The 57,671-nt window shown below is 37.9% G+C and carries 52 protein-coding genes (2 of these 52 running past the window's edge); 46 read left to right on the top strand and 6 right to left on the bottom strand.

Going from position 1 to position 57,671, the window contains the following annotated elements:
- From MOQ65_RS03780 to MOQ65_RS03725, 12 genes are all read left to right on the top strand, one after another.
- A protein-coding gene (locus tag MOQ65_RS03780; protein ID WP_257846696.1) for an aminotransferase class I/II-fold pyridoxal phosphate-dependent enzyme crosses the window boundary here: on the top strand, window positions 1-765 show its 3' portion. The gene continues 717 nt to the left of window position 1, outside the view; the window shows 765 of its 1,482 coding nt (coding positions 718-1,482); the start codon falls outside the window, past its left edge; its stop codon occupies window positions 763-765.
- Window positions 766-767: 2 nt separating this feature from the next.
- Window positions 768-1,454 (top strand): dTMP kinase, encoded by a 687-nt coding sequence (locus tag MOQ65_RS03775; RefSeq protein ID WP_105085371.1) that lies wholly within the window; start codon window positions 768-770, stop codon window positions 1,452-1,454.
- 75 nt (window positions 1,455-1,529) lie between these two features.
- Window positions 1,530-2,570: a DNA polymerase III subunit gene (locus MOQ65_RS03770; RefSeq protein ID WP_257846695.1), complete on the top strand. Its 1,041-nt coding sequence runs from the start codon at window positions 1,530-1,532 to the stop codon at window positions 2,568-2,570.
- Complete coding sequence (locus tag MOQ65_RS03765; RefSeq protein WP_024064291.1) at window positions 2,571-3,416, top strand: PSP1 domain-containing protein; 846 nt, start codon at window positions 2,571-2,573, stop codon at window positions 3,414-3,416.
- The gene (locus MOQ65_RS03760) at window positions 3,409-4,134 is read left to right on the top strand and encodes a tRNA1(Val) (adenine(37)-N6)-methyltransferase (protein WP_257846694.1); all 726 of its coding nucleotides are present in this window, start codon (window positions 3,409-3,411) and stop codon (window positions 4,132-4,134) included. Before MOQ65_RS03765 ends, MOQ65_RS03760 begins: the two co-directional genes overlap by 8 nt.
- Window positions 4,124-4,972: a 16S rRNA (cytidine(1402)-2'-O)-methyltransferase gene (gene rsmI / locus MOQ65_RS03755; RefSeq protein ID WP_105085374.1), complete on the top strand. Its 849-nt coding sequence runs from the start codon at window positions 4,124-4,126 to the stop codon at window positions 4,970-4,972. Before MOQ65_RS03760 ends, rsmI begins: the two co-directional genes overlap by 11 nt.
- A 34-nt stretch (window positions 4,973-5,006) precedes the next feature.
- Window positions 5,007-6,953, top strand: a complete 1,947-nt coding sequence (gene metG / locus MOQ65_RS03750; protein WP_257846693.1) for a methionine--tRNA ligase — start codon at window positions 5,007-5,009, stop codon at window positions 6,951-6,953.
- Window positions 6,953-7,723 (top strand): TatD family hydrolase, encoded by a 771-nt coding sequence (locus tag MOQ65_RS03745; protein WP_257846692.1) that lies wholly within the window; start codon window positions 6,953-6,955, stop codon window positions 7,721-7,723. Before metG ends, MOQ65_RS03745 begins: the two co-directional genes overlap by 1 nt.
- Before the next feature lie 203 nt (window positions 7,724-7,926).
- Complete coding sequence (locus MOQ65_RS03740; RefSeq protein ID WP_257846691.1) at window positions 7,927-9,474, top strand: Ppx/GppA phosphatase family protein; 1,548 nt, start codon at window positions 7,927-7,929, stop codon at window positions 9,472-9,474.
- Window positions 9,474-11,039, top strand: a complete 1,566-nt coding sequence (locus MOQ65_RS03735) for a Ppx/GppA phosphatase family protein (RefSeq protein WP_257846690.1) — start codon at window positions 9,474-9,476, stop codon at window positions 11,037-11,039. Before MOQ65_RS03740 ends, MOQ65_RS03735 begins: the two co-directional genes overlap by 1 nt.
- A complete protein-coding gene (gene ppk1 / locus MOQ65_RS03730) occupies window positions 11,029-13,146 on the top strand; it encodes a polyphosphate kinase 1 (protein ID WP_257846689.1) in 2,118 nt (705 codons plus the stop codon). The genes MOQ65_RS03735 and ppk1 overlap by 11 nt, the downstream gene beginning before the upstream one ends.
- Before the next feature lie 426 nt (window positions 13,147-13,572).
- Window positions 13,573-14,550, top strand: coding sequence for a resuscitation-promoting factor (locus tag MOQ65_RS03725; RefSeq protein ID WP_257846688.1), 978 nt, complete (start codon window positions 13,573-13,575; stop codon window positions 14,548-14,550).
- A gap of 157 nt (window positions 14,551-14,707) precedes the next feature.
- Here MOQ65_RS03725 and msrB read toward each other — a convergent pair whose 3' ends face one another.
- The 3 genes from msrB to MOQ65_RS03710 all read right to left on the bottom strand — a co-directional run bounded on the left by msrB (window position 14,708) and on the right by MOQ65_RS03710 (window position 18,098).
- Window positions 14,708-15,646: a peptide-methionine (R)-S-oxide reductase MsrB gene (gene msrB, locus MOQ65_RS03720; protein ID WP_257846687.1), complete on the bottom strand. Its 939-nt coding sequence runs from the start codon at window positions 15,644-15,646 to the stop codon at window positions 14,708-14,710.
- The gene (locus tag MOQ65_RS03715) at window positions 15,647-16,768 is read right to left on the bottom strand and encodes a 5-methyltetrahydropteroyltriglutamate--homocysteine S-methyltransferase (RefSeq protein WP_257846686.1); all 1,122 of its coding nucleotides are present in this window, start codon (window positions 16,766-16,768) and stop codon (window positions 15,647-15,649) included.
- A gap of 391 nt (window positions 16,769-17,159) precedes the next feature.
- Complete coding sequence (locus tag MOQ65_RS03710) at window positions 17,160-18,098, bottom strand: LysR family transcriptional regulator (protein WP_257846685.1); 939 nt, start codon at window positions 18,096-18,098, stop codon at window positions 17,160-17,162.
- A 104-nt stretch (window positions 18,099-18,202) separates the two neighbouring features.
- Between MOQ65_RS03710 and rnmV the strand changes: the two genes are divergently transcribed.
- A complete protein-coding gene (gene rnmV, locus MOQ65_RS03705; RefSeq protein ID WP_257846684.1) occupies window positions 18,203-18,730 on the top strand; it encodes a ribonuclease M5 in 528 nt (175 codons plus the stop codon).
- A gap of 13 nt (window positions 18,731-18,743) precedes the next feature.
- Window positions 18,744-19,598: a 16S rRNA (adenine(1518)-N(6)/adenine(1519)-N(6))-dimethyltransferase RsmA gene (gene rsmA, locus MOQ65_RS03700; RefSeq protein WP_005387099.1), complete on the top strand. Its 855-nt coding sequence runs from the start codon at window positions 18,744-18,746 to the stop codon at window positions 19,596-19,598.
- Between the two features lie 89 nt (window positions 19,599-19,687).
- Here rsmA and MOQ65_RS03695 read toward each other — a convergent pair whose 3' ends face one another.
- Window positions 19,688-20,935, bottom strand: a complete 1,248-nt coding sequence (locus tag MOQ65_RS03695) for a sodium/glutamate symporter (RefSeq protein ID WP_213467021.1) — start codon at window positions 20,933-20,935, stop codon at window positions 19,688-19,690.
- A gap of 475 nt (window positions 20,936-21,410) precedes the next feature.
- Complete coding sequence (locus MOQ65_RS03690; protein WP_257846683.1) at window positions 21,411-23,006, bottom strand: peptide chain release factor 3; 1,596 nt, start codon at window positions 23,004-23,006, stop codon at window positions 21,411-21,413.
- A gap of 176 nt (window positions 23,007-23,182) precedes the next feature.
- On the opposite strand from MOQ65_RS03690, the gene MOQ65_RS03685 reads away from it, so the two are divergent.
- Window positions 23,183-25,492 carry a DNA topoisomerase 3 gene (locus MOQ65_RS03685; RefSeq protein ID WP_257846682.1) on the top strand — a complete coding sequence of 770 codons (2,310 nt, stop codon included), beginning with the start codon at window positions 23,183-23,185 and terminating at the stop codon, window positions 25,490-25,492.
- A 38-nt stretch (window positions 25,493-25,530) separates the two neighbouring features.
- Here the strand turns inward: MOQ65_RS03685 and MOQ65_RS03680 are convergent, their stop codons facing one another.
- A complete protein-coding gene (locus MOQ65_RS03680; protein WP_257846681.1) occupies window positions 25,531-26,829 on the bottom strand; it encodes a DEAD/DEAH box helicase in 1,299 nt (432 codons plus the stop codon).
- A gap of 544 nt (window positions 26,830-27,373) precedes the next feature.
- Between MOQ65_RS03680 and MOQ65_RS03675 the strand changes: the two genes are divergently transcribed.
- From MOQ65_RS03675 to MOQ65_RS03525, 31 genes are all read left to right on the top strand, one after another.
- Window positions 27,374-27,607, top strand: a complete 234-nt coding sequence (locus tag MOQ65_RS03675; RefSeq protein ID WP_129822846.1) for a FeoA family protein — start codon at window positions 27,374-27,376, stop codon at window positions 27,605-27,607.
- Between the two features lie 9 nt (window positions 27,608-27,616).
- On the top strand, window positions 27,617-29,989 hold the full coding sequence (gene feoB / locus MOQ65_RS03670; RefSeq protein ID WP_257846680.1) for a ferrous iron transport protein B: 2,373 nt from the start codon (window positions 27,617-27,619) through the stop codon (window positions 29,987-29,989).
- A 231-nt stretch (window positions 29,990-30,220) separates the two neighbouring features.
- The gene (locus tag MOQ65_RS03665) at window positions 30,221-30,427 is read left to right on the top strand and encodes a FeoB-associated Cys-rich membrane protein (protein ID WP_257846679.1); all 207 of its coding nucleotides are present in this window, start codon (window positions 30,221-30,223) and stop codon (window positions 30,425-30,427) included.
- 107 nt (window positions 30,428-30,534) lie between these two features.
- Complete coding sequence (locus MOQ65_RS03660; RefSeq protein WP_005376730.1) at window positions 30,535-30,795, top strand: DUF6110 family protein; 261 nt, start codon at window positions 30,535-30,537, stop codon at window positions 30,793-30,795.
- Window positions 30,796-30,811: 16 nt separating this feature from the next.
- Window positions 30,812-32,950, top strand: a complete 2,139-nt coding sequence (locus tag MOQ65_RS03655; RefSeq protein WP_257846678.1) for a heavy metal translocating P-type ATPase — start codon at window positions 30,812-30,814, stop codon at window positions 32,948-32,950.
- Window positions 32,951-33,065: 115 nt separating this feature from the next.
- Window positions 33,066-33,470: a hypothetical protein gene (locus MOQ65_RS03650; protein WP_257846677.1), complete on the top strand. Its 405-nt coding sequence runs from the start codon at window positions 33,066-33,068 to the stop codon at window positions 33,468-33,470.
- Window positions 33,463-34,305, top strand: coding sequence for a hypothetical protein (locus MOQ65_RS03645; protein ID WP_257846676.1), 843 nt, complete (start codon window positions 33,463-33,465; stop codon window positions 34,303-34,305). Before MOQ65_RS03650 ends, MOQ65_RS03645 begins: the two co-directional genes overlap by 8 nt.
- A gap of 49 nt (window positions 34,306-34,354) precedes the next feature.
- Window positions 34,355-35,146 (top strand): ECF transporter S component, encoded by a 792-nt coding sequence (locus tag MOQ65_RS03640; RefSeq protein WP_257846675.1) that lies wholly within the window; start codon window positions 34,355-34,357, stop codon window positions 35,144-35,146.
- Between the two features lie 67 nt (window positions 35,147-35,213).
- Window positions 35,214-35,357, top strand: a complete 144-nt coding sequence (gene scfA / locus MOQ65_RS03635) for a six-cysteine ranthipeptide SCIFF (RefSeq protein ID WP_004693318.1) — start codon at window positions 35,214-35,216, stop codon at window positions 35,355-35,357.
- A 166-nt stretch (window positions 35,358-35,523) separates the two neighbouring features.
- A complete protein-coding gene (gene scfB / locus MOQ65_RS03630) occupies window positions 35,524-36,933 on the top strand; it encodes a thioether cross-link-forming SCIFF peptide maturase (RefSeq protein WP_257846674.1) in 1,410 nt (469 codons plus the stop codon).
- A 35-nt stretch (window positions 36,934-36,968) separates the two neighbouring features.
- A complete protein-coding gene (hypF, locus tag MOQ65_RS03625) occupies window positions 36,969-39,248 on the top strand; it encodes a carbamoyltransferase HypF (RefSeq protein WP_257846673.1) in 2,280 nt (759 codons plus the stop codon).
- 143 nt (window positions 39,249-39,391) lie between these two features.
- Window positions 39,392-39,634, top strand: coding sequence for a HypC/HybG/HupF family hydrogenase formation chaperone (locus MOQ65_RS03620; protein ID WP_156719259.1), 243 nt, complete (start codon window positions 39,392-39,394; stop codon window positions 39,632-39,634).
- Window positions 39,603-40,721, top strand: a complete 1,119-nt coding sequence (gene hypD, locus MOQ65_RS03615; protein WP_178885248.1) for a hydrogenase formation protein HypD — start codon at window positions 39,603-39,605, stop codon at window positions 40,719-40,721. The genes MOQ65_RS03620 and hypD overlap by 32 nt, the downstream gene beginning before the upstream one ends.
- A 1-nt stretch (window position 40,722) precedes the next feature.
- Window positions 40,723-41,730 carry a hydrogenase expression/formation protein HypE gene (gene hypE, locus MOQ65_RS03610; RefSeq protein ID WP_257846671.1) on the top strand — a complete coding sequence of 336 codons (1,008 nt, stop codon included), beginning with the start codon at window positions 40,723-40,725 and terminating at the stop codon, window positions 41,728-41,730.
- 258 nt (window positions 41,731-41,988) lie between these two features.
- Window positions 41,989-42,435, top strand: coding sequence for a hypothetical protein (locus MOQ65_RS03605; protein WP_005387067.1), 447 nt, complete (start codon window positions 41,989-41,991; stop codon window positions 42,433-42,435).
- Window positions 42,436-42,543: 108 nt separating this feature from the next.
- Window positions 42,544-43,662 (top strand): hypothetical protein, encoded by a 1,119-nt coding sequence (locus MOQ65_RS03600; protein WP_257846670.1) that lies wholly within the window; start codon window positions 42,544-42,546, stop codon window positions 43,660-43,662.
- Between the two features lie 37 nt (window positions 43,663-43,699).
- Window positions 43,700-45,253 (top strand): LptA/OstA family protein, encoded by a 1,554-nt coding sequence (locus MOQ65_RS03595; protein ID WP_257846669.1) that lies wholly within the window; start codon window positions 43,700-43,702, stop codon window positions 45,251-45,253.
- Window positions 45,254-45,266: 13 nt separating this feature from the next.
- Entirely contained in the window at window positions 45,267-46,130 is an 864-nt protein-coding gene (galU, locus tag MOQ65_RS03590; protein ID WP_257846668.1) for a UTP--glucose-1-phosphate uridylyltransferase GalU, read from the top strand.
- A 168-nt stretch (window positions 46,131-46,298) separates the two neighbouring features.
- Window positions 46,299-46,865: a hypothetical protein gene (locus MOQ65_RS03585; protein WP_005387060.1), complete on the top strand. Its 567-nt coding sequence runs from the start codon at window positions 46,299-46,301 to the stop codon at window positions 46,863-46,865.
- 8 nt (window positions 46,866-46,873) lie between these two features.
- Window positions 46,874-47,386: a biotin transporter BioY gene (locus MOQ65_RS03580; RefSeq protein ID WP_005387058.1), complete on the top strand. Its 513-nt coding sequence runs from the start codon at window positions 46,874-46,876 to the stop codon at window positions 47,384-47,386.
- Window positions 47,387-47,452: 66 nt separating this feature from the next.
- Complete coding sequence (locus tag MOQ65_RS03575; protein ID WP_119206289.1) at window positions 47,453-48,559, top strand: thiolase family protein; 1,107 nt, start codon at window positions 47,453-47,455, stop codon at window positions 48,557-48,559.
- 10 nt (window positions 48,560-48,569) lie between these two features.
- Complete coding sequence (locus tag MOQ65_RS03570) at window positions 48,570-49,856, top strand: AMP-binding protein (protein ID WP_257846667.1); 1,287 nt, start codon at window positions 48,570-48,572, stop codon at window positions 49,854-49,856.
- 27 nt (window positions 49,857-49,883) lie between these two features.
- On the top strand, window positions 49,884-50,882 hold the full coding sequence (locus MOQ65_RS03565; RefSeq protein WP_257846666.1) for a nucleoid-associated protein: 999 nt from the start codon (window positions 49,884-49,886) through the stop codon (window positions 50,880-50,882).
- A gap of 80 nt (window positions 50,883-50,962) precedes the next feature.
- Window positions 50,963-51,454, top strand: a complete 492-nt coding sequence (gene ybaK, locus MOQ65_RS03560; protein ID WP_105088994.1) for a Cys-tRNA(Pro) deacylase — start codon at window positions 50,963-50,965, stop codon at window positions 51,452-51,454.
- 9 nt (window positions 51,455-51,463) lie between these two features.
- A complete protein-coding gene (locus tag MOQ65_RS03555) occupies window positions 51,464-52,189 on the top strand; it encodes a ribonuclease H1 domain-containing protein (RefSeq protein WP_257846665.1) in 726 nt (241 codons plus the stop codon).
- 22 nt (window positions 52,190-52,211) lie between these two features.
- A complete protein-coding gene (locus tag MOQ65_RS03550; protein WP_105088996.1) occupies window positions 52,212-53,135 on the top strand; it encodes an NAD-dependent epimerase/dehydratase family protein in 924 nt (307 codons plus the stop codon).
- 20 nt (window positions 53,136-53,155) lie between these two features.
- Window positions 53,156-53,434, top strand: a complete 279-nt coding sequence (locus tag MOQ65_RS03545) for a DUF1294 domain-containing protein (protein ID WP_024065484.1) — start codon at window positions 53,156-53,158, stop codon at window positions 53,432-53,434.
- Between the two features lie 84 nt (window positions 53,435-53,518).
- A complete protein-coding gene (locus tag MOQ65_RS03540) occupies window positions 53,519-54,955 on the top strand; it encodes a phosphoglucose isomerase-related protein (protein ID WP_024065483.1) in 1,437 nt (478 codons plus the stop codon).
- A 9-nt stretch (window positions 54,956-54,964) separates the two neighbouring features.
- On the top strand, window positions 54,965-55,954 hold the full coding sequence (galE, locus tag MOQ65_RS03535; protein ID WP_257846664.1) for a UDP-glucose 4-epimerase GalE: 990 nt from the start codon (window positions 54,965-54,967) through the stop codon (window positions 55,952-55,954).
- Window positions 55,955-56,083: 129 nt separating this feature from the next.
- Entirely contained in the window at window positions 56,084-56,914 is an 831-nt protein-coding gene (locus MOQ65_RS03530) for a hypothetical protein (RefSeq protein WP_257846663.1), read from the top strand.
- 89 nt (window positions 56,915-57,003) lie between these two features.
- A protein-coding gene (locus MOQ65_RS03525) for a type II secretion system protein GspD (RefSeq protein ID WP_257846662.1) crosses the window boundary here: on the top strand, window positions 57,004-57,671 show its 5' portion. Its footprint extends 613 nt past the window's final position; 668 of the gene's 1,281 nt are visible here — the first part of the coding sequence; its start codon is at window positions 57,004-57,006; its stop codon lies off the right edge, out of view.

Genomic DNA, 57,671 nt, shown 5'->3' with positions numbered 1-57,671 from the left:
CAAGGGGATAAAATCAATCAGCGTCGCATTACGCAAATGCATCAAATGCTACAAAGCACTAGTCCCAATTATATTTTCCTTGCCTCTTTAGATATGGCGCGTCATCAATTAGCCACCGAAGGTAAGGCGCTAATAAGTCGAACCGTAGAATTGAGCCTATATTTGCGTCATGAGCTCAATAAGATTTCAGGTATTACTACTATGGAATATATAGACATTCAAGAACGAGTAGTAAACTATGATTGTACAAAAGTACTAATTGATGCTAAAGCGCTTGGACTGACAGGTATTGAGTTTGAACGGATGTTGCGAGAATATCGTATTGAGGTAGAGTTAGTGCAAGCGCACCATGTGTTAGTACTCATTACTATTGGCGATACAAAAGAGTCTGTAACGTCTCTCATTCAAGCAGTACAAGCTATCAGTGATACGATATTACATACATCTAAAGTAGATAATAGTAACGTGGTGGAGAATGCAGAAAATCTTAGTAAAGATTCTTCATTGCTACCTAAGCCTATTGTGCGTGTAACTCCTCGCAATGCTATGTATGCTAATCGTGAGCAAGTGCCCTTACGAGATGCACTGCATCGTATTGCAGGAGAGACTATTGCTTATTATCCTCCAGGGATTCCTTGTGTAGCGGTAGGTGAAGAGATTAGCTCCTCTGTGTTACAATATATAGAGAATCGGAAGGCTCTAGGGTATGTGCCGAATGGAGCCGATGATATGTCATTGGAAACAATCTGGGTATTACAGGAGTAATTATGGGGACTTTAATCATATTAGAAGGCGGAGATGGTAGCGGTAAAGCTACACAAACTAAACTTTTAGTAGAACGCTTAACTAAAGAGGGGCATGCCGTTAAATCTGTGAGCTTTCCAAACTATGATAGTGGCGCTGCTATGCCTATCAAAATGTATTTAGCTGGTGAGTTTGGCAAAGATGTACATGATGTAAATCCTTATGTGGCAAGCTCCATGTATGCCATAGATCGCTTTGCATCCTTTAGAACTGATTGGGAAGAGTTCTATAAAAATGGAGGCATCATTATTGCAGATCGCTATACGACGTCTAATATGGTACACCAAATGGTTAAATACAATGATCCAAAGGAACGTACTGCATTTTTAGATTGGCTTGAAGACTTTGAATTTAACAAATTTGCTTTGCCCACACCTGATGCGGTATGTCTGTTAGATATGCCTCTCGAAGTGAGTGAAGCCCTTATGGCGGAGCGCACTGGTAAAACGGGCGGTAATACAGGGGATATTCATGAAGGAAATCATCAATATTTAGTAGCTGTTCACGATGCCTATGAAGAGCTAGTAGAACGCTATCAATGGCACCGAATTCCTTGTGCTACAAAAGATGATTCCAGTCAATATGCATTGCGCACCATTGAAGAAATTCATAACGATGTATATCAAGCAGTAGTAAATCTACTACCTTAGGATAGGGCGACTCTTTTAAAAGTCGCCTTTTTCTTATATAATATTAATATTGAGCATGTATTGATAGGAGGGGCTATGACATATTTTGATTCTATAATTGGTCAAGATTCGATCAAGGCACACCTATCGGAACTTGTAAGTCGCAATGCATTGCCACATAGCCTTTTGTTTTATGGTGAAGCAGGTCTTGGCAAGCTAGATATGGCAATCGGTTTGGCATCCTTATTATTAGGACGTCAAGTATTCTCTCAACCCAAGGGAGAATCGTATTTAGCTGACGTTAAAGAAGCACGTCTTGCTAATGGTGAGACTGAAAAACGTATTGAAGCAGAAGGTTTGCCTATCTATATGGATAAGGGCGATGCCTTTTGGATTCGTCCTATGAAGACGACCTTAAAGGTGGAACAGTGGTATTCATTATTGCAAGACCATCTGTCTGTGGCCGGAAATGGTAACCGCGTAGTTATTGTGGAGGACTTTCAAACGGCTAACGCAGTCATGGCAAATGCTATGTTAAAAACCATTGAAGAACCGCCAGAACAGGTGTATTTCATTATTATTACGAATAAGATTAACACCGTATTGCCAACCATCATTTCAAGATGTATGGGCGTAGGCTTTAACAGTGTTGATGTAGATACAATTCGCAACGCTCTTGTGGCGCGTGGCATCACCGGTGATATTGAACAAGCTTTATTGGCAGGTAATGGAAATCCACAGTTAGTGGAAAAATTAGCAACTCAAGGTCGCATTGAAATGCTTGAGCTAGCTGTTAAAGTAATGGACATGCTCGCTTTTGAAACAAGATGGTTTTCTATGATTTCTCTAGCTTGTGAAAGCTTACCTCGTGAAAGTCTAACAGAATTGATGCATTGGTTACGTCTTGTAAGTAGAGATATGATGGCTCTTAAAATGGGGGCTCAAGACGGACAATTACAAGTACCTATGTACAAAACTCAATTATTACGATTATTACCGCGCTGGTCTATGCAAGCATTGTCAGAGGTTATTACCGAAACATTGCAAGCAGAACGGGCTTTGCGCTTACACATAAAAACCGCTCTCGTGGTGGACGGTCTCAGTATCGCCCTTCATGATGCTCGGGAGGAGGATTAAATGCTAACCATAGTTGGCGTACGCTTTAAAAAGGCAGGTAAGATTTATTATTTTCTGCCTGAACAATTAGAATTATCTGTTGGAGATGGGGTTATCGTTGAAACGGCACGTGGCGTTGAATACGGTACAGTTGTGATCGGACCGAAAGAGGTCTTTGAAGATACTGTTGTAGCCCCTGTTAAGCCAGTTATTAGAAAGGCGACACCAAAGGACTTAAAACAAATTGAGAAGAATAAAGAGCGCGAAGAAAAAGCCTTTGATATTTGTCTCGAAAAAATCGAAAAACGTAAGTTACCTATGAAACTTATCAATGTGGAATACACATTTGATATGAATAAGATTATATTTTTCTTTACCGCTGATGGTCGTATCGACTTCCGTGAGCTTGTTAAGGATTTAGCAACAGTATTTAGAACGCGCATCGAGTTGCGTCAAGTAGGCGTCCGTGATGAGGCTAAGGTGCTAAATGGCATCGGCGCTTGTGGTCGACCTTTATGTTGCTCTAACTTCTTAGGTGACTTCACACCTGTATCGATTCGTATGGCTAAGGACCAAAATTTGAGTCTGAATCCTACAAAAATCTCAGGTGTATGCGGTCGTTTAATGTGCTGTCTTAACTACGAAGATGACTTATATAAAAAAGGTGGCGACCTATATGTGAAGAAGGAACGCCCTCAAGCCCCTCAAGATGTGGCGCCTCCAGGTATTGGTAAGGAGGTCGTCACCGATGAAGGTATCGGTAAGGTCTTGAAGGTAAATCATCACAAGCATACTGTAAAGGTACAGCTTGAAGCAGGTCGCACCATTGATTTGAAATGGTCCGAGGTGGCATTGCCTGATGAATGATCAAGAAAGACTTGATGATTTAATTATAGATGGCTTACAGCTTTATCAGCGTACTGATATGTTTCGCTTTTCCTTTGACGCTATTGCGCTCATTCACTTTTGCCGTTTTAATGGTCGTCATACCTATGTTGATCTAGGCACGGGAACGGGTGTTATGCCACTCATTGGTACGTCATTAGGAGCGGGCCATATAACGGGCATTGATATTAATAAGACTATCATTGAGTTGGCTCAACGTAGTGTTGAATACAATTATAAACAAGATGTGGTAACGATGTTATGTGGCGATTATCGTCATATGTCGTATCGGGATGTACAAGACAAGCCTTTTGATGGAGTTATTGTAAACCCTCCTTTTTATGATTGTGAAAGCGGTGGAAAGCCTGTATCTGAAGAACGAGCCCTAGCACTTCATGATGGACATACAACATTAGAAGAGGTTTTGAACGCTGTACAGTCCTTTATCAAGTGTAAAGGTCGTTTATGGATGATTTATAGTGCTAGTCGCTTACAATATGTGATGCATGAACTGGAAATAGCTAACTTTCAAGCTAAGCGAATTCGCTTTATTCACGGTATGATAGATAAACCTGCGAAACTTGTACTAATAGAGGCTCTCTATCAAGGTCAGGCTGGTCTTGTGTTAGAGCCACCACTAATCGTTTATGAAAAGCCTAATGTGTACACAAAGGAGGTGTCCTCTTGGTATGAACGATAACGAATGGGGCATCTTATATTTAGTGCCTACACCGATAGGTAATTTAGAAGATATGACCTATCGGGCAGTTCGTATCTTAGGTGAAGTAGATGCTATCGCTGCCGAAGATACGCGCCATACAGGCATATTATTAAAACATTTTGACATTAAGAAGCCTTTGATTTCTTATCATGAACATAATAAGGACGAAAAAGGTGCTTATATTATAGAGCTTTTGTTAGAAGGACAGTCTATTGCTTGCGTTAGTGATGCAGGCATGCCGGCTATATCTGATCCAGGGGCTGACCTAGTAATAAAAGCGATTGAAGCAGGTATAACGGTGGTACCACTGCCAGGTGCTAATGCGGCATTAACAGCGCTTATTGCATCAGGCTTAGATACTAAATCCTTTGCCTTTGCCGGATTCTTACCCAAACGGGGCAAACATCGGGTTGAAGAACTACAGCGACTTTCACAAGTAACGGGAACCTTGATGTTTTATGAAGCACCTCATCGTTTGCAAGAGGTCTTACAAGATATGTATGAAGCCTTTGGCAATCGATCTATCACGGTGGCAAGGGAATTGACAAAGAAGTTTGAAACCTTTGTACGCACCGATTTAGAGAGCCTTGTAAATGATTTGGAACAGCTCACGTATAAAGGGGAATTCGTCCTCATTGTAGGTGGTGCTGATACAGTAGAGTCTGATGCTAGTGCTGTTTCGGATGAACCAGTATCGTATGTAGATGCTGTACAAGCCCTTGTAGAAACAGGGATACCTAAAAAAGAAGCAATTCGCCAGGTGGCAAAGCGTTTTAACGTTTCCCGCCGGGATGTATATAATATTGTAGAACGTTAAACCTTCCCATTCGAAGGTTAGAAGGAGGCTCATCATGGGAGACACAAAAAAAACGTATTATATTACGACACCAATTTATTATCCAAGTGCTAAGTTGCACATTGGTCATACGTATTGTACATCTGTAGCTGATACAATCGCTCGATTCAAGCGTTTAGCTGGTTATGATGTACGTTTCTTGACTGGTTCTGATGAACATGGTCAAAAAATTCAACGTGCTGCAGAAGCGCAAGGTATTACACCTCTTGAATACACTACGAATATCGTAAATGGCTTTAAGGCATTATGGGAAAAGATGCATATCTCTAACGATGACTTCCTTCGTACTACTGATGAACGTCATGAAAAGGTCGTACAAGAGCTTTTTACTAAAGCTTATGAAAAAGGCGATATTTACAAGGCTGAATATGAAGGTTGGTATTGCACACCTTGTGAGACATTCTGGACTGAACAAAAGCTTGGTGAAAATCATACATGCCCAGATTGTGGCCGCCCTGTAGAGAAGGTTAAAGAGGAAAGCTACTTCTTTAAACTCGCTAAATATACAGATCAATGGTTGAAATTCATCGAAGAAAACCCTGATTTTATCCAACCTGAATCCCGTCGCAATGAAATGATTCAATTCGTAAAACAAGGTTTGGAAGACTTGGCTGTTTCTCGTACATCCTTTGACTGGGGTATCAAGGTACCATTCGATCCTAAACATGTTGTATATGTTTGGTTCGATGCATTAGTGAACTATATTAGTGCACTTTCTCCATTTGATGGGGATGGCGAATTATACAAAAAATACTGGCCAGCAGATCTCCATTTAGTAGGTAAGGAAATCGTACGTTTCCATACAATTATTTGGCCTATGATGCTCATGAGCCTTGAGTTGCCATTGCCTAAAAAGGTATTTGGTCACGGCTGGATGATCGTTGACGGTACAAAGATGAGTAAATCTTTGGGGAATGTTATTGACCCAATTCCATTGATCGATACCTATGGTGCCGATTCTTTGCGTTATTATTTATTAAGTGAAATTACGCTTGGCAATGATGGTAACTTCACATTGCCTAATTTCGTTACAAAAATCAATGCCGACTTATCTAATGACTTAGGTAATTTGTTGAATCGTACCATCGCCATGATTGAAAAATACCATGATGGTGTGATTACAAAATGCGATGATATGGATGATTTGGATCGTGATGTTTCCACATTGGCTGTTCAAACGGCAAAAGATTTTGAAGCAGCTATGGAAAATATGGAGCTTAATAAAGCTATTAAGTCCGTATGGGCATTTATTGGTCGCATGAATAAATACATTGATGAAACAATGCCTTGGGTATTAGCTAAATCTGAAGAAGCTCATGATAAAGCACGCTTGCAATCTGCTATGTATCACTTGGCAGAAGCATTGCGTATCATTGCCATCTTAGTAAGCCCTGTTATTCCTGTAGGTGCGCCTAAAATCTGGGATCAATTAGGTCTTACAGGCTTTGATAATGCTACTCTTGAGGATGCAAAAGTTTGGGGCTTAATTCCAACAGGCACAAAGGTTGTAAAAGGTGATCCTATTTATCCTCGTTTTGAAATTCCGGAAATGGTAGAAGTAGTTGCTAAAGAGGAAGTTGAAAACTCTGTAGATACATCTAATATTCCACCATTGAAAGAAAATATTACGTACGATGACTTCGAAAAACTCGATCTTCGAGTAGCAAAAGTTGTAAGCTGTGAAAAGGTTCCTAAGTCCAAGAAATTATTGAAGTTTGTATTGGATATCGGCATTGAAGAGCGCACAGTATTAAGTGGTATCTCTCAATATTATGAACCAGAAGCTATGGTTGGTAAAAAGGTAATTTACTTGTCTAACTTGGCTCCTAAGAAGATGATGGGCATCGAGTCTTATGGCATGATTTTGTCTGCATCTGATTGGGAAGAACATTTAGAAGTAACAAATATCGAATCATTACCAGCAGGAAGTGTGGTTAAATAATGAAACTCTTTGATACACATGCTCATGTGAATGATGGTCGTTTTGATAATGACCGGGATGAGATGTTACAAGCCTGCTTTGATGCTGGCGTAGAATACATTATGATTCCAGGGGTAGATAGAGGTACTGTTGAATCAGGACTAGCTTTAGCAAAACAGTATGATCGTTTATATGCTGCTGTAGGCACACATCCTCATGAGTCAAAAGATTTTACAGAAGAAGACTACGAGTTCTATAAGGATCAAGCCCTTAACAACGATAAGGTTCGCGCTATCGGTGAAATCGGATTAGATTATTATTATGATTTTTCTGACCGTGAAACACAGAAACGCGTATTCATTCGTCAATTAGAACTCGCTCGTGAAGTAGATTTACCAATCATCATTCATGACCGCGATGCACATGGCGATATTATGAATATCTTACGCAATGAAGGTAAGGATAACTGGGGGATTTTTCACTGCTATTCTGGCAGTTGGGAAATGGCAAAAGAAGCTATTAAATTAGGATTCTATATTTCCTTTGCTGGCCCTGTTGTATTTCCTAAGTCTACTAATCTTAAGGAAGTAGCTCGCCAAGTACCCTTAGATAGAATACTTATTGAAACAGATTCACCATATTTGACGCCACCTCCATTTAGAGGTCGCCGCAACGATCCAAGTAAAACTCAATTTGTAGCAGAAGAAATTGCAAGGCTTAAAGGCATTGATGTTGATGAGTTTTCAGAGATTGCCTATAATAATGGTAAACATGTATTTGGTATTAAATAACTTGAATGCTCGTAATTATGTATGCTAGTAAATAATATTGGTCAAATTTCAAGAGCTTTAGTATTAGATATTACAAAATACACCAAGTATAACTAGAATAATAAATTATAAAACGCGATTCTCCCATATCGGTGAGAATCGCGTTTTTCTATGGTATACTTAAGTATATTCATACTGAACTATAGTAAGTCGAGGTTAGTAGCATGAAACGTATTGCATTTATAGATTTAGGATCCAACTCCGTTCGTTTTGTCATTTATGAGATTTCTAAGACCGGTAGTTATCGACTCATATATCAAGAAAAAGAAAGTGTCCGTTTAAGTGAAAATATGTGGGGCACTCATGAGTTAACGAAAGAGGCAATGGATCGTTCTTTACGCGCATTAAAAGGCTTTGTTCATATGGCGAATGCTATGGAGGTAGATACCATAAAAGCTGTTGCTACGGCTGCAGTACGTCTAGCTAAAAATGGAGATGCTTTTATTAAAGCTGTAAAAGAACTAACTGGTCTTAATTTAGAATGTATTGCTGGTGAAGAAGAGGCTCGCCTTGGGTTCCTTGGGGTTATTAATACGATTGGGCTCAAAGATTTTATTATCTTTGATTTAGGTGGTGCTAGTACAGAGGTAACGCTAGTAAAAAATCGACATATCGTGAAAGCTGTTAGCTTACCTATAGGGGCTCTAACCTTAACAGGAACCTATCAAAAAGGTGATGAGTATACTCCTAAAGAACTAGAGAAGATGACGAAGGCCGTAAAGAAAACCATCAAGGAACATACGTGGCTTCAAAATATAAAACTACCTCTATTAGGTATAGGTGGTACAGCTCGTAATATTGCTAAAATAGATCAACGTAAGCTATCATATCCTATTACGAAATTACACAACTATGAACTGCCATATCATAGATTTTACGAAATCTTGGAAGATGTAAAAGGTAAATCCTTAGAGGCTCGTAAAAAAATTAGTGGTTTATCATCGGACCGTGCAGATATTATCATTGCAGGGCTTACTATAGTGGATGAACTATTTAACTATGTAAATACTAAGACACTCGTTGTGGGCGGTTGCGGTTTACGGGAAGGTTTGTTTTACGATTATTATGGAGAAAATTATTTAGGTGGAAATTCAATCATCGACGATATTTTAGTCCATTCTGCGGAAAATGTACTGCTAGGTATGACAAAGCATGAGCTAGTGCATGCTAAGTATATTACGAAATTAGCTACCACTTTGTATGATGCATTAGAGCCACTTCATAAGGCGGATAAGAATTTTAGACGATGCTTAATCGCAGCGGGATTATTGCATGATATAGGCAAACGAGTTAACTATTATAGTCATGCCCGCCATGGTTGTTACATGTTAGTTAATAGTAATTTATATGGTATTTCCCATGTGGAACAAGCTTTTAGTGCATTTTTAGTGATGAACTCTCATGGATTGACGCCAAAGGAATATAAAAATTTCTTATATGGTAAATTATTAGATCAAGAGCAACGCTTATTAGGTCAAAAACTTTCCATTATTTTAGCCATAGCAGAGGCTCTTGATGAAAGTCATGAACAATTTATTAAGCGGTTAGAGGTAAATATTAAATATACGAGTGTAGTTATAAAGGCATTTTACCTAGAGGGACGCGATGTAAGTGTCACAAAAACTGCTGTAGAAAAGCTTTCAAAATCTTTCAAAAAGGAATTCAAGAAAATATTAGAAATAGAGTGGCATGAATCTCGTAAGGAGGCATAATGGCATTACCAAAAGCATTACGATATGCGGTGTTACATGTGGGCTCCAGTAGCATGAGCATTACCATATTAGAATATAAAGGCATAGACGATGTACGTGTTATCGATTATGCAGCGCGAGAAGTAACCTTTGGGGAAGAGTTATTTCAAACCTCTCGGTTGAGTTTTAAAACAATTGAAGAAATCTGTCATATTTTAAAGGGATATAAGCAATTAATGGCCGATTATGGCGTGACTCGTTCCAAACTATATGGTACGACAGTAATACGTGAGGCTACTAATCGTCGTAGTATTTTAGATCAAATTTATATTCAAACAGGGATGCGTGTTGAGGTCATCGATATGCCGAAAGAGGTATATTACAAATACGCCTTACTATATTACAAGATGACACATCAATACCATCTAACTGATCCTACAAAGGCTACATTATTCTTAGATATTACATCTGGTGGGGTCGGTTTAACAGTTTGGCGTGGTGAAAGCTTACTGTTCCAACGCAATATGCATAGTGGTTCCTTACGTGTTATGGAGTCATTTAATCGAAATCAACGATCTTCTATATCATTTCCAAGGGCTATTACGGAATATTTACATCGTATGATTGGACCACTCCGTGAAGAACTACAAACCTTTAATATTGATAGTATTGTCTTATCTGGTGACGAAGCGCAATATATGACTCATTTGATGGGACAAGAAAATAATAAAGAAGATATCATTACTGTTGAGCCAGAACGATTTAAAGGTCTTATTAATTCTTTTGATGGTGTAACTGCAACAAAGTTGATGAACCGTTATAAATTACCTGAATATAAGGCTAATATTTTAATGCCTACCATAATTTTATTTAATGAAATTATTACGGCTATAGGGCCGAAATCTTTAATTTTTAGTAGCTTTTCATTCTCTCAAGGCATTAGTTGGTTCTATGGGGTAGAGTCAGAGAATAATCCATTTATGTATCAGTTGCGAGAGCAAAATGCACAGTTAGCCCGTGCTGTGGCCGCCAGATATCATACAGACCGTATTCATGATGCGGAGGTAGAAAAGTTTAGCGCTTTATTCTGTAACGCTTTACGCCATAAAGGCTTACCGGAACGATGGGGATATTTATGTCGTATAGCTTCCATTCTTTGCTCGGTTGGCAAGTTTGTAAATTTACGAAATCATGGGGAGCATGCGTATCATATCGTAATGGGGACCGATATTTTTGGGCTTTCAGAAGAAGAAAAACAAGTAGTAGCTAATGTTGTATATTATCACTACAAGGGAACACCAAATGATGACGATGCGTATTTCAATGCATTAACAGAATTACAAAAAATTCAGGTTACAAAGCTAGTAGCAATTATTCGTGTTGCTTGTGCACTCGACGCGGGGAGCAATCAAAAAATCTCTGATGTAACATTGGAAGAAAGAGATAATGTACTATATGTATTCTGTCGTACTAATGAGGATATCTCCTTAGAATGGTGGACCTTTAATCGAGATTCTGAATACTTTACAGAGGTATTTGGTATGGAAATCGTACTAGTAAGGGGAGGGAATCGTCATGTTCAATAATGCAAAGTATTATTTTAACCGTGAATTGTCTTGGTTAAAGTTTAATCAGCGCGTCCTATTAGAGTCTATTGATACAAATACTCCGTTATTAGAACGACTCCGATTTATTGCCATTGCTAGCTCTAATTTAGATGAGTTCTTTATGATTCGCGTAGCTGGTTTACGCCATCAAGTTGTGAATGGCATTGTTAAGTACGATGCTGCTCATATGGATGCTAAGGCACAGTTAAAGGCCATTGATGAGTCTGTACAACGACTCGTTTCTATGCAAAGTACATATTTAAACAATGTGCTAACTGAACTTGAAAACTACGGTTTCTTCTTTACTAATCCGGATCTACTCGATGTAAAATCAAAAGCTTGGTTACGTCATTACTTTGAGGAACATATCTATCCTGTTGTAACGCCATTAGCCGTTGACTCTGGTCATCCATTCCCATTTTTAACAAATCATACCATCAATGCTATTGTGCGTATCTTTCAAATACAACCAGATGGTACTAAGGATTATAAGATTGCTATCTTGCCAATTCCATCTGTACTCGATCGTATTATTGAAATCCCAAGTCGAGGGAATAAGGAACATCGATTCGTTTACCTAGAGGACGTCATTACATATTACGCAAATCAGTTTTTCCAAGGTTATGGCATCGAAGATTATATGGTGTTTCGAATTACTCGTGATGCAGATTTAGAAATCGATGAAGAAGAAGCTACAGATTTGCTATCGGAAGTAGAGGCATCTTTGCGTCGTCGCCGTCGTGGTGATGCGGTACGATTAGAGGTGTGCGGTGAGGTAAAGGATAATTTATTAGACTTTGTGCTTACCAGTGTTGAATTAGAACCAAAGGATGTATACCGTATAGACGGTCATCTTGATTGTCGTATGTACTTTAATTTCTGTAACTACCCAGGCCTTGACCAGCTTCGTTATGTACCATTTGAACCTAAACTACCTAGTGAATTAGTTAATCATGAAGGTGAAAGTCTATTTTCTGTTATTGGAAAACAAGATCTTTTCGTCCACCATCCTTTTGAGTCTTTTGCTGTAGTAGAACAATTTATTGCACAAGCAGCTACAGATCCAGATGTGCTCGCTATTAAACAAACCTTGTATCGCGTAAGTGGGGATTCTCCAATTATTGCATCCTTGATTAAGGCTGCGGATAATGGGAAGCAAGTAACCGTACTTATGGAGGTTAAAGCACGCTTTGATGAAGAGAATAATATCCATATGGCACGCCGCTTAGAAAAGGCAGGTTGTCATGTAATTTATGGTTTGAAAGGTCTTAAAACTCATTCTAAGATTACCATGGTTGTGCGCAGAGAGGATGCAGGTATTAGACGTTACGTTCATTTAGCTACAGGTAACTATAATGGTAAGACGGCTCGAATGTATACGGACTGTGGCATATTCACATGTAATGACGAATATGGTGACGATGCATCTCGTTTCTTTAATTTAATTTCTGGTTATTCTGATCCTCCAATTTGGAATAAATTTATTGTAGCCCCTTTAAATTTGCGGGAAAAAATAATGGAATTAATTGACCGTGAAATCGAATTCGCAAAACAGGGAGAAGAGGCTTATATCATTGGCAAAATGAATTCCTTGCTCGATAAAGAAGTTATTGCTAAACTATATGAAGCCTCTGCGGCAGGTGTTCGCATTGATCTCATCGTTCGTGGCATCTGTACACTACGACCTGGCATTGTAGGTGTTAGTGATAATATAACGGTTCGTTCTGTCGTAGGGCGTTTTTTAGAACATCATCGTTTATTTTATTTCCGTAATGGGGGAAATGAAAGTCTATTCCTATCTAGTGCAGACTGGATGCCACGGAATCTAAATGAACGTGTAGAACTTATGATTCCTATTGAAGATAAACGTCATAAGGAGCGCGTTAAAGGTATTTTAGATTTATATTTAGAAGATACCTTAAAAGCTCATATTATGAGAGCAGATGGCTCGTATCGTAAAATTAATGATAGAGAACATCCAATTTCTGCTCAAGAGGAACTTATGAAAGAAGCTATTGCTCGAGAACACAAGGAATCGATGACCGTCATTGAGCGTTTACAACCAATGTTTAAGATGAATAAATGATGAAATTAACACATAGTGTTGAATGATGAATTTTAATACATTTATATAATACTGAAAAAGCCTGTTTTTACAGGCTTTTTTACATGTATACATATTTAAAAATGAGATAAAAATGAAGTTTTCTGATATGTAGAAAATTTTGGTAACAATTGAAAAACACATAAAAATACAATTTATGTTATAAAAAATCCTAGCATACTATATATGGTAGTGGTATCGTATATATGTACACAATTCGGAATATATTGTATAGTATTAAAAAATATAGATATGTACGTATACAGTGGACTTTTTGTAAAAATATAGAAAATGATATTAATAAAAAGTCAGTATCTATATAGGTTTATCTCTTATTGTTAACCTTTGTTGTTTGACAGGTTATATCTATCTGTAGTAGAATAATTACATTACAGGAGGGATTACAATATGAGAATTCATAAGACACACAAACGATATATTTCGTCTGTTGTTGCTGGATTGATTGTAACAGCTGTAACTATGACAGGTTTTTCTTATAATGATAAAACCGTTACCGTTATGGTAGATGGTGCAGCACACACTGTTAGAACACATTTAAATTCTAACGAAGGTATCGTACGCGATGCCGGGGTTAAATTAAATCCAAATGATAAAGTTATTTCCAGCTCAACATCTGTTCAAAATGGTACAACATTAACTGTTGTACGTGCCATTCCAGTTTATGTAACTGTTAATGGTAAGACTAGAGCTGTTTTCACAACAGAAACAACTGCACAAGGCGTTGCTAATGAACTTGGTTTCAAAATGCCTAACTACGCTGTAGTAGGCGATGCAAATGGTTCTGTATTAAGTGGTACACATATTACAATTGCACAAGTAACAAGCCATTCTTTATCCACAGTAGATCAAGAGATTCCTATTCAAGTGATTCGTCAAAAAGATGACACTATGGCTATGGGTGAAGAAGAGGTTGTTCAAGTTGGCCAACCTGGTTCAGAACGAGTGCAACGTGAAACATTATATAGTAATGGTACGGTTATTAAAACAAATGACGTATCTAAAGTAACACAACGCGAAATGGTACCTACTATTATTAAAGAAGGTACTCGTGAAGTGACTACATCTCGTAATATTGCTGGTCGCTCATCTCGTGCTATTGTAATGGAAGCTTCTGCTTACCTTGCTGGCGATGGTGATGGCGCTGGTATTACAGCTACTGGTGTACCTGCAGTACGTGGTATTGCAGCTGTTGACCCAGATGTTATTCCATTAGGCACACGTTTATTTATTCCTGGTTACGGTGAAGCTATTGCAGCCGATACAGGTGGTGCTATTGTGGGTAATAAAATCGACCTTGTAATGGACTCTTATGGTGAGGCTATGGACTTTGGTCGCCAAGACGTTACAGTATACGTGTTGGATTAATATAATAATTTAGAGGATATATCTAATAGATATATCCTCTTTTTATATGGTTTATATAGTTACCGTCTACTTAGTAAATATGTATCATAATATATTATACTTAGTAAGCAATCATTATGTATACTAAAAGGACGCCTTATGATTAAGGCGCCCTTTTTTAGTCTTCAATATATGGAATTAGATATTCGTATTTTGTACCTTTTAATTCATCTTTCGGGATAAATCGTAAAGATGATCCATTGATACAGTAGCGCAATGAACCATTAGGACCATCTTCAAATACATGGCCTAAATGGGCATTACCAATGCGGCTGCGTACTTCGATACGATTCATGCCATGAGAGTCATCTTGATAGTATTTAATGACATCCTTTGCGATTGGCTTTGTGAAGCTAGGCCAACCACAGTGAGACTCAAATTTATGGGCGGACACGAAGAGGGGTTCTCCCGTAGTGATATCTACGTACAGCCCTGGTTTGAACTCATCAGTTAGGTTATGACTGAACGGCGCATCCGTAGCAGAGTTCTGTGTAACTTCAAATTCTTGAGGGGACAAAGCCTTGAGATCTTCCTCAGAAGGTTTATTATAGTCACTGTCATCTACAAGTGGTTCATCAGATAGGCCTAGTGGAATATGACAATAGCCATTAGGGTTTTTATCTAAGTAATCTTGGTGATATTCCTCTGCAGAGTAGTAGTTAGATAGAGGTAATACTTCAATAGCAAATGGTTTACCTTCGAAGGATTGAGCACGAGCTAAGGTACGTTCAATAATAGCCTTATCGGCTTTATCTATATAGTAAATACCAGTTCGATATTGAATACCTACGTCGCCACCTTGTTTATTAACGCTGAATGGATCGATGGCGCGTAAGAAGTATTGAATTAAGTGATCTAAGGAGAGTACATCTGCATCGTAGGCAACCTTTAGTGTTTCTACGTGACCACTATCATGACAGACATCTTCATAACTTGGATTTTCCGTAGGACCATTGGCATAGCCTACTTCAGTAGAAATTACACCGGAGATTTTTCTGATATACCCTTGAAGGCCCCAGAAACAACCGCCCCCTAAATATATTGTGTGTTCCTTCATTTAATCACCCCAAACTTCATGAGCTATTTCTTTAACTAATGCAAGTTTAGCCCATTGTTGCTCTTCGGTCAATTGGTTGCCGATTTCACAAGATGCGAAGCCACATTGAGGGGAGAGGCAAAGTCTTTCAAGAGGAATATATTTTGTAGCTTCTTTGATACGTTCTTTGATAACCTCTTTATCCTCTAATTCTGGGCGTTTAGATGTAATAAGACCTAATACAACTTTTTTATTAGGAGAAACTTCACGCAATGGTTCAAAGCCACCAGAGCGGTCATCATCAAATTCTAGATAGTATGCATCTACATTTTCTTTGGCGAATAGAATTGGTGCAACTGGTTCATAACCACCAGTAGCAGCCCAAGTAGAGTTATAATTACCACGGCATACATGGGTTGTGAACGCTAAGTCATGAGGTCGACCTTCGAGAGCCAAGTTGTTTAAGCGGAGGTATTTAGCTGTTTCACCTTCGATAGTGACGCTTTTATCTTTTTGGCGACCAGTCCAGTAAGCGTGGTCACAGCACATACCCCAAGTGCAATCGTCAAATTGGATATTGCGGCAACCTGCTTCATAGAGGTCTTTAATTACTTGGCGGTATGCAGCAGCAATGTCTTGAATTAATTCTTCTAAGTCAGGGTAGAAGGAGCGTGTTGTAATACCGTTATCCTCGCGGAATAATTCGGCTAAGAATTGGGATGGAGCAGGAATTGTTTGACGAGCTGTAGTATGTTCATCTTCAAATTGTTTTACAAATTTGAAATGTTCTACAAATGGATGGTTAGTACCTGTAATTTTACCAGTAAGGGCGAGGGAGCCTGGCGCTGTTTCTTGACCAACGAATTTGTAACCGTGTTCAAGTTCAATTTCTTTTACGCCATTGAATCCCCACATGAAATCTAAGTGCCAGTATGCACGGCGGAATTCACCATCAGTAATAACAGGAAGACCTGCAGCTTTTTGTTTTTGAATGAGGTCTGTAATAAGACGATCTTCAACAGCTGTTAGCTCTTCTCTTGTAATATTTCCTTTTGTAAAAGCTTCACGAGCTTCTTTTAATTCTGCAGGGCGTAGGAAAGAACCTACGATATCAAAATGAAATGGTGCTAATTGTTTGGACATATATAATCCTCCTTATATAAACGGTAAAACCGATAGATTCGATAGGTTTATTATAACTAAGGATGAGCATATATAAAAATATCAATATATTAATGTTGTATATAGTTTTAAGTTATATCAGAGAGTTATTTTTGCGCTTCAGTTATATCGAGATGTAAAAGTAATATAGTATCAACTCAGTTGTGGCATATCTTATTCTATCTTATGCTTTTCTTTGGTTTAGTTGTTAGCAGTTAGATTTCCTACATATATTAAAAAGCACTCTCTAAATGAACTGCACCCCAAAAATTGGACACAATTTTTCGAGGTACAGTTCAAAATCGAGAGTGCTTTTAGTTAAAGTTAAACTGTTATGTAGAGCAGCTTAAATATAATCAAGAATCCTACAATATTATTCTTTTGTTTTAGGTAGTTTAATATGTCTGCCGTAGTTGCCTACATACTGTTCTAAGGCTTGAATATATTCTTGCCCTAAACGGCTGCGATGCATTTTGTTGTTGGTAATGTAACCGATGTGCATCAAACCTTCTTCGGCGAGAGGTACAGAAATAATATTCTCCCCATTTACTTCTTCATCGATAACACCACTTGATACGGTATAACCATCTAGACCAAGCAATAAACTAAAGAGGGATGCTCTATCGCGTACACGAATATGTTTTGGTCGTACAACGGTACTAAAGATTTCTTCAGAGAAATAGAAGGAGTTGTGATCGCCTTGCTCAAATGAGATATAAGGATATTCCTCTAACTCGTCCATAGACACAACCTTTTTATTAGCTAGTGGATGGTTTTTGCCTATGAAGATATGTGGGTGTGCAGTAAATAACTCTGTAAATGTTAATTCATTAGTATGAATTAATTTCTCTAGTACAGGTCTATTAAAATCATTATAGAAGAGTAAACCAATCTCACTCTTCATATGAGCTACGTCATCGATGATTTCATAGGTTTGAGTTTCCCGTAAGGATACATCATATTGATCGATGCCTGCGCCTTTTAAAAGCTCTACAAAGGCGTTAACCGCAAAGGAGTAATGTTGCGTAGAAACAGAGAATTGTTTTTTACCACCGCTTTGGCTTTTATATTGCTCTTCCAATAAAGCGGCTTGCTCTAGTACTTGGCGTGCATAGCCGAGGAAACGTTCCCCTTCTTTAGAAACAGTAATCCCTTTATTGGTACGGTCGAAAATGGTAATGCCCATTTCCTTTTCCAATTCCTTAATAGCCTTTGTTAGACTTGGTTGCGAGACGAAGAGTCTCTTAGCAGCTTCACTAATACTGCCTATATTTGCAATTGTTGTGACATACTTTAATTGTTGTAAGGTCATAATGGCCTCCTTTTATATATTACACTACCTATACTACTCGATTATAAGTATTTAAGCAATGTTATATATATGTTACAATGTACTAATAGAATAAAGGAGGACCTATGCTTAAACAAGTCATCGTCGTAGAAGGAAAATCTGATATACAACGTATTGCACAAGCCGTGGAAGCAGACTGTATTGCTACAGAGGGTTTTACACTTCGTAAAGGTGTTATTGATATGATTCGTGTAGCTTATGAAAAGCGAGGTATTATCATATTAACCGATCCTGATACAGCAGGGGAGAGAATTCGTCGCGTATTAACAAAAAAATTCCCTAATGCACAGCATGCTTTTGTCCCTCGTGATGAAGCGTTTGCAAATGATGATATTGGCATAGAACAAGCATCTCCAGAATCCATTAGAAAGGCTTTATCTACATTACATGTAGAATCCTTGGAATCATCTAACGAATTTTCTATGGTAGATCTAGTTCGTCATGGATTATCAGGCATGCCAGATAGTGCGGCTCGCCGTGCGGTTATTGGTGCTAAGTTAGGCATTGGTTATGGCAATGGGAAACAGTTTTTATACCGTTTAAATCACTATGGTATAAGTCGAGGTGCTTTTGAAGAGGCTGTAAATAGTTAAAATAGGAGTTAAGATGTTAGAATCAGTAATTGCAAGCCCTGAAGTAGTACATTATATATGTAAACGCTTCGATATTAAAATGAGTAAGAAATTAGGGCAGAACTTTCTTATTAAGAGAGGTATTGTAGACGAAATTGTACATGCTGCGGAATTGACACCTGGTGAACCTGTACTAGAGGTAGGTCCTGGTATTGGTACATTGACACAAGGGTTAGCACAAAGTGGTGCCGATGTAACTGCCATTGAATTAGACCGTCGCTTATTAGAGGTTCTAGATACTACGTTGGCCTCTTATGATAATGTACGTATTGTCCATGGTGATGTGTTGAAACTCGATGTGCCAACCATTATGAATCATAAACCATTTAAAGTGGTTGCTAATTTGCCATACTATATTACAACACCTATTATTATGTCTCTATTGGAAAGTAAATTACCCATAGAACGCCTTGTTGTAATGGTGCAAAAAGAGGTGGCCTTACGTATGGTGGCTAAGCCAGGTACAAAGGATTATGGTGCACTATCTGTAGCCGTACAGTACTATACTGAGCCAGATATTGTACTTGATGTACCGCCTAAATCTTTCTTGCCGGCTCCAGCTGTAACAAGCTCTGTTATTCGCTGCGTATTACGTGACAAGCCTCCTGTTGATGTCATTGATGAGAAACTATTCTTCCGAGTTGTGAAAGCTGGTTTTGCGCAACGACGTAAAACATTCGCTAATACAATGAAAACAACGGGCTTATCAAAAGACAGAATCGAAGAGCTATTAGCAAAAGCTAATATCGATGGGCAACGAAGAGGAGAGACATTCACTCTTCAAGAGTTTGCTGATGTAGCCAATGCATGGGCTGCTTTAATTAAATAGAATAATGTAAAAAGAGCTCATTAGATTGATAACATATCATTCTAATGAGCTCTTTTCATGAAAAAAGGACCCAAATGGGTCCTTTTTATTTAGTAAAGAATGCCAGCCATTGTTGTAATTAGGAAAGCATTAGCAAAGTCGATTAAGAATGCACCTACCAAGGAAACTACGAGCCATGCACGAGGGGATGGACCATGTTTACTTGCTAAGGATAACATATTAACCAATGCATTTGGTGTAGCACCTAAGCCGAAGCCGATGGCACCAGCGCCAAGCATAACAGCATCGTAGTTGCGACCAAAGATGAAGTAGATAAGGTATGCAAATACACAGATAAGTACACATTGTGCTAGTAAAATTGTAATAAGTGGTAAAGCAAGATCGATTAATTGAACTAGTTTCAAGCTATTGATAGCCATAGTTACGAATAGAGATAATGCTACATTGGATACTGCATCAAGAGCTGCATCGTTGATTTTGTAAGCTTTAGTGAAATCACCGTAGTTACGGATTACAGCTGCACAAATCATTGCGCCGATATATGCAGGAAGTGGAGTTAAGATAGATAAACCAGCACTTACGATAGTACCGATACCTAATGCAAGGCCAATCCACATACAGATTGTTAAAAGATCTTGGGAATTGAACTGTTTGCCACCACTTTCAACGTGATCTTCGATCATGTCAATGCCTTCATCTTCCATTAACTCTGGGTTTTCGTAAGGTGTTTTAACTTTGTGCATTTTAATAATGCGTTCACCTACAGGAGCACCGAGAATTGTACCTGCTACCATGCCGAATGTTGCGGCTGCAACCGCTGCGGATGCTGTACCAGGGATACCAAGCAATTGTTCGTAATATGGACCGAAGGCGCCAGCAGTACCAAGACCACCAATCATGGATACGGAACCAGCCATAATACCGATGATTGGTTCAATACCTAACGCTTTAGCAATCATAATACCTGCTGTGTTTTGTACAACAATCCATACTGCACAAGCGAGGAAGAAGAAGAGAATGAAGATACCGCCTTTTTTGAGGACTTTCAAAGAAGCCATCAAACCGATAGTAGTAAAGAAGGCAAGCATTAAGAATGTTTGTAGGGAGCCTTCAAAGGTAATGTTCAAAATCTTATAGTAAGAAAGAATGGCAGTTAAGAATGCAAATGGCAAAGCCCCTACAGCTGGTGCAGGCATACACATACGTTGCAAGAACTTGGAATGCTTGTTAATCCAAGTACCAATGAATAACGTGATTACAGCGAGGCCTACAGTTTGGATCATGGACAGTTTCAATGTCCATACATCGTTGACTAACGCTAAGTCAATAAGTGGCATAAAATCACTCCTTTAAAATAAAAAATAAAACTTATATTTTATGGTATCATGAATGGTCGAAAAAAACTATAGAATATATAAGGTATAATAATTATATATTATTTATTTTCAACACTCACAACAACAGTAAAACCATTAGATAATATATAACTATGTTAAGTATATATCATTTTATAATACATTTATATTATATACAAAAATACAAGAAAGTAATAGTATAAATTACTTCCCTACATAATCATACTATATGTATTCGACTAAATTCTGTGATTTTCCTGCCTATTATAAAAAAATAAACTGGAATATATTTCTAATTTTTATATATTGAGAAATATATTCCAGTTGTTATTATCTGAGGATTTATAGTGTGCTTAACTATTGAGGTTTGCAGTTAAGCCACTGTCTGCTACATAGTACATCTCGCATTTAGAAGTGCGAAGTATAGATTTAGAAAGATAAGCTATAAATGCCAATACTATAGTTCGTGATGAAGTTTTGGGGTTGTTAAGAATGTAACATCTGGATTACGTTCTTGGACCCAACCCATTTGCCACTCATTGGAAATGAGGACTACGGTGCGATCTCGATTATCCTTGACAATCATCGCATTATCTACACCTTTTAAAGAAGCGATATCTACTTCACCATCGATCCAACGAGCAACACTGTATGGTAATGTATTATTTAATAAATCAACACCATATTCATTTTTTAAACGGTATTCCAGAACCTCGAATTGAAGCATACCTACAGCACCGACTACGAAGGAATCAAGAGCACCTGGTTGTTCAAAGATTTGAACAGCGCCTTCTTGTGCTAATTGCGTCATCCCTTTTTGGAACTGCTTACGCTTCATAGTATCTTTTGGCGATACGCGAGCAAAGAACTCTGGTGGGAATACAGGGAAGTCACCAAAGGTTACCTTGTGTTTTTGAGCACACAGTGTATCACCTACACCCATTGTACCAGCGTCAAAGACACCGATAATATCTCCTGGATATGCATCCTCTACGATGGTACGTTCTGTAGCCAAAAACTGTTGAGGCTGAGATAGACGAATCGTTTTATTAGATTGGCGATGCAATACGGACATGCCCTTTTCGAACTTACCAGAACAGATACGCATAAATACGATACGGTCATGGTGGTTAGGGTCCATGTTCGCTTGGATTTTGAATACTAAGGCAGAGAAGTCTTCGCTTGTAGGCTGTACCATTTCTTCCACAGCTTGGCGTGGAGCAGGGGATGGAGCTAGTTCTAAGAATTTTTCTAAGAATGGTTTTACCCCAAAGTTAGTCATAGCAGAACCGAAGAACATAGGTGTTAATTCGCCTGCACGAACTTTATCAAAATCGAATGGATCGCCAGCAACGTCTAATAATTCGATATCATCAAGCAATGCTTGATATACATCGTCACCTAATAATTCTTTCATACGAGGATCAGTCAAAGCACCTTTTTCAGAGGCTAGCTTTTCTTGACCATGTGTTTCGTCTTTTACGAAGAGCTCGATAGTTTCGTGTTCTCTATCGTATACGCCTTTGTATTCACCGTTGATACCAATTGGCCAGTTCATAGGGCATGTACGAATGCCAAGAACGTTTTCGATTTCTTCCATCAAGTCAAATGGGCTGCGACCGAAATGGTCAATTTTATTTACAAAGGTAAAGATAGGAATACCGCGTTCTTTAGATACGGCAAATAGTTTTTTCGTTTGTGCTTCGACACCTTTTGCAACGTCGATAAGCATGACAGCGCTATCGGCAGCCATCAATGTACGGTATGTATCTTCAGAGAAGTCTTGGTGACCAGGAGTATCAAGAATGTTGACACGACAGCCATCGTAGTCAAATTGTAATACGGAACTCGTTACGGAGATACCACGTTGTTTTTCGATTTCCATCCAGTCAGATACGGCGTGTTTTGCCGTTTTACGAGACTTAACGGACCCCGCTAAGTGAATGGCACCACCGTATAAAAGTAGTTTTTCTGTTAATGTAGTTTTACCCGCATCCGGGTGAGATATGATAGCAAACGTACGCCGACGTTGCACTTCTTCTAAAAATGTCATAGTTCACCTCTATTGTTTCGTTTGTGAAAGTCTTATTTTAATATATCATCTTCACACCATTCATATCTTTAAAATTATACATGATTTTGGTAGTTATGACCACTAAATTGTAGTATAATGAGATTTCAAAGAGCGGCTTGGGGAATAGCCGTTATTTTATGTTAAGGAGGGGGACCATGAGGTTATTTATTGCGGAAAAGCCATCCATGGCTCGCGAAATTAGTAAATGCTTGCCAGAAAACAAGAATATCCAAAAACGGAATGGCTATTTTATCCAAGGTGATGATGTGGTGACTTGGGTTGTAGGGCACGTATTACATCAAGCAGAACCTGGTGATTACGATGATAAATATATCCGCTGGCGCCCTCAAGATTTACCTATTGTGCCTGATGAGTGGAAATTACTCGTTACGGATAGTAGTCGTCAACAGTTTGAGACTGTAAAAGAATTAATCGGTAAAGCGGACATTATCGTCAACGCAGGTGACCCGGACAGGGAAGGTCAATTGTTGGTTGATGAAGTATTATATTATGTAGGAAATACAAAACCTGTACAACGTATCTTGCTAAATGCATTGGACGAAAAATCTGTTCGTGCCGCATTAAATGATCTACGGGATAATAAAGACTTTCACAATCTATATCAATCTGCATTGGCTAGAGCACGTGCAGACTGGCTTATTGGCATGAATTTATCTCGTGCCTATACATTGTCTGAACGTTATAAAGGTAATAAAGTAACATTACCTATCGGTCGTGTTAAGACTCCAACATTAGCCCTTGTTGTGCGCAGAGAGCGAGAACTAGCGGCATTTAAACCGGTCGATTATTTTACATTAAAGGTTTTATATAATCATCCAAATGGTGTATTCTGGGCTACGTGGCAGCCTACAGACGAACAAAAGGGGCTTGACCCAGATGGACGTCTTATTAATAAAGCCATAGCCGATGAATTAGTAGAGCGCTTACAGGCGGGGGCAGATGGAGTTATTAAAGCTGTTACAAAATCTAAAAAGAAAGATGTACAGCGTTTACCATTGTCTCTATCATCTTTGCAGGTATTAGCTGGTAAAGCTTTTTCCTATGATCCGCAAACTGTACTTGATACAGCACAGAAACTATATGAAAAGAAATTGGCTACATACCCTCGTTCTGATTGTGAATATTTACCACCAAATCAATATGGTGACCGCAATGCAATTCTCAATAATTTACAGAATGCAGGAGATGAAAGACTAGCACAGTGGGCTACTGATGCAGACCGCTCCATTAAGAGCCGCGCTTGGAATGAAAAGAAGATTACAGCCCATCATGCTATAATTCCTACGACCGTAGCTTGTAATATAAATAGTTTGTCCCGTGAGGAACGCAATATTTACTTCCTCATTAGTCAGGCCTATATTGCTCAGTTTTATGGCGAACATATTTATGAGCAAACTAAAATCGTCGTGGAGCAATGCAAAGAAGAGTTTGTTGCCAATGGCCGTGTAGTTATAGACGAAGGATGGAAATTACTTTATAAACGACAAAAGTCTAAATCTGTGACAGATAATGATGAACCTGATTTAACTGATGAACGTGGTGCAGAAACAGACTCTAAAAAAGAGGCTATTGAAGAAACAGATTATTTGCCTGCGGTTAAGAAAAATGATTCTGTCCTTTACACGGATTCCTCTGTAGAGGCGAAGCAAACTAAGCCGCCTTCTCGCTTTACACCGTCTACGTTGTTACAAGCGATGAAGGAAATTCACAAGTTTGTAAAAAATGAAGACTTGAAAAAGCAATTAAAGGCTGTATCTGGTATTGGTACAGAGGCGACTCGTGCCAATATTATTGACGAACTTATCAGTCGTGGCTTTATGAAAACATCTGGTAAGAAGCAAGTTCTATCACCTACGGAAACAGGCTATCTTTTGGTAGATGCGTTGCCTGATGAATTGTTATATCCTGATGAAACTGCTGTTTGGGAAGAACGATTGTCGCTCATGAGTGAAGGAGAGGATACATTAGATTCTTTCTTATCTGATCAGATTAAGTTTTTGAAGCATTTGATTGATAAACTAGGCTTTGCTAAACAGGTAAATTCTGGTCAAATGATGCCCAATGTAGTTCGTACTATAACAAATCAAAACCGGAAGCGCCCAATGGATAATACTGATGTAGATTTAACTTCTTTGCCAGTCTGTCCTAAGTGTAATAAGGGGCGAATGCAACCGCGTAATGGTAAATATGGTGCTTTTTTAGGCTGTACTAATTATCCTGCTTGTAAACATACACAACCAGTTGAGGGTGATGTTTCAAATGGTGAAAGTAATATCACTGTAGCTGAAGAAGATAAACAATATAAATGTCCACGATGTAAAGAAGGCTATTTTGTTAAACAAGAGGCGAGAGGCCGCATTAACTGGGTTTGCAGTAATCGATCTCAATGTAAGACACAATGTTCTGATGTAAATGGCACGCCAAGTATTTATGCGAACAAATAAAAAGACGCGTACAGAGTAATCTGTACGCGTCTTTAGTTTTATCTGCGTTTACCACGACGTCCAGTTTGAGACGTAGAAGTGCGGCGTTGGCGTGTATTAGCACCTTTGTGGCCACGAGCTTTATGAGCTTTAGCCTTTGTAGATTGATAGGAACTTGTAATCTTAGGTTTGCCAGAAGATTTTGCACGTTTTGGCGCAGTACTTGCATTACCTTTAGTCTTAATTTGTCCATCTTTAGTGTATTTAGTAAGCGTTGCCTGGATGGCGCGCTCAATACGTCGTAGCCAAGATTCATCCTGTGGTGTGGCAAATGTAACAGCTACACCGGAATTGCCCGCACGACCAGTACGGCCAATACGATGGATATAGTAATCTACGTCGCGTGGTACGTCGTAGTTATAAACATGTGTAATGCCTTCAATATCGATACCGCGAGCTGCAATATCTGTGGCTACTAAGATTTGTGTCTTAGCTTTTGCAAAATCGCGCAATATTTGAGTGCGGCGACCTTGTGTTAAATCGCCATGCATTTCAGCAATATTTAGGCCTGCAGCAGTTAACTCATAGGATAAGCGAACTGCGCCTTCACGTTTATTACAGAAAACAATAGCCAAGAATGGATTGTCTTCTTCAATCATTTTGATGAGGCGTTCTGTTTTTTCCTCTGGATTCATCATGTATACACGTTGATCAATAGATTCTAATGTAACATGCTTACCCTCAGCTGTTACAGAAGCAGGTTTAGACATATATGCTTTTGCAAGGTTTCTAATCTTATCTGGGATTGTTGCAGAGAATAGTAAAAGTTGTCTATTAGCATCTGTTTGGCTGATGAGGTTTTCAATATCCGGTAAGAACCCCATGTGGAGCATTTGATCGGCTTCATCGAGTACGACACGACGAATACAATCTAGGTGAAGTGAACCACGCTTAGCATGATCTAATAGACGGCCAGGCGTACCTAAGATAACTTGAGGGCGACGTCCTAATTGTTGTAGCTGTGCTTCAATCGTTTTGCCACCGATAAGAGGGAGGATGTCCACATTTAAAATGGTACCTATTTCTTTTGCTTCGTCAGAAATTTGTTTTACTAGTTCTCGCGTAGGTGCAATGATAAGTACTTGTTCTTGATGCACATCTGTGTGAACCCGTTGAAGAATAGGTAATAAGAAGGCTAATGTTTTGCCTGTACCTGTTTGAGCTTTTGCTATGACATCATTCCCTTTGAAAACTATAGGAATGGCTTGTTCTTGAATTGGAGTGGGCTCCTTGATACCTTGTTTTTGAAGGGCTTGAATGAGTTCATCACAAACGCCTAAAGATTTAAAAGATTTCATGGATCGTCCTTTCTATAATACATATTATATTAATTATACCTTATGCATATAGTAGGGGCAAATAAAATGAATTGTTATTTATAGCGATTATTATTAGATGGGAAATTAGGTTGCCATAAAGAATGTGTATGTTGGTCTATTTAAATGATAATATATTGAAAAATAACGAAATGCATGTATATTTATGAGAATAAAAAACATTAAAGTATTCATGTTTAAATAAAATTTTAATATTTAATTGAGAATGATTAAATTAATAATATTGATAATCGTAGTAGTGCTTCTTATTTGGTGGGGGCAATTATGATTTGTGTTGGTTCATAAAAATCTATACCCTATAAGGTTTATTTTGATTAATGATAAAATAATTCTCATATTTAATATGAGAAAAAAATATATATATGAGATATAAAAATACCACAAAAATGATAATAATTGTTGAAATTCCTAATAAGTTTGATATAATAATTTAAGATATTAATACGCATTATTATTTGGTGTGTTTAATATGAGGTTGTTAGGTACAATAATTAGGAGGTGTCGTATGGCTATCAAAAAGTTAAAAGACATGAAACCAGGTGAGTCTGGTCTTATTGTTGCACTACATGGCAGTGGCAATGTTAAGCATCGTCTAATTGACATGGGTCTTGTTAATGGTACAAAAATCCATGTTATGAAGTTTGCCCCTTTAGGGGATCCGGTGGAAGTCAAAGTAAAAAACTTTGAATTAGCACTTCGTACAAGCGAAGCTGGCATGATTGATGTAGATGTTCAATAGGAGGTTCACATGGCAGAAAATGGGCAAATTCGCATTGCCTTAGCAGGTAACCCTAACTGTGGTAAAACTACAATGTTTAACAATATCACAGGGGCGAAGCAACACGTTGGTAACTATGCCGGCGTTACAGTAGAAAAAAAGGAAGGCCATACGAAATTTGATGGCCATGAGTTATTGTTTATTGACTTACCAGGTACATATAGCTTAACAGCACGTTCCTTGGATGAGTTAGTAGCGCGTAATGTTATCGTAAATGATAACCCAGATGTTATTGTTAATGTTCTTGATGCATCTAACTTGGAACGTAACTTATATTTAGCTGCACAATTATTGGAACTTGAAAAGCCAATGGTTATTGCTCTAAACATGGCTGACGTTGCTGAAGAAATGGGCATCAAATACGACCTAAAAAAAATGGCAGAAATGACAGGGGCTACAATTGTTAGCACAGTAGGTCGTACAAACATTGGTACAAAAGACTTGTTAGAAGCAACAATTAGTGTAGCTGCTTCTCAAAAAGCTCCTGGTGTAACAATTAACTATGGTGATTTGTTAGAAGGCAAAATTAGTGAGCTTGTAGAATTGCTAAAACAAGCGGGCACTGTTACATATCCACTTCGTTGGATTGCTGTTAAGTTGTTAGAAAAAGATGCTGACGTTATTGGCAAAGTTATGCGCTTTGATAATACGGAAGCTGTTATTCAAAAGGCTGAAGCTATTCGTGAAGAAATTAAGGATCAAGTTGATCTTGATATTGTCTTCCAAGAATATCGTCACCGCTTTGCAGTAGAAGTATATAATACATGTTTAACACAAGCGCCAACTCAATTGGAAACACGCTCTGACCGTTATGACAAAATCTTAACGCATCGAATTTGGGGCTTACCAATCTTCATGGTTGTTATGTACTTATTGTTTGCGTTCGTTAACTTCGTTGGTGGTATTCCTCAAGGTTGGATCGAGGATGGTTTCGCTGCATTACAAGCTTATGCGGTTCAGACTATTCCAGAGGGCCAATTACAGTCACTCGTATCTGATGGTATTATTGCCGGCGTAGGTGCGGTACTTTCATTCTTACCATTAATTTTATTACTCTTCCTTGGCATTTCTTTCTTGGAAGATACTGGTTACATGGCTCGTGCAGCCTTCGTTATTGACCGTGTAATGCGCGCTTGTGGTTTGCATGGTAAATCCTTTATTCCGTTGCTTTTAGGTTTCGGTTGTTCCGTACCATCTGTAATGGGCGCTCGTATCCTTGATAACTATAAGGATCGAATGGTTACAATCTTGATTACACCATTCATGAGCTGTTCTGCTCGTTTACCGGTATATATCTTATTTGCAAATGCATTTTTCCCAAATGGTTGGGATAGTACATTTGTTGTATTTTCTGTATATTTCTTGGGCATTATTTTCGGTATTATCTTTGCAAAGATCTTCCGTAAGTTCTTATTTGCAGGTGAAGCTGAACCATTTGTAATGGAACTACCTCCATATCATTTACCTACATTGAAAGCTACTTGGATGCACATGTACGAACGTGCTAAATTGTACATCATTAAAGCTGGTACATTCATCATGGCTGCATCTATCTTGATTTGGTTCCTTACTGCGTACCCAATGGATGTAGAATACTCTAAAGACTATGATGCAATGAAAGAACAAGTTGCTCAAGAGTATGAAGTAAAAGATGCAGCTACATTAGCTCAATTCGGTATTGCTACAGATGACCAAAAAGATGCAGTTGATAAAATTGTTGAAGATATGAAATCTACTGTACAAGATGCTACTGATGCTGCTAAGCAAGCAGGAGAAGATGAACCTGAAGTAGCAGTAGAGGATGATTCTGAAGCACCTGAATTATTCAATGATATTAAAGATGAAAATAAAGACTTGTTCCCAGCAGCATGGGCAATGTATAAAAACAGTGCTAATTTAGATGCTGAAAATGATAAACTTGATAAAGAACAAGCTGCAGAAAAAATTGAACAATCCTATGCAGCATCCTTTGGTAAAGCTATCAACCCAGTGCTAGAACCATTGGGCTTTGATTGGAAAATGGGTCTATCATTAGTAGCTGGTTTGGCGGCTAAAGAGGTTGTTATCTCAACGTTAGGTACTGTCTATGCTGTTGGTGGTGATGATCAAAATCCAGCACCGTTGACTGATTACCTACAAAACGACTCTCACTTTACACCATTAATTGGTTTGACAATGATGTTGTTTATCTTAATTTACCCACCTTGTTTGGCAACATTAGCTGTTATCAAACGTGAAACAGGTTCCTGGAAATGGGTTGCTTTCATGTTCTTCTATGAAAATACATTTGCTTGGATTGCATGTTTCATCTTCTATAACATAGGTCGCGCATTAGGTTTCTAATCTAAAATCGCTAAATAGGAGAGTTTAGCCACTTTTAGATTCTTTAAACAAAAATGAATTTAAAAATTGCGATTTTGTTATAAGTAATTTAAAAATAATACTTGATAATTATCAATATTCGTGGTTAAATGATAATGAGAAAAGGGAAATATCCTTTAGATATTGCTTTTATCTTGTTTATCACTAATACACATATTATAATTTAGTAGATATTGAGAAAGAGGCATAATAATGGATAATCTTGTTATAGGACTCATAGTTGTATTAGCATTAGCTTATATCGGTAATAAATTTTACAAACAAATGTCTGGTAAAGGTGGCTGCGGCTGTGGTGGCGGTGGCTCCAAGTCTGGCTCTAAAAAATCTTCTGGTTGCGGTGGTAACTGCAGCTGTGATGGTTCCAATAAAGCACTAGGCATTAAACGTACTGCTAAGTAAGCTAATACGAATTCTGAATTTGAATGAGGGGTCTCTATAATGGGCTCCTCTTTTCAAATATAGTAAGTAAATTTTTTATATATTTATTAGTAGAAAGGGATATTATCATGTTCAACTTCAACCAAAACAATCTTAAAAACGCTAACTTATTCGCAGCAGGTCTTGCATTGGGTACTGTAGGTCTTAAAGTTTTAACTTCCAAAGACGCTAAAAAAGTATATGCTGGTATCGTAGCAGCTGGTCTTCGCGCTAAAGAAACTGTATTAGAAACAGCTGAAAAAGTACAAGCATCCGCATCTGATGTATTGGCAGAAGCTCAAGAAATCAACGAAGCACGCAACGAAGAAATCTTTGAAGAAAACAAATAATTAGAGGATTGCACATATGTTACAATTTTCTGTTGTACGAAAACTCAGAAATCGCTTGCATGTTAAGGTAACTGGCCATCGCTTTACAGAAGCTGAAGCAGCTTATGTAGAGGATACATTGCTCCTTAATGATGCAATTGTAGATGTAACCTTCTTCACTCGTAGCAGTCAAATCGCCATTAAACATAATGGCGATTCTGACTCTGTGCGTGATGCAGTGTTAGCTCTACGCGATTTAGATTTGTCTGAAGCTCCTGCTTTAAACGAATATTCTCCTCGCTTGGTAAATAAAAAATACCGTGAAATGATGATCAACCGTACTGCACTTTACTTAGGTAAAAAAGCAGTGTTGCCTGCGCCTATTGCAGCTGCATGGGCTTGGTTTGATGGTATTAAATTTATCGGTAAAGCGATTAAAACATTGTGGCAACGTAAGTTAACTGTCGAAGTACTTGATGGTGTAGCTATTGGTGCTGCTTTACTTCAAAAAGATTACCCTACAGCTGGCGCTGTTATGTACCTATTAGGTATTGGTGATATCTTAGAAGAATGGACTCACCGTAAATCTGTATTGAATCTTGCTCAAAGCATGTCTTTGAATGTAGATAAAGTATGGGTTTTAGTTGATGACATTGAAGTGAGCAAGCCAGTTAACGAAGTTGTGGCAGGTGATAAAATCATTATTCGCCAAGGCGAAGTGATTCCATTGGATGGCGTCGTTATCGATGGTGTTGTTCTTGTTAATGAAAGCTCCATGACTGGTGAACCAGAAGCGGTTCGTCGCGATCAAGACAGTTCTGTATATGCAGGTACTGTTGTTGAAGACGGTAAAGCTATTGTAGAAGTACGTAGCACATCCAAAACATCTCGTTACGAAAAAATCGTTAACCTCATTGAAGAGTCTGAACAAATGAAATCTGGTATGGAACAACAAGCATACCGCATGGCTGATAAATTAGTTCCAATAAGCTTTATTGGTGCTGGTTTAACATACTTGTTGACTCGTAATGTAATGAAAGCATTGTCTTTCGTAATGGTTGACTTCTCTTGTGCTCTTAAATTATCCATTCCATTAGCAGTACTTTCCGCTATGCAAGAAGCATCTAAACGCGGTATCACTGTTAAAGGTGGTAAATTCTTAGAACAAATTGCACAAGCAGATATGATTGTGTTCGATAAAACAGGTACTCTTACAAAAGCAGAACCTGAGTTTGAACAAATCATTCCATTTAATGGTCATGATGCAGATGAAATGTTAAAATTGGCTGCATGTATTGAGGAACATTTCCCTCATTCCATGGCAAAAGCAATTGTACGCGCTGCTAAGGATCATGACTTGCCTCACAAGGAAATGCACTCCGATGTAGAATACGTTGTAGCTCATGGTATTGCATCTAAAGTCGGTCGCTACCGTGTACGCATTGGTAGTGCTCACTACATCTTTGATGATGAAAAGACAAAAATTCCTGCAGATGAACAAGAAAAGTTCAATAATTTACCAAATTCATCTTCCCATATTTACCTCGCTATTGGAGGTACACTAGCAGCGGTTATTTGTATTAAAGACCCTGTTCGTGAGGAAGCAAAACAAGTTATAGCTGATTTACACACTTTGGGTATTAAAAAGGTTGTCATGATGACTGGCGACTCCAAACGTAATGCACAACGTGTAGCTGACGAACTCGGCATCGATGAATTGCATGCTGAAGTATTGCCAGAAGATAAAGCGGCTTATGTAAAACAAGCAAAAGCTGAAGGCTATACTGTTATGATGGTAGGGGATGGTATTAACGATTCCCCAGCAATTTCTGAAGCACATGTTGGTATCGCTATGAATGAAGGCGCTCCAATTGCTCAAAAAATTGCAAATGTTACTATTTCTTCCGACCATCTACAAGCTCTTGTAGATTTACGCCGCATTTCTATGGCATTGATGAAACGTATCAAAGCAAATTACAATGGTATCGTTGGTTTCAATGGTGCTCTTGTAGGTGGTGGTGTACTCGGTATTATGCCGCCAAGCCAAACAGCATGGTTGCATAATCTATTCACATTGGGTATCGGCTTAGAAAGCATGACTCCATTGTTGAAAAAAGAAGAACCAAAGGAAACTGTTCCTACAATTGATGTAACATCTGACTCTGTAGTAGCTTAATTAGAAGCCTCCATATAAGGTATTCATTTACCTGTATGGAGGTTTTTCTTTTTTGATGACATTTATCTATGATTATTGTAAAATACAAAGAGATTACATATCATAGGAGATCTTTATGAACACATTAATAGATATTTGTAAAAGATCCATCTACTTGAATATATTTATCGTAGTAATTCCTATTATTGCGTATATGATTCATAATGGATCGAGTGCAACAGTAGCACTTGTATGGTATTTGCTCTTATCGTTAATAATGCCTTGGGCATATTTATCGTTTAAAAGTAGTACCTTTGACGGTGGTAAATCGATTAGCCGTATTGCTTATGTTGTAAGTTGGATTATAATCCACGGTATTAGCTATAAAGGTATTTTTCTTGGTGTAGATTTATCCATGTTATGGAGCTGGCCAACAGTTGGTCGAGATGTAGCTTTTTTAGTAGCTATGTATATTGGTGTTACTATTAGCCTGATTTTTGCATATGGTCTTACTCGTTTAGTAGGAGGCCGTAATGAATAAGAATTTCTGGTTGTTTACCGTTGTCTGTGCATTATTTGTAAGTGCTGTAACGACAGTTCTTTCCTTGAGTGGAGCGCTAGCTTTACCAATCTTAGTATTCCCCGTGTTGTCCCTCGTAATACCTCTTATGGTACGAAGACTTAAGAATGCTAAATTTAATGACGATCTACCATTGGGTATGGGCTATCATACGTATAGTTGGGCTTGGTGGACTGTATTTTCATTTCTTCATACGCCCTTTAGCTTTACTGCAGATAGTGGAATTGTAACAGCGTTGCTTCTCTTCGTGGTGTATTTTATTGTTCAAGTACTTATTGAACTTTGTGGATTGTTAGCTACTAAGTTTTTCAATCGAAATCATCGATGGGGAATGGTAGATGAAGCACTCGATATAATTGGATATACTATTCCAATTCCATTCTTATATATTGGTTCACTTCTCTATATTGATCTACAAGATCCAATGGTTTATTTCATGTATGCGTCATCTATGAATGTGAATATACTCTTTGCAGAATTGGTGTCATTACTTATATCCTTATTGGTATTCGTATTCTATTTATACCCAAGAGAAATAGCCTATAAAGGTATACGATTATTTCGCATTGTTTTAACTGCTGGTTTATGGCTCGCTATGAATGCCCATATTTTATATGGTGGTTATATTCCAGAATTTGTTTTATCTTTAGTTCCCACCGTTTTTCCAACGTATCAAGGTAATCCACTAGTGTTTGTTACCCCAACTTTGTTAGAAGCTGGTATGACAGGTGTAGCAGTGATTATAGGTGCATTGGTAGAGCGTGGTATTATTTCACGACGCCGTGAACGTATTTAATTTCTAGTTTCGACTTATATCCGTAAGGAATGAGAACGAAGGAGGATCTATGAACAACAATGAACGTCTAGTGGATGATAACTCAACTGTATCAATCCCAGGCAATGAAACGACTAGCCCCGTTGAACGTAAAAAGGTTAAAAAAGAGAAAAAGAGTGGTATTACTATTCGTGAGCTTACCATTATTGGTTTGTTGGCGGGGATCACAATCGCATTAGGTGTATCTGGATATGGGATTATTCCATTGGGGCCTCTTAATGTGACAACTTTACATGTACCCACACTTATTGGTGCTATTGTAGAGGGCCCTAAGGTAGGCGCCTTTGTAGGATTTATCTTTGGTTGCTATAGCTTGTGGCAAAATATTACTGCACCTAATATTTTATCCCCTCTATTTATTAATCCAATCATTTCTGTGTTACCACGTATACTTTTCCCTGTATTAGCATATTTAGTATACTTATTATTGTGGAAAGCACCTCAAGGTCCACGCATTCTTGTATCTGCATTTATGGGGACTGTATTCCATACAATTATGGTTATGGGACTTATTTTCTTGCTTTACGCAGATATGTTTGCTATTAAAATGAACCTAAGCCCAGATCAAGTATTAGGCTCTATTGTATTCTTATCTGTTACGCATGGTATTCCAGAAGCTGTTTTTGCAGCTGTTATCGTTACTCCAGTTGCATTGGCATTACGTAAGGTATTGCGTAAGGATACTCCTAAGAAAGAAAAAACTGATGCTGTTACAAACGATGCAACAACAGTAGGAGCGGATGCAAATAAAACTACAGAAGTTAATAAAATCAAATCTGTAGACGAAAACATAACTAAATAGTATTTTACAGGCTTTTCATAAATATGATAAAATAAATATCATTCGATAAGTATTGAGGAGGATAACCATGGCTAAACGTATTCGTACTATCAACACTGAATCCTTGCAAAAAACTGCTAAAACTGGCGGTTGTGGGGAATGTCAAACATCTTGCCAATCCGCTTGCAAAACAAGCTGCACAGTTGGTAACCAAGTTTGCAAACAAAAATAATAAAGAGGCTCGCTTAGCGGGCCTTTTTTATTTATGTGTATAATACATACTTTGTATGGTATATCTTTATGACTCTTTTCATAACGTTTAGCGTGGAAATGTGGTACAATTATCTAGAAAGTTCTATATAGTAGAACTTTTACCATACATAATAATTGGAGGTACCATGTTAGAATTAAAACCAATGATCCATAAGTTTCGGATGAAGGATAACTATTACTGCTTAGATGTTAATAGTGGTATTATTCACGTTATCGACGAACTCATTGATAGAGTTCTTGACATATATGATGGCACTAATCGCGATGCAGTACATGTTGCATTAGATGCTAAGGAAGATGCCGTAGAACTTGATGAGATTATGGATGAGTTAGATGAGCTCATTAAAGCAGAGCAATTGTTTGCTCCGATGAGTAGAGAGTTTAAACTTGTAGTAGGTGAAAAACCTATTGTTAAGGCATTATGCTTAAATATTGCTCATGATTGTAATTTAGCATGTAAATACTGTTTTGCCAGCCAAGGTGATTACGGCGGTGTAAAACGTGAATTAATGAGTTTTGATGTGGCGAAGCGTGCAGTGGACTTCCTCATTAAAATGAGCGGCCCTCGTCAACATTGTGAAATAGACTTCTTTGGTGGAGAACCTTTATTGAACTGGGATGTTGTTAAACAAACAGTTGAATATATTGAATCCATTCAAGAAAAGCACAATAAGATTTTCAAGCTTACATTGACTACAAACGGCATGCTCTTAACACAAGATAAAATCGACTATGTAAACGAACATAAGATGAGCCTTGTATTATCTTTGGATGGTCGTGAATCTGTACATAATGCGATGCGCCCTGTAGCTGGTAGTGGTGCTGAATCTTATAAATATATTGCTAAAAATCTTATCAATGCTGTAAAACAACGTCATGGCCTTGAATACTACGTACGTGGTACGTATACACATAAAAATTTAGACTTTACAAAAGACGTTATGGCTATGTCTGATCTTGGCTTCGAACATTTATCCATGGAGCCTGTAGTAGGTGAAGAAGGGGATTATGTACTTCGCGAAGAAGATTGGCCAATTCTTGAAAAAGAATATGAAAAATTAGCAGATATTTATTTACAACGTCAATTAGAAGGTTGGGGCGAGAAGTTTAACTTCTTCCACTTCCGTATGGATTTATATCGCGGCCCATGTATGGCAAAGCGTCTTCGCGGTTGTGGAGCAGGTCATGAATATATGGCAATCGTACCTAATGGTGATATTTACCCATGTCACCAATTCGTAGGTAAAGATGGATATGTGCTTGGCAATGTGTATGATGGATTACAAAATACAGAAATTCCTAAAGATTTCCGTAATACACATGTATTCTCTAAACCAACTTGTGCTGAATGTTGGGCGAAATTCTTCTGTTCTGGTGGTTGTCATGCTAACAACATTACATTAGGTGGCGATTTAGAAACACCTTATGAATTTGGCTGCCGCTTACAAAAGAAACGTATTGAATGCGCTATTATGATTCAAGCCGAGCTAGAACAAGCTGGCATTGATGGCAGTATTCCTGTAGCATTAGGTTAATAGCCATTAATTCTCCGTCTATAGTAGGAGTTTATATGAAACAAAATAGTAATCAAACTATAGAACGCTGGGGAATTCGTTATACCGGTATAGTTCAAGGGGTCGGATTCCGGCCCCTTGTTTCTATGTGGGCACATTCCCTAGGTTTAACAGGTTTTGTATATAATGATAGCCAAGGTGTTTACGTCGAGATACAAGGTTATACTAGTGATTTGCAGTTGTTTTTAGATGCGATTCAAGATGACCAACCTCGATTGTGCCGCATTACAAGTCAACGGGTAGAACATCTTACTATACAAAACAATGAAGTTGAGTTCTCTGTGAAGCCCTCTCCATTAGGTGAAGAGGTTAGTACGTTTATTAGTGCTGATACAGCGCCATGTGATGACTGTCTTAAAGAACTAGAACGGGACAAACGTAGAAAAGAATATCCTTTTATTAATTGCACAAATTGTGGCCCTCGGTATACGATTATTAAATCTCTACCTTATGATCGTGAGCGAACGACGATGGATGAGTTTCCTATGTGTGAAGCTTGTAAGGCTGAATATGAGGATATAGAGGGGCGCCGTTATCGTGCTGAACCTAATGCGTGTTCTCTTTGTGGGCCGCATTATACTCTATATAAACCTAATCGTACGGTTGTAGATACAGTAAATGTATGGAATACAACCCGTGAATTAATCAACGAAGGTAGTATTATCGCTATAAAGGGGATTGGCGGCTATCATTTAGTTTGTGATGCTCGAAATGATGTAGCGGTCCAACGCTTACGTAAGCGTAAAAACAGACCACATAAACCACTAGCAATTATGGTAGGGTCGCTAGATACGGCAATTGAGCTAGTCCATCTTAGTGATGTAGAACTAGATATTTTGACTGGAATGGAACGTCCTATCGTATTATTAGAAAGAAATCACGATAGTTTAGTCCATTTGAGTACCCATGTAGCGCCAGATAATCATATGCTTGGCGTAATGTTACCATATACACCGATGCATGAGGTACTATTACCATCAGATGCGGCGTGGGTCATGACGAGCGGCAATCGTAGCGGTGATCCCGTTTTATATGATGATAATCAAGCATTTGAAGAGTTAGGGTCAGTAGCTGATTATTTTTTGGTCCACAATCGGAAAATTTATGCACCTCTCGATGATTCTGTTGTAACTGTTATTCATAAGAAACCTCGATTTATTCGTCGTAGTCGTGGCTATGTGCCAGAACCTATTCATTGTGAAATTTCAGGGCAAACTCCGATATTAGCCATGGGGAGTGATTTAAAAAATGCTTTTGCTATGAATAAAGGTTCTGAAGTTCTTGTAGGACCACATATTGGTGATCTACAGAATGCATCCACTCATGCAACTTTGGAGTGGACTATTGACCGATATGAGAAATTATTTTCTATACAACCAGAGAAAATTATGGTAGATAGTCATCCTCAATTTTTCTCTTCTCACTTAGGAGAACGTATTGGTAAAAGTTCACAGATTTCTGTTATACCTGTCCAACATCATCATGCTCATATTGCATCAGTCATGGCAGAACACAATCTTGAAGGCCCTGTACTAGGTATTGCCATGGATGGTACTGGATATGGTTCAGATGGAAGCGTATGGGGCGGTGAATTCCTTCTTTGTAAAGGCAACGAATATCAGCGATTAGCTCATATCCATGAAGCGCCGTTACCAGGTGGAGAAAAAGCGGTTTCTGAGCCATGGCGTCAAGCCTTATGGTATATCAGAAATTATTATGGTAATGATATTCCACCTATTTACCAAGATTGGATGAACAGGCTACCTAAAGGTTGGGAAATATTAGATAAAGCATTACAATCTACAATGCCTATGATTCAAGCAACGAGCTGTGGACGTTTATTTGATGCAGCAGGTTCTCTTTTAGGCCTAGGCATGATTCATACCTATGATGCGCAAATTGCTATTGCATTAGAATCTTTATGTGGTGATGAAAAAGGCATATTGCTTGATTATAACTATGACGGTCGAATTCTTGATTTTACTCCAACTGTTCAATCTATTATGGATGGTGTCGTTAAAGGTGAATCTAAAGCTCATCTTTCAGCATCATTCCATAAAACCGTTGCCATTGCATTATGTGAAACTTCAGCCGATTTAATGGAGCGATATAATATTAGTGATGCGGCCATATCAGGCGGTGTATTTCAAAATCGCAAATTAGTAGAGTTAATATATCGCGCTTGGCATGTAGGCAATTTATATATGAATGAGGCTGTTCCTTCTAATGATGGGGGCTTAGCACTCGGCCAATTATGGATTGGTAATCAGAAATAGTTATATACTCATGTAGCTAGTATCACTTAATAAATACTATAATTGTGATACAATAATATTAGAAATATTTATATATAATAAGTTTACTTACATAAAAGTAAACTTATAGAATTTGTTATTAAAGTAATATATAAGGAGATAATATGTGCTTAGCTGTACCAGCACAGTTAATAGCTGTGAATGATGTTATTGGCACTGTAGAATTAACAGGTGCTACCCGTGACTGCAGCTTACTCCTCGTACCAGAAGCAAAGGTAGGGGACTGGTTGTTAGTCCATGCAGGTTTTGCTGTACAAATTGTTGATGAAGAAGAGGCACAAAAAACATTAGAGGCCTTTAAGGAGCTAGAAGAACTTGAAGAAGCTTACTTTGCAGGAAAAGCATAACAGTGCTGATGCATTGTTAAAACGTATCAATACTCTTCATAAGCCAGGGGAAACCGTGAGACTTATGGAGGTTTGTGGTACACATACTGTATCGATTTTCCGTGAAGGTCTTCGTCAGTTATTGCCAAGTGGCATTGAACTTGTTAGTGGACCAGGATGTCCTGTATGTGTAACGGATCAAACGTATATGGATAAGGCTTTGGCTTATGCTGAACGTGATGATGTTATTATTGCAACCTTTGGGGATATGTTAAAGGTGCCAGGTAGTTATAGTAGTCTTAGTGAAGCTCAAACAAAGGGCGCGCATATCCATGTAATTTATACGCCTTTAGAGGTAGTAGAACTTAGTAAGAAATATCCGGAAAAGAAAATCGTATTTTTAGCCATAGGTTTTGAAACGACTATTGCCGTTATTTGTGCAACTGTAAAAGCTGTTCATGCAGCAGGCTTGAAGAACGTTTTCTTCCTTGTATCTCATAAATTAGTGCCTCCTGCATTGCGAGCTTTATTAGATAAACAAGAAGGTCATATTGATGGTTTTATTTTGCCGGGTCATGTGAGTGTTATTATCGGAGAAGAACCATATCAATTCTTACCTGAAGAGTATCACATACCATCATGTATTGCTGGTTTTGATGGAATTGAAATTTTATCTGCTATAGCAAATATTTTAGAGCAACGAAAAACTAGTAATTTTATAGTAGGCAATACATATCATTCTGTAGTTATGCAGAAGGGTAATCCCGTAGCGCAAGCGATGATCAAAGAGGTATATGATGTATGTGATGATGCGTGGCGTGGTATAGGTGTCATTCCAAATTCTGGTTTAAGATTAAAGGACGAATATGCAGCCTATGATGTAGAACGTGCATTACCTATCCATCTTGAACGACCTTCTCTTGATCCGAAGGGTTGTCAATGTGGCCGTGTATTGCAAGGTCTTATTAAACCGAGTGAATGTCCATTATTTGGTAAAAGTTGTACTGCTGACCATCCAGTTGGTGCCTGCATGGTATCTGTAGAAGGTAGTTGTGCTGCATGGTATAAATATGGTTATTCCAGTGGTGGATCGACGTGGGAGGATTAATATGGAGCGAGTTCGCTTAGTCCATGGAAACGGTGGTCGATATAGTCATGAGTTGACCGAGCGTTTTATTTTGAAATATTTTACAAATGATTTATTAGCTCCTTTACACGATGGTGCTCAATTTCCCGTTACAGCAGGACGTATGGCGTTCTCTACAGATTCCTATGTAGTACAACCAGCGTTTTTCCCTGGCGGAAATATTGGTAAATTAGCTGTATGTGGTACAGTGAATGATTTAGCTATGAATGGTGCTATTCCACAATACTTGAGTTGTGGGCTCATTTTAGAAGAAGGCCTTGCCTTTAATGAGTTAGATGAAATCCTTCATACCATGTCAGATATGGCAAAAACTGCAAATGTACAAATTGTTACAGGTGACACTAAGGTTGTTAAAAAGGGTGAGGTAGACAAAATCTACATAAATACTGCGGGGATTGGTATGATTCCAACAGGGATAGATATTGGTCCACATCGCGTAAAGCCGGGAATGGATGTTATCTTATCTGGTGCTATAGGGGATCACTCTATTGCTGTTATGGGACAACGGTTTGGATTAGACCTATCTGATTCTTTAAAAACTGACTGTGCCCCTTTAAACAATATGGTCCATGCTGTACTTGATAAAGTGGGGCCTCAAGTGGCTCTATTGCGAGATCCTACACGTGGTGGTTTAGGTACTGTTTTAAAAGAAATTGCAGACCAAAGTCAAGTTGGTATTAAGGTAGAAGAAGCGGCTATACCAATTCACGCTGAAGTACAGTCTGTTTGTGATATTTTAGGATATGATCCATTATATTTAGCAAATGAAGGAAAGGTTGTACTGGTAGTAGATCAATCCGTTACAGAAGAAGTTCTCTCCATTCTTCGTGGCTTTGAAGAAGGTAAAGAAGCTGTATTAATCGGTAAAACATTAGATAAAAATATTGGCAAGGTTGGATTGCAAACCGCAATTGGTGGTGTCCGTTTAATTGATTTGTTAGGTGAAGATCAAGTCCCTCGTATCTGCTAATTATATAGACTAAGATTATTTTATATTTAGCTGATTTTATATGTATAAGAAGAATTTTTGTACTTATAGATTGTGAAAAATAGTAGATATTGACAATAATCTTTTATGATAGTAGCATTAAATTAAGTTGTGTAAAATTCATTGATTGTTCATCGGACTTTTATACAATGCTAGTATCTTTATGTGTAAGTTCTTATACTTTCACTAGAATCTATGTATAGAATTTGTTAAAATATAAGTATCTATAGGAGGCTTATTATGAAAAAGAAGATTATTACAGCTGTTCTAGGGATTTGTTTAACTACAACTGCATTTGGTGGCATCTTGACTACTCAAGCTGGCGGCCTTAGCAGTATTCTTGGTGGTGCAGCTAAAATTGGTGGCATCGGTATTGTTATCAATAAATTCGGTCCTCAAATTGACTCTTTCTTAAATAAATTATTGAAACAAAATAACTTAAGCACAGAGTATACAACTAAAGTTGTACCTATTATCAGTATTGGTACAAAAGGTTATATTGGTGCTGCTCAAGTAACTGGCCCAGCATCTAGCATTGAACAAGTTAAAGCGGTTGCTCAAGTTGAAGGTAGCTTTAACGGTATGGTTCGTGTAAAAGGTTTAGTACCAGTTGATAGCACAAACCCAGTTGGTGCATCTCGTGTTCAAGGCGTAGGTGTATCTGCTATTATCGATTTGAAAATTTAATGGCCACTGAGCATATAAAATAGTAGACTCAGGGAATAAGCACGGTCTTAGGCCCGTGCTTATTCTGTTGTATAACAGTTATACATTAGATACGTTGTGGAGGAATTTATGAAGAAGCAAGTACTTACACTTTTAATGGCATCCTTGATTTCAGGCACTGCGTTTGCTGCTCCTGGTACAGTTACAGAAAAAACAAATGTTTTAGAAACTACTGTATATGGCGCTGTACAAGATGGTGCTGTAGTGGACCGCATTAATCAACTTGATGAAACCGTGTATGGTACTGGTTTCAATGGCAATTCTGCTACATTGAGCAAACGTGTCGATTCCCTTTATAACTCCGTAGAAGGTAGCGGCACAAATATTTCTTTGCGCGAAGAAATGGACGCACTTGAATATACATATCAAAATAGCATTAATGCAGGTTCTCTTGTTGATCGTGTAGAAAAGATGGAACGTAGCGTTAATGGTCGTATTGGTAGCGGCTCTTTACAAAAACGTATTATTTCTTTAAAAACAAAAGTATATGGCAGCAATGTAACGCTCACAAATCAAGTGGGGACATTAGCTGGGAACCAAGTTTTCAAAGTTACATTGAATGATGCTGTTTCTTCAAAAACTAGCCATGAAGGCGACACTGTTGCTTTCACAGTAGCTGAAAATGTTATGGATGGCAATGTGTTATTAGTTCCTGCAGGTACAGTAGGTTCTGGTACAATTACTTCCTTGAAAAAGGCCCGTTCCTTTGGTCGTAATGGTGCATTAGATATTACATTCGATACTATTCCTGCTATCGATGGTACAGAATTCACTGCTGTACAAGGTAAAGAAGCTAAAGACAAAACTCGTAATGAAGTAAAAGCTGCAGGTGCATCTGTAGCTGGTGCTGTTTTACTTGGACCGGTAGGTTTAGTAGGTGGCGCTTTTGTTAAGGGGAAAAATATTGAGTACCCTGCTGGTGCAACAATTTATGTACAACCTCAAGATTCTGTAACAATTCAAGGTCTTGTAATTGGTGGTGACGGTTTAGCTCATAGTGATGATGAATTGGCTGAAGCTGTAACTGTACCGAATGCAGCAGATGAATCTGAAGAAACTGTAGATACTAATGAAGCGGCTGTTGATGAAAATGAAACAACAATAGAGGAACCAGCAGCAGTAGAAGAACAAGAAGAGCAAGTAGAAAATGTTTCTCAACCTATCGTAGTTGTAAAGCGTAATCAATAATTAACAAATTCTTAAAGCAAGAGGAGTTCTAGTAACCATGAGGAAACGTAAAGTACAATGGCTGGCAGCGGCATGTGTTTTCTGTTTAGCACAACCAGTATGGGCCGTTACAGAGTCAACCACGGTATATCAAGATCAATTGGATAGCGTTGATCAATCCTATCTTGGAGAAATCTCTAAAGCATCTACACCTGACAATAGTAATATCCGTGTTGTACGTCGTGGTGAAAAGACAAAGTCTGATCAACCTACAGAACAGTTGCCGACTCGTATTGATGCAGACAAAATGTCCTATACAGGGTCCACTGGTGATGTATATGCACAAGGTGATGTAGTAGTGACTCAAGGTAATCAAACTTTGATGTCTCCACGTATAGAAGGTAATACGAAAACTACAGAATATCGTACTGTTGGTGGATATCGCTTTTTAGAAAATGGCGGTAAAACTAAGGATATTACAGGTCAAAATATGACATATCGTACTAGTGATCACCATTTTACAGCTGATCAAGCTTTTGGTTGGAATGATCCTTACTATGTAAAAGGGCAAAATGCTACATTTGATGGTGAAACTGGTCATATGGAAAAAGGCATGGTTACCACTAAACATGCGATGGCTTTTAAACATACACCTGACTATCGTGTAGAAGGTCAAGATATCAAGGTATATCCTGGCGATAAAGTAGTTATCAAAAAACCATCCTTCTATATTAAAAACTTCAAGGTTTTATCTTTGCCTTCTTATACAGCATCCCTTCGTCATGATAAAGAGGGTAAATTTAGTATTTTCTCCTTGGTTCCAAAACCTACATATAGTAGTGATGATGGACTTGGCTTGCATGGTAGTACTGATTATCCAATTGGTAAGCATGGTGAAGCTTATATCGATTATCGCTGGTATTCAAAATCAGGCTTTAAACCAAAAGTTGGTTATAGACACTACTTGCCTTGGGCTACTGCGTCAATTGGGTACAGTAAAGAATCTAATGAATATAATGATGAAACGGTATGGGTTGAAAAGATTGGTGAGGCACGTTTAGATACTCATACGTATCATGTGGGTAAATCACCAGTAACTGTACGCGGTGGCGTTAATGCCGGTTATTGGAAAGAAGGTTCTGTAAAAGGTTCCCATAAGGAATACTATACAGAAATATCTCATGATCCAATTAAGCTTGGTAAAAATGCTGATTTACGCTTCTTGGGCGGTTACCAACGCGACTACTATGGTTACGATGGCACGATTCGTAGCATGCCTTACTGGGGCGCTAGATTCCGCTCTAAAGTGGGAAATCGTGCTAATGTATGGGTTAGCTATAATCAACGTAATATTTCTTATAATAACTCTCCATATCGATTTGATACTACAGAGCTTCCTAAAGAGCTCATCTATGGCGGTAACTATAAATTGACTCGCTTAGATGATGTGTCTGTAAGTGTTAAAACAAATATGATGAGTGGTCAGATAGACTCTGTATATTATACATGGCATCGTGATTTACATTCCTTTGACTTGTACTTAACTTATAAGGATGCACATAGAAGCAATAATGATCAATGGAAAATCAAATTTGTTGGCAAAGACTTTTAATTAGGAGATAACTATGCAACGTATTAGAAAAGCCGTTATTCCAGCAGCTGGCTTTGGTACACGCTTCTTACCAGCTACTAAAGCACAACCAAAGGAAATGCTTCCTATCGTGGATACACCTGCTATCCAATATATTGTAAAAGAAGCATTAGATTCTGGTATTGATGAGATCCTAATCATTACAGGCCGTAATAAACGCGCTATTGAAGATCATTTTGATAGCAGTGTGGAACTAGAATTGCTTTTACAAAGCCAAGGTAAAAATAAACAATTGGCTATGATTAAAGACTTAGCAGATATTAAAGTTCACTTTATTCGTCAAAAAGCTCCTCGTGGTCTTGGCGATGCTGTACTATGTGCAAAAGCCTTTATTGGTGATGAACCATTTGCTGTATTACTTGGTGATGATATTGTATATAATCCTGAAAATCCATGCCTTAAACAGTTAATTGAGTGTTACGATGAACATCCTGGTATTATCTTAGGGGCTCAATTTGTACCTGAAGATAAAGTTAGCTCTTATGGCATTGTATCTGGTGAAGCATTAGCGGATAATTTATATCGCGTTCATAATTTGGTGGAAAAACCAAAAAAAGAAGATGCACCATCTAGACTAGCAGTATTAGGTCGTTACATTTTAACGCCAGATATTTTCAATATTTTAGAAAATACAAAACCAGGCGTAGGTAATGAAGTTCAATTAACTGATGCTCTAGCAGCATCTAAAACCGATACGTATGCATTAGCTTATGAAGGTATTCGTTACGATACAGGCGATAAATTAGGTTACTTGAAAGCTACTGTTGAGTATGCCCTTCGTAATGAAGAGTTAGGTGAGAACTTCAAAGCATATTTGAAAGAACTAGACCTTAAATAGTGAAGCTATATATGTATATAAGAAAGAACCTGTGGATGTTACCATGGGTTCTTTTATTTAATGGCGATATTTTTGTATTATTGTCAACAAAACTAAGGTGATTTTGTTGACTAATAAAATAATGTTGATTATAATCAATTTATTGAATAAATAAAGGACTGTGATTATATGAGATCGCTCTTTACAACATTGTGTAATAATGATTTTGGATTACCAGGGCATAGTGTTATTAAGCATATGCATTATGATGCTTCGGGTAGTGATCAATCTATCTGTGGCATTTTATATCAAGTTGCTAAAACTACTACAATTGGTATTCTAGACAAATCAGGTTTTTTAATAGTTGATTTACGACCGGTACCGAGAAAATTTCGTATTCGTTCAATAATTCATGAAGAAGAGAATGATCGGACGATATCTTTCTCTAAGGAGGATATCATACGATTTGTAAATGATATTAACGATACCAATGAAATTCATCGTGAATCGCCCTATGTAGTGCCTGGTTGTATGATTTTAGAAAATTTATGGAATTATTGGAATATTAGTAAATCTGCACAGCAGATGGCTATTTATTTTCATGCACCCGTTATTGCAGATGATCAGGTAACTTTGGTGGAAAACTCTGAAGATGCTCATGTAGAAGGTTATGTAGGTGACACATTGGCATTTTCTGCTACGTTTTTTGGTGAAAATGAAGATTTAACATCTTTAAAACAAAGATGTATTAGTTAGAGGTAATTATGGAAGCAAGACGTTTAACAAAAATGGCTTTATTAACAGCCTTATTATGTATTTCAGCATATATTTCGTTCCCATTGCCATTTAGTCCGGCTATGGTAACTGCATTGACTTTGGTGGCTACATTAACAGGTCTATTATTGCAACCAAAGGATGCATTTATTGTATTTATCATTTACGTTTTACTTGGTGCTGTAGGTTTACCAGTATTCGTTGGTGGCACAGCAGGTCTTGGCAAATTATTAGGACCAACAGGGGGCTTTATCTTCTCTTGGCCAATAGCTTATACATTATTAAGCGTATTCAAAGGTTCTAAGAAGAGCTTTTTCTCTTATGCATGGCGTTCTCTTGTAATTACTATTCCTGTAGTATATCTATTTGGCGTTGCAGGCTTTATGATTGTAACAAAAACTGAACTTTGGGCGGCATTGCCTGTAGTAATGTTCCCATTCATTCCTGGGGATATTGTAAAATGTCTCGTTGCTTCTTGGTTAGCAACTAAAATTAAAATTTAGAATGTAATAATGAAAAGAGGCATTCCTTGGGATGCCTCTTTTCTGCATTTTCTTATAGGAGCTAATATGTCAGTATATATTCATGGTGGGCTTAGAATCCCTATAGGCGTATTACATGGACAATATAGAAATATGAGACCTGAAATGTTAGGAGCTCAACTCATTAATGAATTAATCAATCGTTATGATATTTCACAAGTGGATGGGATCTTTTGTGGTAATGCAGTTGGTACAGGTGGGAATATTGGTCGCCTTATGGGGCTCATGACTAATTTACCGAATTCTGTTCCTGGGATTACCGTAGATATGCAATGTGCATCAGCCTTGATGAGTATTGAGATGGCCTATACACATATTGCATCAGGTGTTATGGATTCGGCTATTGCTGGTGGTATTGAAAGTTCTTCATTACAGCCCGATAGGATGTATGCAGCTGGTGATAATCGTGAAGGCCTATATAAGGTTGCTCAGTTTAGCCCTAACGATTGTTCTCCTCTAGCTATGTTAGAAGGGGCAGAGAGGACGATTCAAAAGCATAATGTACTCAAGGAAGATTTATATCCATACATTATTGGCAGTCACCAACGGGCCATTGAGGCCTTAGATAATCCATATTTGCAATCTTATATTATGCCTATTACCATCGATGGAAAAGCATGTGTAGATGAATGTATTCGCCCTAAGATGAATGAGAAACTATTATCACGTATGAAGCCTTTATTAGGACCTAATTCCATTACAAATGCAGGCAATGCTTGTTTAACTCATGATGGCGCGGCTTTTGTATATGTATCTAATGAAAAAGGGCCCTTTAGAATTCATAGTATTATGCCTTGGGCGGGAAATCCTCAGTTTAGTCCAGAAGGAGCTTTAGAAAGCACAGAAGCGATTTTAAAACGCACTGGTCTAACGATGGATGATATTGATGTAGTAGAGTGGAACGAAGCCTTTGCTATCATTGATGTTCTCTTCAATAAGGCCTATCCTAAGCATTTAGAAAAATATAATAAATTGGGTGGTGCCTTAGCCTATGGACATCCTTATGGCTGCTCTGGGGCTATTTTAGCTCTTCATTGCATGGCTGCTTTAGAATCCTGTAATGGTCGATACGGTTTGTGTGCTATTGCCGGCGCAGGCGGTACAGGAACTGCTTTAATTATGGAACGAATGTAAAATGACAATTATGGAACGTTTACGACAATATAAAGAATTAGATCCTCACAAGATTGCTCTAATTGTAGATGATAAAAAGTATACATACGGTGATTTGTATGATGCTATTTTATCCATAGATATTAATGATACTAGTCGTATAGTAAATGTTGCTCAAACTAAAGAATCACCGAAACATATAGTTGCTTTAATTCAGAGTCAATCATTTGTGAAACAACTTGTACAGTGGTTGGGTGTATTGTATACCGGTTATATTCCTATGGTATGCCATAACGAGATGGATACAGAGTATGTTGAGGAATTGGCTCGTATTATAGCATATAAAGGGGTGGCACCTTTAGCTGACTTTGGTGTACTTACCTCTGGGACTACTGGGCGTCCAAAACCTTTGTGGCGTAGTGAAAGCTCGTGGAGAGAGTTCTTTGATATCCAAAACGATATTTTTCATATAAACAAAGATACAAAAATATTCTTACATGGAAGCTTTAGTTTCACTGGTGTTAGTAATATGGTTATCGCTGTACTATGGTCTGGAGGAACAGTTATTACAACGAGTTCGTTGCGCCCAAATCGATGGATCCAGCTTATTGAAGAATATCATGTGGACCATATATATGCATTACCAACAAAATTACGATTATTAGTACGTCATTGCAAAAGTAAAGTAGACTCTATTAACTATATCATCGCAGGATCACAAGTACTGGATCGACAGTTGATGGAACAGTTAGAACGAATATGTCCGAATATGGAGTTCATTCTTTATTATGGTGCTACTGAGCTTAACTATATAACATATTGTACAGGTAAAGAGTGGTTAGATAGAGAAGGTACTGTGGGAAGACCATTTCCATCTGTCCGAATAGAAGAGCAGAACGGTGTTATTTATGTGACTACAAAGCATCATATTGAAGGCATTCCGGATACATATACTGTAAATGATTGTGGCTATATTGATAGAGATGGATACCTTATGTTTAACGGACGACAAGGTGATGTAATCAATAAAGGGGGATATAAAATTTCTATTCCCGAAATGGAATTGTATTTACAATCCTTACAGGGCGTTTCTGAAGTGGCTGTTATTACGATACATGATGATATACGTGGGGAAGACTTTGTTGCTTATATGGTATTAGAGGATAATACTGAATTAAGTAAAATTATAGAAATTATTCATCACGAAAGACCTTCAGTTGAATGGCCAAAAGCAATTCTAGAAATTCCTATGTTACCCCTTACAGAATGCTCAAAAGTTGATAAACGAAAACTAAAAGAGTGGTATAATAAAGGGTAATCGTTTTTGCTATTATAAGGAGGCGTCATGCAGATTAACAAGGCGGCACTAGAGATTTTCGACTTTACGTCCTCTTTAGCCGTATACTCTGAACATGAATTAAAGGTTGGAGATCAAGCTATACAAGATTATATTGCCAATCATGTAGTTAAGGCGTTCAAAGATCCAGCTGCTAGAACAGGTACCTTGCATGATGCAAGTCCATTTGGTAAACAATTAGTTGATTATAAAAATGGAAATCTCAAGTTTATAGATTTATCTAAGAACTTAGGTGAAAGCTTGTTTACTTATATGAAACAAGCAACGGATTCTGTTGTTATTGATACGATTATCTGTGAAGCTGTTACAGATGCATCTTATATCTGTATTCTTTTGTGCCAAGCTCATGATGCTTTTACACATCAACTATTTAGTGAAGATGATGGCAGCTTAGCCACAGAACTTGTTTCTCATAAGGCTGTGTTGCCGATGCCATCACAGAAATTACGAGCTTTTGCATCTATTAATCTACTTGATTTTAGTGTTCGCATTTTTGAACCAAAAGGTGAATTTGATGGTGAAGTATCCTATATTTTAGCCGATAAGGTGTTACAATTAGGTACTGATCAATCCTCTCGAGATACGGTGAGAAAGGTAAAAGCCATTGTAGACAAGGTAGCTCAAGCACACGAGTCGGACGGTGTTGTTGAATTGACGACGGCAAAGTCTATGATTGCTAAAAATGCTGAAGTATCTGATACAGTGGATCCTGTTCGTATTGTGGAAGAGGTATTTAAGGCGAATCCCATTCAACAAGAGGCGGCTAAAAAGGAATTAGCTGATGCAGATATGATGCGTCCATTACCTGTAAACCGTGAGTTTGCTACGAAGGTCGGTGAGCATCATAAGATTAAAACCGATACGGGCATTGAAATTTCTTTTCCTGTAGAGTATATGAAAAATCGCGAGTTCATTGAAATCAAAACTAATGATGATGGAACCTTGCGTATTGAACTAAAAAATATTAATAAAATCGTAAATAAATAGTAATGAAAAATATATTTATCGATAGAAATATATTATGGTATGATTAAATTTATTTGTTATGCTAGTATATGGAGGTTATAGTGGGTAAAGAGAAACATAAGAAAACAAATGCATTACGTATTTTAGATACTCATAAGATACCTTATAGTATTAGCGAATATGAGTGGTCTGAAGAGCGTGCTGCAGGCCTTCATGTAGTAGAAGCTTTAGGACTCGATGAAAAACAAGTCTTTAAAACACTTGTTGGTAAGGGCGATAAAACAGGGTTTGTAGTATTCTGTATTCCAGTGGCTGAAGAGCTAGATATGAAACAAGCGGCTCGTGTCAGTCATAATAAGTCTGTAGAACTGGTTCATGTTAAGGACTTACTAGGTATTACCGGATACTTACGGGGCGGATGTTCTCCAGTGGGGATGAAAAAATCGTTTCCTACCTATTTTGATGCCACAATGGAACCTCAAGAGTTTGTATATGTAAGCGCTGGTCTACGAGGCATGCAGATGAAGGTAAATCCAAAGGATTTGGCCTCTGTTGTAAATGCTGAATTTGTAGTACTTACAATGGATCATTAAGAGGTACGTATGGCAAAGAAGTTTTATGCAGTTCGTCAAGGCCGTGTACCAGGAGTTTATACTACCTGGGCTGACTGTGAGAAACAGGTAAAGGGTTTTGGCGGTGCTATCTACAAATCTTTCTCTACAGAAGCAGAAGCACGTGCCTTTGTAGATGATTCAGGATTATCCTTGAGTGATTTTATGAGTGCTAAACGGAGCGAACCTAAATCGCCACAAGCAGTTAAGTCTAAATCTATGAATTCTAGACCTATAGGATTTAGTTCTAAAGTTCAAAATAAGGTATCTCCAAATGTGGCAAAACCAGATTTTACTCAGGAAAATCATGTAGTTGCTTATATTGATGGTAGTTATAATAAAGGCACCAATACAGTTGGCGCTGGTGGCGTTATCTTCTTGAATGGGTCTAAGGAGACTTTTTCATTTCCTTCGAATGATGAACGATATACATCATTTTGGAATGTGTCTGGTGAGCTACTAGCTGCTATGTATGTTATGAAATATGCCATTGACCGTGGTATTCCAGAATGTTCCCTATATTATGATTATATGGGAATAGAAATGTGGGCTACTAAACGATGGAAACGCAATAATGCACTGACTCAACATTATGCTGCGTTTTATGACTCTATAAAAGACCGTGTGCGCGTACACTTTCACAAGGTAGCTGCTCATACGGGTGATACATATAATGAAATGGCTGATGTACTAGCCAAACAAGGCGCGGGAATTTAACTTTCTCAGAAAGGAGGGTGTTATGAATATATGTGTTACAGGTGGAGCCGGTTTTATTGGTTCCCATCTCGTTGATCGATTAATTGAATTGGGGCACAATGTGCTCGTTATAGATAATTTATCTACAGGTATGCGTTCTTTTGTACATGATTCTGCTCAATTTATTGAGATGGATGTACGAGATCCAAAATTATTATCTGTTTTTGAAGAGTTTAAGCCCTCTATTGTATTTCATGAGGCTGCTCAAACTATGGTTCAATCCTCTATGGAGAATCCAAGTTATGACTGTGATGTTAATTTGTTAGGGCTTATTAATGTACTTGATGCCTGTCGTAAGGTGAAAGTTGAACAATTCTTAATGCCTTCTTCGGCTGCTGTGTATGGGGACTTAGCAGTATTACCATTGACAGAAGAACTAAGTGGTATGCCATCATCCTTCTATGGTTTGACTAAGCTTACTGCAGAAGGGTATTTACGTATCTATCGTGAAGCTTTCGGGTTAAATACAGTATGCTTTAGATATGCCAATGTATATGGTCCACGTCAAGGTGATGGTGGTGAAGGTGGCGTTATTAGTATTTTCAATCGTTTAATCGTTGAAGGTAAGCCTTTAACCGTATATGGTGATGGGGAACAAACAAGAGACTTCATTTATGTAGAAGATGTGGTAGAAGCTAATATTAAGGCTATGGGCAATACTAGCTGTACAGGTATTTATAACGTGTCTACCAATACGGGAACATCTGTTAATGAGTTGATTACGCGATTCAGATCTATTAGTGGTGCTGATTTTATGGTTCATTATGAAGACGAACGCATAGGGGATATCAAACATTCACGTTTAAGTAATGCAAAGGCAGAACGTGATTTTGGATTTGTAGCTTCCACAACATTAGATGAAGGCTTACAAAAAACATTAGAATATTTTAAAGCTCATCATAAGTAAGGTATATAAGGTTTGGGGACATGAGTGATACACAATTCTGGGTTACTGTAGGGCTATGGAATCTAATTGTATTTAGCATGTATGGATATGATAAGCTATGTGCTATTAAGGGGTATAATCGGATTTCAGAGTTCACATTATTATTTTTAGCATTTGCCTTTGGCGGCCTTGGTGCTCTATTAGGTATGGTTATTTGGCGTCATAAGACTTTAAAGCTTAAGTTTAAACTAGCTATCCCTATTGCATTGTTATGGTCTGTTTATGCAGTGGGGTTTGGTTATGGTTTGTGGGTGAATTGATTGCATAAACTAATATTTTATTCATTGTTTTATGGTATAATGAGTAGAATATTGTACATAAAATGTCAGTGAAGGAGATATTTGATGTTGCGATTACAATCGGGGTTCGAGTTAGATTACGCTAACATATATAATGAAAGTTGCATACAAGAACGAGACGTAAAAAACTTTGAGCGTGCTATACAAAATGTTTGGCGCCATACCAATATTTTACGCTCTACAGGCTTTGAAGAAGGCCATGTTTCCAAGGACGGCTTGCCTGAACCGGTATTGTTTTACCAACTTCCTTATATTTCTGAAGATGGTATTAATACACCTGCAATGTTGAAACGTCTTTATGAATTGAGGGACTATGCTCGCCATAATATTGATACAGTTGTATCTGTAGGTATTGGTGGTTCTTATTTGGGTAGTAAGGTTATTTTTGATGTTCAATGTGGTGCATTTTGGAATAATCTTAGTACGGAAGAACGCAACGGATATCCACGCATGTATTTTGCTGGATTTAACGTAGATGGTGATTATTTATCAGGCCTTATTCGTACCTTAGAGTATCAAGCTCAGAAAAAAGGACCCGACTATAAGGTGATGCTCGTTATCACCTCTAAGTCTGGCTCTACTATCGAACCAATGGCTAATTTCATGATTTTGGAAAAAGCATTGCAAGATCGGAATATAAATTATGAAGTAGTAGCTGTTACCGATACGTCTGATGATGAACATCCTACAGTTCTACGTTCTATGGCACTAGAAAATCATTGGAAAACCTATAGTATTCCCTATGGTGTTGGCGGTCGTTTCTCTGTGTTTACAGAGGTTGGCTTTGTAACGGCGGCTCTTGTGGGCTTTGATATTGAGGGGTTCTTAGCTGGTGCAGCTTCAATGGATGCTGCTTGCCAAGAAGAGGATATTTTCAAAAATCCTGCTTTATTAAGTGCATTGCTAAAATATATTGCGTCCGAACGTTATGGTCGTATTATTGAGGTGTTTATGCCTTATGGGGAAGCCCTTCATTCCTTATCTGATTGGTATGTACAGCTATTGTCCGAATCGTTAGGTAAGATGAGTAATACATGCTTACCTTATGGTCGTACACCAGTTGCGGCAGTAGGAACTATGGATATGCATGCTCAAGTACAAGAGCATCAAGAAGGTCGCCTTAATAAGGTCGTTCAATTTATTAAGGTTAAAGAGTGGCAACATAATCTTGTAGTGCCTAATACACATAGTCAATATGAACGATTGCAAGCACTTGGTAATGTAGGCATTTGTGATATTCTCAATATTGCATTAGATGCTAATAGAGAGGCTTTATCTAGTGACAATCGCTTTAATATGACGATAACTGTACCAACATTAAATGCATTCCATTTAGGGGAAATCATGTTTATGCATTGTTGGGCTGTTTACTTTGAATCTATTTTTGCTGGTGTTGATGCCTTTGACCAACCAGGTGTTGAGGTCTATAAACGTCTCATCGGGCCTAAATTAGCTCGTGCAAAGGATACACATAATTCATAAGGGGGAACTATGAATATTTTAGTAACAGGTGGTGCTGGCTATATTGGGAGTCATACTGTACGTGCCTTACAACAAGCAGGTTATACACCAATCATTGTAGATAATTTATCTCGCGGACATGTAGAATCTATTCCTGAAGGGGTTACATTCTACAATATGGATATTGCAGATCCTAAGTTAGTAGATATTATGAAAGAGCATCATATTATTGGGGTTATGCATTTCGCTGCCCATTCTCAAGTTGGAGAATCAATGGTAAATCCAGCTATTTATTATGAAAATAATGTAGTTGGTTCCTATCACCTTATTGAATCTGCTCGTACTGCGGGTGTAAAACATTTTGTGTTTTCTAGTACGGCTGCTGTATATGGCGAACCAGAGGTAGTGCCAATTCGTGAAGATGCTCAATTGCATCCTACAAATGTATATGGTCGTACTAAGTTAATGATTGAAGAAATGTTATCTGACTATAGTTCAATTTATGGTTCTACTTATGTTGCATTGCGTTACTTTAATGCGGCAGGGGCTGACCCATCTGGTACGATTGGGGAAGACCATCATCCAGAGACTCATTTGATTCCACTTGTGCTCGATGCAGCTCGTGGTAAAAGAGAACATATAACTGTATTTGGCACTGACTATGATACAGCTGATGGTACATGTGTGCGCGATTATATTCATGTTAATGATTTAGCTGCAGCCCATGTTTTGGCTATGAATTATCTACGTAAAGGCGGCGAGTCCCAAGTATTTAATCTTGGTAGTGGAAATGGCTTCTCCGTACAAGAAATCATTGAAACTGCTAAAGAGGTAACTGGTATCGATATTCCTGTTCAATATGGTGATCGTCGTGCTGGCGATCCAGGTACATTGATTGCTTCCTCTGAAAAAATTAAAGAATTACTTGGTTGGGATCCTAAATTCAGTAATGTAGCCGATGTTATCAAAGATGCTTGGAAATGGCATACATCTCATCCTGATGGTTTTAAAAGCAAATAAAACAAGAACAAATCCTTTTGATTTGTCAATATAATGAATGACTCTATTAGTCACCTAGGTGACTGGTAGAGTCATTTTTTTGTAGGAATTTAAAAGGACCTCCTAGAATATGTCAGCAGGAGGTGGAATATGAACTTACAAGATTATATACAACGCATTAAATTATGGATTGATAAACAGTATTTTATTATTCGTCACTATAAAATTATTATTTCTGTTTTTCTTGTAATTATAGTTGGCATATTAATCGTTGGTGTTTTATATCCTCACGAAGAAGAACGTGTTCATATACAACCTGAGCATGTTAATGGTGGGGAAAATAATCAGACCCGATTAAGTTCAAAAGAATCATCAGAAGGAATATCACATAATAGACAGAAACATCATAACAGTGATGCTAAAGAAACGAGAAAAGATGACAATCTAAAAACTAAAAGTGAAGGCCGTTTGTTATATGATGTGAGCAGCGTGGAACGCGGGCATCCTTGGAGAGAGGTTTTTAAAGATTTACCAGATAATGATGTACATGGTAGACATGAAGATACTAAGGATGTAGATGAAGTGGCTGATAGCATTAATGATATGCAAGGGTTTAATAATAGTAAGTACTCAGGCAGGGATACATATAAAGGACGGACTAATAGGTATAAAACCAGGAGAACACAGAATAAGAATAAACACACAGGGGATAAAACCATTAGTGATAGCAGTGATGATTTTACTAATAATCAAATTAATTCAAAGTCTCATAGTAGGTTAAATTCTTCGAGTATGGAACAGCCTGTTGAACTTGTTGGTATTGTTGAGGGCAATGAGATTATTGCTATTTTACGAAAAGGTACAGAGGAGCAAATGGTTACTGTTGGGATGGTTTGGCATGGCGTTACTGTCTCTAATATAAGTGCAAGTGGTGTAGAAATCGTTGAAGGAGGTTCATCACGGTGGTTAAAAATCAATTAGGTAAGGATTGCTTACGTAGTAGAGTGACCATAGTAAGAAAAAAACTATTCAAAGCTAGCATACTACTAAAAATAATTATAATAGTGGTTATGTTTCTATATGTATCATTAGGGGAATCTTCTATAGTATTAGCGAGTAATACAGGGCCAGCAGTAACTACTAATCTAGAAAGCGATAGGGACTCACTAGATAGAGAAATTAGTAATGGTAAATCAAATAATAATAATGACATAGAAAAGGATAACGTAATTAATGAAAAGGGCGAGCTGAGAAAATTAAAAGGATCAATTACGATATCCGTTCGTAATGCTTCTCTAAAAGAAACAGTATTAGGGATTTGTCGGAGTTATCGTATATCTGTTATGGGTGTAGAATCTTTAACAGGTAACATTACGGCTACTGTGCAAGGTGAAACACCAGAGGATCTTATAAAAGAATTAGGAAGGCTATATCATTTTTCCGTTTCAAAACAATATAATACGATTCTTATTGAGCCAGATGACAAAGCACTTGAAAATAGAGAATTATATGTTATAACACCGGAGCATTTGCCAGCAGAGTCTTTAAAAAATATAATGGGCACTGTTGTGAAACATGATAAAATGGCGGTACTTTCAGAACAAAATGAAGTGATTATGCATTTGACCAGTGGAGAGAAACGGCGTGTAGAAACACTGGTTAAAGCTATAGATAAGGAGCCTAAGCAAGTACAATTAGAAGCGACAGTCATTGCTATGGAACAATCTTATGCAAAGGA

It is taken from the genome of Veillonella faecalis, from assembly GCF_024677885.1.
GTDB lineage: Bacteria > Bacillota > Negativicutes > Veillonellales > Veillonellaceae > Veillonella > Veillonella nakazawae.
The sequence above is the reverse complement of the archived record's forward strand: the minus strand, read 5'-3'. Positions and strand labels throughout refer to the sequence as shown.

Coding starts and splice junctions, on each gene's coding strand:
- MOQ65_RS03775 (WP_105085371.1), top strand. CDS start 768: ATGGGGACTTTAATCATATTAGAAGGCGGAGATGGTAGCGGTAAAGCT.
- MOQ65_RS03770 (WP_257846695.1), top strand. CDS start 1,530: ATGACATATTTTGATTCTATAATTGGTCAAGATTCGATCAAGGCACAC.
- MOQ65_RS03765 (WP_024064291.1), top strand. CDS start 2,571: ATGCTAACCATAGTTGGCGTACGCTTTAAAAAGGCAGGTAAGATTTAT.
- MOQ65_RS03760 (WP_257846694.1), top strand. CDS start 3,409: ATGAATGATCAAGAAAGACTTGATGATTTAATTATAGATGGCTTACAG.
- rsmI (WP_105085374.1), top strand. CDS start 4,124: ATGAACGATAACGAATGGGGCATCTTATATTTAGTGCCTACACCGATA.
- metG (WP_257846693.1), top strand. CDS start 5,007: ATGGGAGACACAAAAAAAACGTATTATATTACGACACCAATTTATTAT.
- MOQ65_RS03745 (WP_257846692.1), top strand. CDS start 6,953: ATGAAACTCTTTGATACACATGCTCATGTGAATGATGGTCGTTTTGAT.
- MOQ65_RS03740 (WP_257846691.1), top strand. CDS start 7,927: ATGAAACGTATTGCATTTATAGATTTAGGATCCAACTCCGTTCGTTTT.
- MOQ65_RS03735 (WP_257846690.1), top strand. CDS start 9,474: ATGGCATTACCAAAAGCATTACGATATGCGGTGTTACATGTGGGCTCC.
- ppk1 (WP_257846689.1), top strand. CDS start 11,029: ATGTTCAATAATGCAAAGTATTATTTTAACCGTGAATTGTCTTGGTTA.
- MOQ65_RS03725 (WP_257846688.1), top strand. CDS start 13,573: ATGAGAATTCATAAGACACACAAACGATATATTTCGTCTGTTGTTGCT.
- msrB (WP_257846687.1), bottom strand. CDS start 15,646: ATGAAGGAACACACAATATATTTAGGGGGCGGTTGTTTCTGGGGCCTT.
- MOQ65_RS03715 (WP_257846686.1), bottom strand. CDS start 16,768: ATGTCCAAACAATTAGCACCATTTCATTTTGATATCGTAGGTTCTTTC.
- MOQ65_RS03710 (WP_257846685.1), bottom strand. CDS start 18,098: ATGACCTTACAACAATTAAAGTATGTCACAACAATTGCAAATATAGGC.
- rnmV (WP_257846684.1), top strand. CDS start 18,203: ATGCTTAAACAAGTCATCGTCGTAGAAGGAAAATCTGATATACAACGT.
- rsmA (WP_005387099.1), top strand. CDS start 18,744: ATGTTAGAATCAGTAATTGCAAGCCCTGAAGTAGTACATTATATATGT.
- MOQ65_RS03695 (WP_213467021.1), bottom strand. CDS start 20,935: ATGCCACTTATTGACTTAGCGTTAGTCAACGATGTATGGACATTGAAA.
- MOQ65_RS03690 (WP_257846683.1), bottom strand. CDS start 23,006: ATGACATTTTTAGAAGAAGTGCAACGTCGGCGTACGTTTGCTATCATA.
- MOQ65_RS03685 (WP_257846682.1), top strand. CDS start 23,183: ATGAGGTTATTTATTGCGGAAAAGCCATCCATGGCTCGCGAAATTAGT.
- MOQ65_RS03680 (WP_257846681.1), bottom strand. CDS start 26,829: ATGAAATCTTTTAAATCTTTAGGCGTTTGTGATGAACTCATTCAAGCC.
- MOQ65_RS03675 (WP_129822846.1), top strand. CDS start 27,374: ATGGCTATCAAAAAGTTAAAAGACATGAAACCAGGTGAGTCTGGTCTT.
- feoB (WP_257846680.1), top strand. CDS start 27,617: ATGGCAGAAAATGGGCAAATTCGCATTGCCTTAGCAGGTAACCCTAAC.
- MOQ65_RS03665 (WP_257846679.1), top strand. CDS start 30,221: ATGGATAATCTTGTTATAGGACTCATAGTTGTATTAGCATTAGCTTAT.
- MOQ65_RS03660 (WP_005376730.1), top strand. CDS start 30,535: ATGTTCAACTTCAACCAAAACAATCTTAAAAACGCTAACTTATTCGCA.
- MOQ65_RS03655 (WP_257846678.1), top strand. CDS start 30,812: ATGTTACAATTTTCTGTTGTACGAAAACTCAGAAATCGCTTGCATGTT.
- MOQ65_RS03650 (WP_257846677.1), top strand. CDS start 33,066: ATGAACACATTAATAGATATTTGTAAAAGATCCATCTACTTGAATATA.
- MOQ65_RS03645 (WP_257846676.1), top strand. CDS start 33,463: ATGAATAAGAATTTCTGGTTGTTTACCGTTGTCTGTGCATTATTTGTA.
- MOQ65_RS03640 (WP_257846675.1), top strand. CDS start 34,355: ATGAACAACAATGAACGTCTAGTGGATGATAACTCAACTGTATCAATC.
- scfA (WP_004693318.1), top strand. CDS start 35,214: ATGGCTAAACGTATTCGTACTATCAACACTGAATCCTTGCAAAAAACT.
- scfB (WP_257846674.1), top strand. CDS start 35,524: ATGTTAGAATTAAAACCAATGATCCATAAGTTTCGGATGAAGGATAAC.
- hypF (WP_257846673.1), top strand. CDS start 36,969: ATGAAACAAAATAGTAATCAAACTATAGAACGCTGGGGAATTCGTTAT.
- MOQ65_RS03620 (WP_156719259.1), top strand. CDS start 39,392: ATGTGCTTAGCTGTACCAGCACAGTTAATAGCTGTGAATGATGTTATT.
- hypE (WP_257846671.1), top strand. CDS start 40,723: ATGGAGCGAGTTCGCTTAGTCCATGGAAACGGTGGTCGATATAGTCAT.
- MOQ65_RS03605 (WP_005387067.1), top strand. CDS start 41,989: ATGAAAAAGAAGATTATTACAGCTGTTCTAGGGATTTGTTTAACTACA.
- MOQ65_RS03600 (WP_257846670.1), top strand. CDS start 42,544: ATGAAGAAGCAAGTACTTACACTTTTAATGGCATCCTTGATTTCAGGC.
- MOQ65_RS03595 (WP_257846669.1), top strand. CDS start 43,700: ATGAGGAAACGTAAAGTACAATGGCTGGCAGCGGCATGTGTTTTCTGT.
- galU (WP_257846668.1), top strand. CDS start 45,267: ATGCAACGTATTAGAAAAGCCGTTATTCCAGCAGCTGGCTTTGGTACA.
- MOQ65_RS03585 (WP_005387060.1), top strand. CDS start 46,299: ATGAGATCGCTCTTTACAACATTGTGTAATAATGATTTTGGATTACCA.
- MOQ65_RS03580 (WP_005387058.1), top strand. CDS start 46,874: ATGGAAGCAAGACGTTTAACAAAAATGGCTTTATTAACAGCCTTATTA.
- MOQ65_RS03575 (WP_119206289.1), top strand. CDS start 47,453: ATGTCAGTATATATTCATGGTGGGCTTAGAATCCCTATAGGCGTATTA.
- MOQ65_RS03570 (WP_257846667.1), top strand. CDS start 48,570: ATGGAACGTTTACGACAATATAAAGAATTAGATCCTCACAAGATTGCT.
- MOQ65_RS03565 (WP_257846666.1), top strand. CDS start 49,884: ATGCAGATTAACAAGGCGGCACTAGAGATTTTCGACTTTACGTCCTCT.
- MOQ65_RS03555 (WP_257846665.1), top strand. CDS start 51,464: ATGGCAAAGAAGTTTTATGCAGTTCGTCAAGGCCGTGTACCAGGAGTT.
- MOQ65_RS03550 (WP_105088996.1), top strand. CDS start 52,212: ATGAATATATGTGTTACAGGTGGAGCCGGTTTTATTGGTTCCCATCTC.
- MOQ65_RS03545 (WP_024065484.1), top strand. CDS start 53,156: ATGAGTGATACACAATTCTGGGTTACTGTAGGGCTATGGAATCTAATT.
- MOQ65_RS03540 (WP_024065483.1), top strand. CDS start 53,519: ATGTTGCGATTACAATCGGGGTTCGAGTTAGATTACGCTAACATATAT.
- galE (WP_257846664.1), top strand. CDS start 54,965: ATGAATATTTTAGTAACAGGTGGTGCTGGCTATATTGGGAGTCATACT.
- MOQ65_RS03530 (WP_257846663.1), top strand. CDS start 56,084: ATGAACTTACAAGATTATATACAACGCATTAAATTATGGATTGATAAA.